A 52124-nucleotide genomic window follows, 5' to 3' on the forward strand; every position below is an offset into this window, starting at 1 on the left:
TGCTCAGGAAGCGGGCGTGAACTTCGTCGCGGCGGGCGCCGCGCTGGCCTCCTTGACCACCTTCATGCCGCCCGGGACCGTCGCATCGGGCTTCAGGATCACGCTCTCTCGGGTGGAGGGGGCCTTCGGGTCCGAGAAGTCGTGGGTGATGCCGAAGCCGTTGTCGTAGGACTTCAGGCTCAGCAGCGCCGCGCGGATGCCCTCGCGGGTCAGGTCCTTGTCGGCGCAGGCCTTCTTCAGCACCTCCCCGAACAGGGTGCCGGCGGTGAAGCCGGCCACCACGCCGTTGTCCAGGCCCGAGTCCGGGTACTCCGCCTTGTACGCGGCGGCCAGGGCCGCCGGGCCCGCCTCGGTCGAGCCGATCGGCAGGGCCGAGGAGGCGACGTAGTAGTCCTTCTGCAGGGCCGCGCCCGCCGGGGTGGCCAGGAGCTGCGGGGAGAAGGCCGAGTTGTTGCCGACGATCGGGACGCCCCATCCGCCCGCTGCGGCGACTCCGACGAGCGAGGCCGCCTGGCGGGGGCCCGCGCTGATGACCACGGCCTTGACCCCGGCCTGCTTGAGCGCGGCGACCTGGGCCGTCATGTCGTTGTCGGTCGGCTTGATCTTCTGTTCGACGATGGTCAGGCCGGCCTCCGCGGCAATGGCCTTGGCCCCGGTCAGCGCGTTCTCGCCGTAGTCGCCCTCGAAGTAGACGTGCCCGATCTTGTCGCCCGAGGCGATCCGCTTCTGGTCGAGGAGATAGCCGACCGCGTTGATGGTCTCGATGTCGTACGTCGCGCCCACCGTACGGATGTACGGGCTGCCGAGCAGGGAGGCGGACCAGGCCTGCGGGATGACCAGCCCCTTGTCCTGACCGTCGATCCGCTGCTTGACGGCGGAGACGAACGGGGAGCCGATGAACTGGGCGAAGCCCAGCACCGAGGGCTCCAGCTCCGTGTAGGCGGCGAGGGCCTTCTGCGGGTCGTAGCCGTGGTCGCGGACCGTCAGCTCGATGGTGCGGCCGCAGATGCCGCCCGCCGCGTTGGTCTGCTTCGCCCACAGCTGCTGGGCCTGGGTGACGCTCTTGCCGAGGGAGGCGTAGACGCCGGTCATGTCGGTGAGCGCGCCGAGCTTGATGGCCTTGTCGCTCACCCCGAGGCCCGTCTTGACCCCGCCGGCGGCGGGCTTGTCGCCATCGGCGGTCTTGGCCTTGCCACTGCACCCGGCGGCGCCGGTCAGGACGAGTGCGGCCGCCAGGATCGCGGCAGCGTGCCTTCTTCTGTTCACGTTCGCTCCTTCGAGGGTGTGGTGCGGGTGCGGGTGCGGACGATCCGGGTGATGCCGGTGAGACCGCCGGGCAGGAACAGGACGGCCACGACGACGGCCGCTCCGTACAGGTAGCGCGAGGCCTCGCCCGGCGAGACACCGCCCGTTCCGGGGGCGGAGACCAGCGGCAGGGCGTCGCTGTAGCGGGTGAGGAGTTGGGGCAGGAGGGAGACGAAGACGGCGCCCACGACGGCTCCCGAGACGGTGCCCAGGCCCCCGATCACGATCATGGCGAGGTACTCCAGGGACAGCACCATGCCGAAGTAGTCGGGCACGGTGCGCTGGAAGACCAGGGCCAGCAGGACACCGGCGAGCCCCGCGTACATGGACGACAGGACGAAGACGGCGGCCCGGTACCGTGCGACCGGCACACCCATCACCCCGGCGGCGATGCTGTGGTCGCGCAGGGCGTTCATGGCCCGGCCGGGCCGGCCCCGCAGGACCCCGCGGGCGAACAGGGCCCCGGCGAGGAGGGCTGCGAGGGCGACGTACCAGAGCTTCTCGGCGGACTGGAAGGGGACCGCGGCGATGACGGTCTCGGTGTCGTCGAAGGTGAAGCCGAAGAGGGACAGCGGCTCCACCTCCCGGCCGTTGAACCCGCCGGTGACGCTGGTGGCGTTGAACAGCACGTGCTGGCCGATGAAGATCAGCGCGAGCGTGGCGATGCCGAGGTACGCGCCGCGCAGCCGGCCGGCGATGGGGCTGAAGAGGCCTCCCGCCGCCCCGGCGAGGGCGACGGCCAGGATGGCGGCGAGCCAGCTGGGCAGACCGAGTCCGACCAGCTTGTGGCTGCCCGCCGTACTGCCGTCCCCGGCGAGCGCGCAGTACCCGTAGGCGCCCACGGCGAGGAAGAAGGCGTGGCCCATCGACAGCTGGCCGGTGGCTCCGGTGAGCAGGTTGAGCCCGATGGCCCCGATGGCGGCGGCGATGGCGAACAGCCCGGCTTGCAGCCAGAACCGGTCGAGGTAGAACGGCAGTACAAGGAGGACCAGGACGGCGGCTGCCGACGCCGCGTTCCGGGTGCTGAGCAGCCGGGGCCGGGAGGCCGCCACCGGGGCGACGGCCTCGGGGTGCAGCACGGGGCTGCGGGTGTCAGACACGGGCGAGCTCCTTCGTGCCGAAGAGTCCGGCGGGACGGATCAGCAGGACCGCGACCATCACCAGGTACGGGGCCAGGTCGCCGATGCCGCGCCCGAGGAAGGCCAGTTGGCCCTGGTAGCCGGTGGCCATTGCCTCGGTGACTCCGACGATCAGGCCGCCGGCCAGTGCGCCGCTGGTGGAGTCGAGCCCGCCCAGGATCGCGGCCGGGAAGGCCTTGAGGGCGGCGAGGGAGGTGGCCCGCTCCAGGCCGGGCGTGGGGAAGACGGTCAGGAAGAGGGCGGCGACGGCGGCCAGCGCCCCGGCCACCGCCCATGCGGCGAGGGAGACCCGGCCCAGCCGTACGCCCATCAGCGCGGCCGTTTCGGGCTGTTCGGCGGCGGCGCGCATGGCGACGCCCCAGGAGGTGTGGCGGAAGACGAGCAGGAACACGGTGATCAGCAGCCCGGCGGCGAGGATCGCGGCGATCCGGGTCTGGGGCACGACGACCGGTCCGAGGTGGACGACGCGGTCGCCCCAGGGATCGCCGAGCGAGAGCACGTCGGTGCCGATGCGCCGGGTGAGGTCGGTGATGAGGAGGATGTCGACGCCGATGGTGACGATGGCCAGCACGCTCTGGTCCTGGCCCCGGTAGCGCCGCATCACCAGGAACTCGATGGCCGCCCCGACCGCGGCGGCCGCGAGGGTGCCGGCCAGGAGGGCGCCCCAGAATCCGAGCTCCTCGTGCAGGGTGGCGGTGACGTACCCGCCGGCTAGCAGCAGCGAGGCGTGGGCGAAGTTGACCACCTCGGTGGCCTTGAAGATGACCACGAAGCCGAGCGCGATCAGTGCGTAGACGGAGCCCATGGAGAGCCCGCCGAGGAGCAGTTCGAGGAAAGTGGTCATGCGGCCGGTTCCTCCTCTCCGAGGTATGCGCGGATGACCGCGGGATCGTTCTGCACCTGCGCGGGAGTTCCGCCGCCGATGCGTTTGCCGAAGTCGAGTACGGTCACCGCGTCCGCGAGCCGCATCACGACCCCCATGTCGTGTTCGACCAGGACGATCGAGATGCCCAGGCCGTCCCGCACGCCCGCGATGACGGCGGCGGTGCGCTGCCTCTCGTCGGCGGTCATGCCGGCGACGGGTTCGTCGAGGAGTAGCAGCTTGGGTTCCATGCACAGGGCCCGGGCCAGTTCGACGAGTTTCTGCTTTCCGTACGGGAGGGAGCCGGCGGGCGCCGCGAGGTCGTCCTCCAGGCCCACGAACTCGGCTATTTCCCGGACTCGTTCGCGGTGCCGACGGTCTTCGCGGGCGGCGGCGGGCAGCCGGAGTCCGGCGGCCAGGAACCCGGTCCGCATCAGCCGGTGGCGGCCCAGCAGGAGGCTGTCGGCGACGGTGGTGTGCGGGGGCAGCGCCAGGTTCTGGAAGGTGCGGGCGATGCCGAGGTCGGCGACGGCGTGCGGGGCGAGGCCGGTGAGCTCTGCGGCGCCGAAGTGCACGCTTCCGGCGGTGGCCCGGTACACCCCGGACAGTACGTTGAAGCAGGTCGACTTGCCCGCTCCGTTGGGTCCGATGACGGCGTGGACGCTGCCGGGGTCCACCGTGAAGGAGACCGAGTCGAGCGCGGTCAGCCCGGAGAAGCGGACGGTGACGTCGGTGACGGTCAGCGCCGGCGGGGACGAGGACTCGCTCACGCGGACCACCTGCGCAATTCCCGCGGGGCCCCGGCGCTCGCCGGCGCCGGTGCGCCTTCGTCGGTGATGCCGAGGTAGCGGCGCCGTACCTCGTCCGAGGCGGCCAGCTCGGCGGCCGGGCCGTCGAGGGTGACCTCGCCGACCTCCAGGACGTAGGCGTGGGAGGAGAGCCGCAGCGCCAGGGCGGCGTTCTGCTCGACGAGGAGGACCGAGGCGCCCGAGGCGTTGATCTCGGTGATGGTCTCGGCGATGGTGACGGCCATCTTGGGCGCCAGCCCGAGCGTAGGTTCGTCGAGCAGCAGCAGCCGCGGGCGGGCCATCACCGCCCGGCCCAGGGCAAGCATCTGCTGTTCGCCGCCGGACAGCAGTCCGGCCCGCTGCCGGGCCCGCTGGGCCAGTACGGGGAACAGCTCGTGCACTCGGGCCAGGGAGCGGGCGTGGTCGGCGCGGGATCCGGCGCGGCCTCCCAGGGCGCCGGCCCGCAGGTTGTCGGCGACGGTCATGCGGGTGAAGATCTTGCGTCCCTCGGGTACTTGGACCACCCCTGCGGCGACGACCCGGTCCGGGCTGAGCCCGTCCAGCGGCTTGCCGTCGAAAGTGACAGTGCCGTCCGTCACGGTGCCCCGGTGGAAGCCGAGCGTCCGGGACACCGCGCGCAGCAGCGTCGACTTCCCGGCGCCGTTCCCACCGAGTACGACGACCACTGCGCCGGCGGGCACGTCGAGCGATACGGAGCGCAGTGCCCGGACCGGCCCGTAGCCGACGGAGAGCGCGCGTACCTGTAGCGAACCCACGTGTTTCCTTCCTCTGGGCAGCCTTGTGCTGGCGCACAGACCAGCACCGTGACGGGGCGGGCGTCCACCGGCGGATGCGGAATCGCTGCCGATGACCAGCCTTGGAACTCGCGCGTTGTGCACGGGCACAGACCGGCCGCGCACGCCCCTGGCGGCGGCGGGGGGCCGGGTGACATCCTCGGCGGCCATGGGTGGACGCAGAACACGCACGGAACAGGAGTGGTCGGTCCTGCTGTCGGCAGCGGACGTACTGATCACCGACATTCCCGGACTCACCGATCAGCTCATCGGGGACCTGGCGAGGCACTCGCCGCTCTTCGACCTGGCCGTTCCGCGGGACGAACACTGGAGCCAGGTCAGCAAGGCCATGCACTACGGGATCGAGGCCTTCGCCGCACGCCGGTCGGCCCCGCGCCATGACCTCTCGTACGCGGAGGAACTGGGCCGACGACGCGCCGAGCAGGGGTTGCCGCTGGACCTGCTGCTCTACGCGTACCGCAGGGCGGGCCGGCTCACCTGGGACGCGCTGCTGGACATCGTCACCGAGAAGGAGCCGGAGGCGCTGCCCGTGCTGGCCCGCGCGGCCGGGGCCATGTGGGCGGGGATCGAGCAGCAGGCCGCCGCGACCGCGGAGGCGTACCGCACCGCGGAGCTGGAGATGCGCCGGCGCAGCGACGAGCGGGCCCAGGCCCTGCTGGACGCCCTGCTGGAGGGGGACAGCGCACCGGCCCTGGCCGCCCAGGTGGCACTGGCCCTGGACCTGCCGGAACAGGGGCGGTACGCGGTGGTGGTGCTGCCGGCCGACCGCGGCGATGCGGTGCACCGGGTGGTGGCGGCGGGCGGGATGCGGCTGTTCTGGCGGATGCGCACGGAGCGGGAGCTGGCCGTGGTGGCGCTGGGCGACTCCTCGCCGGCCGAGCTGGCGGCGGAGCTCGCGGACCGCTGCCCGGGACCGGGCGGGATCAGCCCTGTGGTGGACGGGCTGGCCGAGCTGGGCCGGGCCCGGCGGCTGGCGGAGACGGCGCTGCGGACCTGCGGGCAGGACGAACGGGTGCTGGTGCAGCTGTCCGACCGGCTGCCCATGGCCCTGGTGGTGCGCCAGCCCGAGCTCTCGACCGAGCTGGTCCAGGCGGTGCTCGGCCCCCTGCTGGAGCTGGACCCGGCGGACCGGGCGATGCTGCTGGAGACCCTCGACGCCTGGCTGGCGGCGGAGGGTTCGGCGGGCCGCGCGGCGAGCCGCCTGTACTGCCACCGCAATACGGTCTTCAACCGGCTGCGCCGACTGGAGCACCTGACGTCGAAGTCCCTGTCCCGTCCCCGGGACCTGATCGCGCTGACCCTGGCGCGGGACGCGTACCGGCTGTCGGGAGGCTGAGCGGGCCCGGCGGCGTGACCGGTGCGTCGGGCGGTACGTCGGGCGCGGCATCAGGCGGTACGTCGGGCGCAGCGTCGGGCGCAGCGTGGGGGGCGGCGGACGGTGCGCCCGGCCGGCGGGACCGGTGCACCCGTCGACGAGACCGGTACGTCCTGCGGCGCCCCGGTACGTCCACCGACGAGACCGGTGATTCCGTCGGCGAGACCGGTGATTCCACCGATGTGCGGTCGCGGAGTGCGCCGTGACAGTGGTCCGGCCAGCGACAGCGGCGGGAACCACCGTCAGGCGGCACGGACTCGGCACTCAGCCGGGCACGGGCCACCGCCGGGACGGCTCCGCCACGACCGAGAGGACGACTCCGTCGTGCAGCAGCAACACTCCGAGAACGCCCACCAGGCCCACTCCGACCACGGCGCCGCCGGTACGAGGGGGCGGTCCGTCGACCCCGCCCGCGGCGGGACGCGGCTCCGTTCGCTCGTGTCCGGACTGGCTGCGCTCGTGACGATCGGCGCGATCGCCACGTTCACTGCGTCCGGAGCACAGGCCGCGGCCAACCCGTACGAGCGGGGCCCCGCGCCGACCAACTCGAGCATCGAGGCCCTCCGCGGCTCCTACGCGGTGTCGCAGACCAACGTCTCCTCCCTGGGGGTCACCGGCTTCGGCGGCGGCACCATCTACTACCCGACGTCCACCGCGGACGGGACCTTCGGTGCCGTGGTGATCTCACCCGGCTTCACCGCCTACCAGTCGTCGATCGCCTGGCTCGGCCCGCGCCTGGCTTCCCAGGGCTTCATCGTCCTGACCATCGACACGCTCACCACCCTCGACCAGCCCGACAGCAGGGGGCGCCAACTGCTCTCCGCCCTGGACTACTTGACGGAGCGCAGCACCGTCCGCACCAGGATCGACAGCAGCCGGCTCGGTGTGATGGGCCACTCCATGGGCGGCGGCGGCACGCTGGAGGCCGCCAAGAGCCGGCCCTCGCTGCAGGCGGCGATCGCGCTCACCGGCTGGAACACCGACAAGTCCTGGCCCGAGATCAAGACCCCCACCCTGATCGTCGGGGCCGACGGCGACACGGTCGCACCGGTCCTCACGCACTCGGAGCCCTTCTACACGAGCCTCCCCAGCTCGCTCGACAAGGCGTACCTGGAACTCAACAACGCCACGCACTTCACCCCGAACAGCTCGGACACCACGATCGCGAAGTACAGCATTTCGTGGCTCAAGCGGTTCATCGACAACGACACCCGCTACGAGCAGTTCCTCTGCCCGGTGCCGAGCCCGAGCCTGACCATCGAGGAGTACCGGGGCAACTGCCCCCACACTTCCTGAATCGCCGCCGGTAGGCGGGAGGTCGTTCCGTTTCGGCCTCCCACCTGCTGCGTCCGGTCTTCCGCCATTGTTTACACGGCAGTAACCTCACCGGCGTGACCGGACACACGACTGTGGCAAGTCCTTGCCGGATTTACGGCCGCACGACCGAACTGGCAGCTGTGGCCGCCCTGTCGGATCAGCTCCGGCCCCGACACGGCGGGGCGCTGCTGCTCGTGGCGGAGCCCGGCCTCGGCCGCAGCGCTCTTCTCGCATGGGCCGCCAACGAGTTCACGCTCGGACCGGTCCTGCGCCCCCGACGCCTCCCCGGCGAGCCTCGCCCCTACGACGGCATGCACGCACTGCTGTGCGCGGCGGCCGAAAGGAGGGGCGCGGCGCCGCCGCGGGCCGCTTTCGGAACGGCCCGGCCGGCCGGACTGCCCGAACTGCTGGGGCAGTACGTCCCCGAGGAAGATCCGCTGCTGGTCTGCGTGGACGACGTACACCTGTGGGACGCGCCCTCACGGGCCGTCCTCGGCTCGGCCGCACGGCGTCCCGACCCCGCGCGCCCGATCGGACTCCTGCTCTCGGTCGCGGAACACCGGGCGGACGATCCCGAATTCGCGGGGCTGCCCGTGGTCCGCTTCGGCCCGCTCGACGACGGCGCGGCGACGGCCCTGCTCCGCGACCTCACCGAGGGGGGCCTGGACCCTTCCGTACGCTCGGAGTTGCTGTCCGAGGCCGAAGGCAACCCGGCCGTCCTGACGGCCCTCGCCCAGCGCCTGACACCGGATCAGCTCGGCGGCCATCGGCCGCTGCCCCGTCCGCTCGTGGACGGCGGCGCCCTGTGGGCCGTCTTCGGGAGCCGCCTCGCCCCGCTGCCCTCCCCCACCCGACAGCTCCTGCTCCTGGTGGCGGCCGCGCACGAGCCCGATCCCGACGCGGCCGGGGCGGATGCCTCCCTGGTCCTGCGGGCCGCCCGCAAAGCCGGACTGGACCCTGCCGCGCTGGACCCCGCCGAGGCAGCGAGGCTGGTGCACCACGACGGGGACCGCATCGCCTTCGCGGGCTCCTTGCTCCGCCGGACGGCCTACTCCGGCGCGCCGTCCTCGCAGCGGCGGGCCGCCCACGCGCTGCTCGCCTCGGTCATCGACGCCGACCGCTTTCGCCTGCGCCACCTCCTCCACCTCGCCCTGGCCGTGCAAGGGCCCGACGCCGGCCTCGCGGCCGGCCTCGTCGAGGCGGCCGCTCCCGGCACGCCGACGTCCGGAATGGAACGCTCGGCCGCCCTGTCCAGGGCCGCCGAGCTCACCGCCCACGAGGATGCCCGTACCGCACGCCTCACCGCCGCGGCGGACTACGCCCGTCTGTCGGGACATCCCCGCAGGGCGCACCGGCTGCTGGCGGCCACCCGGGAGGGCGCGTCCCCCGATGCGGTGCAGGGCCGCACGGAACTCGTGCGGGGCAGCATGGCCCTGCGGGACGGCCCGGTCGGCGACGCCTACCAGGCGCTGCTCATGGCCGCGGAGCGGCTCGACCCGTCCGACGCGGAGGCGGCTCTGGAAGCCAGGATGGAGGCGATGGACGCGGCGTGGGCCGCGGGCGACGCCGCCGCGTGCATCGCGGCCCTCGCCGAGGCACCGCTCGCGACTCCGCCACGGGACCCCGCCTTCGCCTACGCGTCGGCGGAGCCCGCCGACCCGTTCTCGCCGGTCCGGCACGTGGCGTCCGTACGATCCGGCCCCCAGCCGCAGCCCCATCCGCGTCCCCAGCCACAGCCGACCGCCGCCGCTCCCCGGCATCCGATGCTCGACTACCGGGCGGGGCTGCGCACGGCGATCGACGGGCACCTGGCCGAGGCCGAACCGCCGCTGCGCCGGGTCCTCGACCGTGCGCGGGACGACGACGACCCGACCCGCCTGCTGCGGGCCGGGGTGGCAGCGCTCGTGCTCGGCGACATCGCGGCGGCATGCCGGGCCAATGCGCGGGCCCTGGCCGTGGCCCGGTCGCGGGGGCTGGCCTCCCTCACCCCGCGGATCCTTGAACACCTCGCGTATGCCGAGCTGCGGGCCGGCCAGCACGCCCGGGCCAGGGCCCACGCGCAGGAAGGCCTCCGCTCCGCCCACCGGGCCGGCCAGCGCAACGTGGCCGCCGGTCAGCACGCGATCCTGGCCCTGGTCGCCTCGGTCGAGGACGACGCGGCAGCCGTCGCCGCGCACGCCGGAGCCGCCGTGGAGATCGCACGCCCGCACGGGCTCCTCCAAGCCGTCACCCTGGCCGAGTGGGCCTCGGCGCGCGCGGACCTGTGCCGCGGCCGGCCCTTCGAGGCCGCCGCCCGGCTCGGCCCGCTGACCAGGCCGGGGCCGGGGCGCGGCCACTTCGCCGTCCGCATGCTCGCCCTGCCGTGCTTCGTGGAAGCGGCCGTACAGTCAGGGGCTTCGACGGAAGCGAAGGCAGCCGTCGAGGAGTTCGCCCTCTGGGCCGCCCAGGGCACCGACCCGCAGGCACCGGCGCAGTTGGCCCGGTGCCGGGCCCTGGTCGCCCCGCCGGACGACACGGCCGACGCGTTCTTCGCCCGGGCACTGGACCTGCACGAGGGGGTGCACGGCGACTTCGAGCGGGCCCGCACCCAATTGCTGTACGGGAAGTGGCTGCGCCGTCGGCGCCGTCCGGCCGAGGCGAAGAACCGGCTGCGGGACGCGCTGGTCACCTTCGAGCGCTGCGGGGCCCCGGCCTGGGCCGAGCAGACCCGTGCCGAACTGCGGGCGACCGGCGAGGCGCCCGCCCCCGTAGCGGAGGGTGGGCTGGCCCTGCTCACACCGCAACAGTTGCGGATCGCACGCTGTGTGGCCGAGGGTGCCACCAACCGGGAGGTGGCCCTGAGCCTCTCCGTCAGCCCGCGCACCGTCGACCACCACCTGCGCAACGTCTTCGCGCTGCTCGGAGTGCGCTCGCGGACGGAGCTCTCCCGGCTCGTGGACCGGGCCGAAAGGGGCGGCGCACAGCCGTGAGGGGCCTAGGTATGCGAAAGCGCCCGGCCGGTATGTACCGGCCGGGCGTTTTCGTGTCCCCGTGTTCCGCTGGTGGTTTAGTACCAGTGGTGGTTCTGCCAGAAGGTCCAGGCGCCGGCGGGGCTGCCGTAGCGGGAGTTCATGTAGTCCAGGCCCCACTTGATCTGGGTGGCCGGGTTGGTCTTCCAGTCCGAGCCCGCCGAGGACATCTTCGAGGCCGGCAGGGCCTGGACCAGGCCGTAAGCACCCGAGGAGGAGTTCGTGGCCGTGTGGTCCCAGCCGCTCTCGCGGGACACGATGTTGTTGAACGCCGCGAACTGAGCCGGGTCCTTGATCATCTGCTGGGCGATCGCCTTGGCACTCATCGGGGCGGCCTGCGCGGGAACCGCGGCCAGCATGGAACCGGCAACGCCCAGGGCGAGGACGGTACCCGCGAGGGTCTTCTTCGAAGCGGCGATGCGGCGGATGACGACGTTCGACACGGACGGACCTTTCGACGGGGACAAGGGCAGTCGCAGACATGCGTGAGCCACTCACGTGAAGGAGAGGGGTTCGTCGGCGGGAGCAGGAGAACCGGGGGTGAGCCCGGGGGATCTCCGTCCGCCTTGCGACTCATCCAGTTCTACGGGGGTAGAGCGCGCCTGGCAACGACCCCTCTTACTAGTGGTCCTCGCAGCCGGGGCGCAACGACCCCCCTCCGACCGGGCGGGTGTCACCCCTGGTGGGGGCCGGTCTGAGGGGGTGGGTAAGGGCCGTTTCAGGACTACTATCCCGCTTGGTATGTGACCAAGGTCCTGTGGGGCGGGTCACCGCCGGGAGCCCCGAATCTCACCCTCCGTGGTGGGCTGTGTCCCTTTCGGGGGAAGGTGGGTGGATGGATCCGGTCCCTGGATCGAAGGCCACAGGCCCATCGAAGGCTGCCATTCACACGGTCCACCGCAACGCCCGCAGTAGCCGGCATCCCGGCGCCCCTTTCGGACCCCCAGCCCCGAGGGCCGGCCCAGACGCCGGGGACGGTTCGATCTGGTGTCTCTCGCACCTGCGATCACGGGGCCGGTGGCGGCGGCGTGGCCGGGTGGTCCGTACGGCGTGTCCGTCGTGCGCGGCTGCAGAGGCCCGGGACCGCTGCCTAGCGTGGACCCATGAGCACCCGTACGACACTGCCCATCGCCGGGTACGGCATCCGGTTCGCCCGGCCTTCCGAGTCCGGGGCGGTCGCCGCCCTGCTGGCCCGAGCCTTCTCCGACGACCCGGTCATGGCGTGGATGGTCCCCGCCTCAGCCGATCGGGAACGCCGGATCGCCCGCTACTTCGAGCTCGCCCAGCGTCAGCAGCGACCCCGCGCGGGCGGTGTACGGGTCGCCGCGACCAGCGACGGGCGGCTGCTGGCGGCCGCCTTGTGGTCGGGGCCCGGGCGCTGGAAGGCCTCTGCGGTACGAGAGCTGGCGGCGCTCCCCACCTACGTGCGCGTCTTCGGACTCCGAGGGATGTCGCGGGCCGGCGAGGTCGAGAACCTCATGCACGGTTCCCATCCGGACACTCCGCACTGGTACCTGCCGTCCGTGGGGACGGACCCGGGGCTCCAGGGGACGGGAGTCGGTTCGGCGCTGTTGCGCCAGCAGTTGGCCGACTGCGACAGGCTCGGGCAGCCCGCCTACCTGGAGTCCAGCAAGGCCGCCAACGTTCCCTTCTACGAACGGCTGGGTTTCCGCGTCACCTCCGAGCTCCGTCTCCCGCAGGACGGACCCACCCTCTGGCCCATGTGGCGCGAGCCCTCGCCCGCAGCCCCGCCCGCGTCTCCGTGAGCCCGACGCCGATGAGGGAGCGGCGTCCGGCTCACGGGCTGGGAGAGGAGACCTGCTCGGCATCGCCTTCGCGCCGACCGTGCCCGTGTCCGTGCCCGTGTCCGTGCCCGCCTTCGCCCGCCGCCGCTAGCGTGAGGACCCCGACGCGTCACCGGCCGGGGCCGTGGCGGCGGGGTCCTCAGGCACGGCCGCGAGGACGAAGGCGTGCCCTGCCGGATCACTGAACCGACGCAGCGTCGTGCGGTTGTCCAGCCGGCTGCCGTCCTCTTCGGCTGCCAGCGGGCGCGCGCCGAGTGCCACGGCCTCCCGCTCGGCTTCGTCGAGGGCCTCGGCCGCCACCAGGATCCGCAGATGGGCTTGCTGGGAGTCCTCCGGCGCCGGCCAGCTCGGCGGCACGTGGTTCGCATCGCGCCGGACCCCGAGGATCACCACGCCGGAGCCGCCGGTGAGGAGGATCAGTTCCCCGTCCCCCGGCGCCGGGCCGGCCGCGGCTCCGAGCAGTTCGGCGTAGAACCTGGCCAGGGGTTCGGGCTCGGCGCAGTCCAGGACGAGGACGCTTGTCTTGAGTACGGTCATGGCCCTCGTGTGCCCTGGGCCTTCGCCTGTACGCGCACCGCACGGGCTCCTTCCGTCGGCGGTTGGGGGGACAGCGTCCGCGCCCGGCCGCCGCACCGTCCGTTCCCGTACCGCGCATGGGCCCATCAAGGTCGGGTAACCGCGCCTCGAAACGTCCTGAAGGACGACCCGCACCTCGGGGGTGCGGGACTGCTGACGACACGGAAGGGATGCGCATGTCGCACGTCGAGGAGTACGTCGAGGTCAACGTCCCCGTACGCACGGCTTACGACCAGTGGACGCAGTTCGAGGACTTCCCCGTCTTCATGGAGGGGGTCGAACGGATCGTCCAGCGCACCGACACGCTCACCCACTGGGTGACGAACGTGAACGGGGTGCAGCGCGAGTTCGACGCGCAGATCACCGAGCAGCTCCCGGACCGGCGCGTCGCGTGGATCACGGTGGACGGTGAGGCCCGCCAGGCCGGGCTCGTCACCTTCCAGCCGGTCGACGCGACGACCACGAAGGTCGTCCTGCACATGAACTGGGTGCCCGACGGTTTGGCCGAGACGGCCGCCGACAAGCTCGGCTTCGTCAAGCGTCAGGTCGCGGGTGATCTGAAGCGGTTCAAGCTCTTCATCGAGGGGCGCGGAATCGCGACCGGCGCCTGGCGCGGCGAGATCTGACCGCGATGGGAATCCGCCCGGCGCACGGGGGCGCCGGCGCCGCTTCCCGGGGGGCCCGTACCGCGGGAGACGGTGTGAATCAGAGGGGTTCCAGGTCGAGGAAGGCCGTGGGGGACGGTCCGCCGGCGCCCGGGGTGTCGGGGAGGGACTGCTCCGCCCAGATGACTTTGCCGTCGGGCGTGTAGCGGGTGCCCCATTGGTCGCTGACCTGCGCCACCAGGAACAGGCCGCGCCCTCCCTCGTCCGTGGTGGCGGCGTAGCGCGGATGCGGGGCGGTATTGCTGCCGTCCCACACCTCGCAGGTCAGAGTGCGGGCGTGCAGCAGCCGTACCCGGACCGGCTCGCTGCCGTACCGCAGGGCGTTGGTGACCAGTTCGCTGAGGATCAGCTCGGTGGTGAAGCCGAGCTCCGACAGACCCCATTCGTCGAGCTGTTTCACCGCGACGCTCCGCATGGCGGCCACCGCACTCGGCTGGAACGGCATGTCCCACTCCGCGACCCGGTCCGCGCCGAGGGTCCGCGTCCGCGCGATGAGCAGCGCCACGTCGTCGGTCGGACGGGCCGGCAGCAGGAGATCGAGTACGGCCCGGCAGCTCTCCGCCGGGTCCCGGTCCGGATGGCTCAGCGCCGCGCGGAGCAGCTCCAGCCCCTCGCCGATGTCCCGGGTCCGCTCCTCGATCAGTCCGTCCGTGTACAGGACGAGCTGGCTGCCTTCCGCCAGGTACAGCTCCGCGGTTTCGAACGGAATGCCACCCAGCCCCAGCGGGGGCCCGGCCGGCAGGTCCACGATGTCCGTCGTGCCGTCGGGAGCGACCACGAGGGGTGGCAGATGCCCTGCCCGCGCCATGGTGCAGCGCTGGGACACCGGGTCGTAGACGGCGTACAGGCAGGTCGCGCCGAGTACGCCGCCGTCCAGGTCGTCGGCGGCCCCGTCTCGGTCGATGCGCTGCACGAGGTCGTCCAGGCGGGCGAGGATCTCGTCGGGCGGCAGGTCGAGGCTGGAGAAGTTGTGCACCGCCGTGCGGAGCCGCCCCATGGTGGCCGCGGCGTGCAGTCCGTGCCCGACGACGTCTCCGACGACCAGCGCGACCCGGCTGCCCGGCAGGGGGATCACGTCGAACCAGTCGCCGCCCACCCCGGACTGGGCGGGCAGGTAGAAGTGCGCCACGTCCACGGCGCTCTGCTCGGGCAGGGCGCGCGGCAGCAGGCTGCGCTGGAGGGTCTCGGCGAGGGCGTGTTCACGGGTGTAGCGGCGGGCGTTGTCCATGCTGACCGCGGCACGGGCGACGAGTTCCTCGGCCAGTGACAGCTCGTCCTCGTCGAAGGGCTCCGGCTTCTGCGACCGCCAGAAGTTGACCACGCCGAGTACGACGCCCCGTGCCCTGAGCGGGGCCACGATGAGCGAGTGGATTCCGTAATCGACGATGGCCCGGGCTCGCGGCGGGTCCTGGGCGTGCCAGCCTGGCGCGTCGGCCAGGTCCTGGACGAGTTCCGCTTCGCCGGTGCCGTAGCCGCGCGCCTGAGGGGTGGACGGAAGGAAGTCGATCAGCCACCCGCGCGGGTAGAGGGGATGGTCGGAGCGGATGCCGCTGACCGCCGTGCGCCGCATGTCGGCACCGGCGCCGGGTTCGTCGCCGTCGAGCACCGAGTCGGCCAGGTCGACCGTGACGAAGTCGGCGAACCGGGGCACGGCGACGGCGGCGAGTTCCTCGGCCGTCCGCACCACGTCGAGGGTCGTTCCGACCTCGCCTCCCGCGTCGTACAGCAGCTTGAGCCGTCTGCGGGCCGTGTCGGCGCGGCTCGTCAGGACCTGCATCTCGGTGGAGTCCCGGATGGTGACCACGGCGCCCTCCTGCCGACGGCCTCCGGGGTGGGTGGGCCGCTGGTTGACCACGAGCAGCCGGTCGCCCGTTTCGAGCACCTCGTCGGTGGCCACGCGGCCCGACAGCAGGAGGTCCGCCATCCGGCGGTTCAGGCCGGGCACGTTCCCGACGCTGCGTCCCTCGGCGTCTTCCGGCAGGTCGAGCAGCCGTTTGGCCTCGTCGTTGGCCAGCCGTAGCCGCCCGTCGCCGTCAGTGATCAGAACCCCTTCGCGGACGGCGTGGAGCACCGCGTCATGGTGCTCGTACATGCGGGTCATCTCCTCCGTACCGAGCCCGTGGGTCTGCCGGCGCAGCCGCCGGCTGATCAGGGCCGTGCCGCCGGTGGCCAGGGCCAGGCCGGTCGCGATGGCCAGGAGGATGACCGGGAGCTGACGGTCGACGACACCGGTCACGTTCTTCACCGTCAGGCCCGCCGAGACCAGGGCGACGACTCGGCCGTCGGCCGCGGTGACCGGCACCACCGCCTGGATCTCCTTGCCGAGCGGACCCTGCACGCTCTCGGTGTGGACCTGTCCGGCGAGCGAGGGCTCGATCGTGCCGACGAACCGTTTTCCGATGCGGTCCGGCTGGGGATGGCTGTACCGGATGCCGTTGGTGTCCATCACCACGACGAAGTCCACGCCGGCGGCCTTGCGCGTCGTCTCGGCGAGGGGTTGCAGGAGGGCCGACGGATCGGGCGTCTTCAGCGCGTCCTGCAGGCCCAGGGAGTGGGCAACGCTCTGCGCGACGGCAACCGACCGGTTGCGTGCCTCCCGGTCACTGTCGTGCCGTGACTGGAGCAGCAGGGACAGTAGTGCGCCGGCGGCGAGCAACACCACGATCGCCACCTGAAGGACGAAGACCTGTCCGGCGACGCTTCGTAGTCTGTTGCCTAGGAGTGACCGCACCGACACACCAGGCACGGGTGGCAAGGAAGGGTCACGCACCCAGTTGTAGCACCTCTGGGCGTCCGTGGCCCCCCGGCATGCAGCATGCCGCACCGGCATTCACACGCAGGCCGCGCTCATGGTCGTCGGCCCAGCGGGCCGGGGGCGCGGGATCAGGCCATGGTTCCGTCACCCGACCGGTCCAACAGGTCCTAGAGTGTGCGCGTGACCGAGCAGAAATCCGAACTCATCGCCGGCCGGTACCAGCTGGTCGAATGCATCGGCCAGGGGGGTATGGGCCGGGTTTGGCGCGGCGTCGACCAGCAGCTCTTCGGACGCGAGGTCGCCATCAAGGAGATCCTCTTCCCGGCGGGGCTGAACGACGGCGACCGCGCGACGCTGCTCAGGCGTTTCACCGGCGAGGCCCGCGCGGCGGTCGCTCTCAGCCATCCCGGGATCATCACCATCCACGATGTCGTCGAGCACCACGGCGCCCCCGTCATCGTCATGGAGTTCGTCCGGGGGCAGTCCCTCGCCGCGGCCATCCGCGAGCAGGGCCGGCTGCCCGTGGAGCGCGTGGCGGAGATAGGGGCCGCGTTGCTCGGCGCGCTCGCCGAAGCACACGACGCGCGGATCATCCACCGCGACATCAAGCCGGACAACGTGCTCCTGACCAAGGACCGCGTCGTCCTCACCGACTTCGGCATCGCCCACCTGGCTGACGCCACGACCAAGCTCAGCCAGAGCGGGACCGTCATCGGCACCCCGCACTACATGCCCCCGGAGCAGTTGGAGGGCAGGCGCCCGACGCCCGCCAACGACCTGTGGGCGCTCGGCGCCACCCTCTACCACGCCGTCGAGGGACGCCCGCCGTTCGAGGCCGACGGGCTCCACGCGCTTGCCGTGGCCGTCTTCACCCGCCCGCACCGGCCGCCGACGCACGCCGGCCTGCTGGCGCCCGTACTGGACGCGCTCCTGACGAAGGATCCGGCGCAACGCGTCGGCGCCGCCGAGGCCGCCGAGCTGCTGGCGTCGGCGCTGCGGTCCTCCCGGTCCCGGGCGGACACGACCGCAGAGACCGTTCCGCGCGAGTCCGTACCGGTACCCCTCCCGGAGGCGGCGACGGAGCACGCTCCGACCCCGACCGCGCGGGAAACGGAGCTGCCGTCCCCGCCTCACCTGCCGACGCCCACGGCCGAGGAACCGGCGCACACGCCCGAGGAACCGACGGACACGCCCGATACCCTCCGCCGGCCCGTACCGGAGCGGCCGACCACCCCGCCCGTGGCCGTGCCCTCGGCCGAGGATCTGATCTCGCTCGGCTGGGCGGACCAGCGGGGGCGGGACGAAGGTGCGTCCGCCCGACGGCGCGCCCTCACGCGGCGCTCCGCCGTGCTGGGGGTGGCCATGGTCACGCTCGCAGCCGGTTCCGTTCTGACCTGGAAGCTGACCCGTGACGACCCGCCCGACGGCGGGACGCCCAGTGGCGGCTCCGCGGCCTCCACCATCACAGTGGTCATCGGAGTGGACGCCCCGCTCAGCGGCAACCTGTCGGCCATGGGGGTCGGCATGAAGAACTCCGCCGACCTGGCGGCCAGGACCTCCAACCGCACCGGGCACGTACCCGGCGTGAACTTCGAGATCAAAGCTCTGGACGACGAGGCCGCTCCCGCCAAGGGCCGGCCGAACGCCACCCAATTCATCGACGACGAGAAGGTGCTCGGCGTTGTCGGGCCGCTCACCTCCGGGGTCGCCAAGACCATGGCGGAACCGCTCGGACGGGCGAACCTCGTCAACGTGTCACCCGCCAACACCGACCCCGTGCTGACACTGGGCCCCCACTGGGCCAAGGGGTCCAAGTCCCGCCCGTACAAGACCTACTTCCGAACCGTCGCCACGGACGTCGACCAGGGGCCGTTCGCCGCCCGGTACCTCCACGGCGAGGCCGGGAAGAGGAAGCTCTACCTCATCGACGACGGCAGCGACTACGGCAGCGGCCTCACTTCCGGGTTCAGTGCCGCGTTCACCAAGGTCGGCGGAACCGTCGTGGGTACGGACCGGGTTGATCCCGCGCAGGACGACTTCTCCTACCTGGCCTCCCAGATTCGGGCCTCCGGCGCCGATGCCGTGTACTTCGGCGGCTACTACGACACCGCCGGGCCGCTCTCCGCGCAGCTCAAGCAGGCGGGCGTGACCGTCCCCCTGATGGGCGGCGACGGCATCTTCGACCAGCAGTTCCTCACTACGAACACGAAGGCGGAGGGCGACCTCGCCACGGGCCTCGGCGTTCCTGCCGAGGACCTGGCAAAGGGAGGGGACTTCCTCAAGCAGTACCAGGAGGCGGGGTACCCGGAGGCGGCCGGTTCGTACGGCCCCTACGCGTACGACGCGACCTGGGCCGTCATCGAGGCGGTGAAGGCCGTGGTGGAGGCCCATGGCGGAGCCCTCCCCGCGGACGCCCGGGCGCAGATGCCGCAGGCCGTGTCGGGGCTGGCGTTCGACGGCGTCACCGGTCGCGTGGCCTTCGACGAGTACGGCGACACGGTCAACCGCCAACTGACGGTGTACGCGGTGAAGGGCGGCAGCTGGACGACCGTGAAGAGCGGCCCCGGTACCCCCTGATCCCGCCGGAGGCGCCGTGGCTCCCCCCTTGGCAGCCACGGCGCCTCCTGTCCTGCCGAGCGACCTACAGCCGCTGCCAGAGCGCCGGGACCACGGGCGGCTCCCAGCCCGTCTGGGCCTGGTGGCCCTGGATGCAGCGGTAGCTCGCGCCGCCGTAGGTGACGGTGGCGCCCGCCGCGTAGACGGAGCCGGCCTTCCAGGTGCCGCCGGGCTCGGGGTCACCCGGGCCGGGGCCCGGGTCGGTTCCGGTGACCTTGAGGGTCAGTCCGTAGGCGGACAGGATCGGGTTCAGCGGCTGGAAGAAGGTGGTTCCCCCGCTGGAGCAGTTGCCGGAGCCGCCCGAGGTCACGCCCTGGGCCTGGCTGCCGGAGATGTAGGAGCCACCGGAGTCACCGGGCTCGGCGCAGACGGTCGTACGGGTGACGCCGGAGATGGTGCCCTCGGGGTAGGTGACGCTGGTGTTGTGCTGCTGGATGGTTCCGCAGTGCCAGCCGGTGGTCGATCCGGAGCGGCACACCGAAGCCCCGACGGGTTGCAGCACCGAGCCGGTGACCTGCACGTTCGCGCCGCCGCTGCCCTTGACGTAGGGGGTGGAGGACCAGTTGGCGTTCGCCGCGACCCAGGCCATGTCGTTGCCGGGGAAGACGGAGGCTTGGAAGGAGCCCTGGGCGACCTGGTTGAAGCCGCTGGTGATGGTGCCGGCCCGCCCGCAGTGCCCGGCGGTGGCGAATCCGTTCACCGTTCCCTTGGTGATCGGGAAGCCCACCGAGCAGCGGCCGCTGCCGTTCATGTAGTACGCGTCCCCGCCCCGCAGGTCGTACAGCGGGCGCGGGGCCTCGGCGGTACGGACCACCGTGACCAGTGCCGGGTCGGTCCCGGTGGCCGCCAGCAGGCCGGCCGCGGCCCCGGGCCGGGTCTCCTCGACGACCAGGGTGTTGCCGCGCGGGTCGACGTAGCGGACCGGGGTCCCGGCGGTGGCGGCCCGGTCCAGCGCGGCCTGCGCGGTGTCCAGGTCGGCCAGGGAGCGGCTGACCAGCTTCGCCCGAGCCCCGGCGGCCCGTATCGCAGCGGTGTCGGCGGCCCGGGTGGTGGCCACGGTCAGGGTCCCCGCGTCGGCACCGTCCAGCCAGGCTCCGGCGAAGGCCGCACCGAGCCGGGCCTGCAGACGGGCGGCGGTGGCCCCCGCCTCGGCCTCGTGGGCCAGGCGGGCCTCGGCCTGTGTGGGGGTCAGGCCGAGGTCGCGCTGCATGGCGGTGAGCAGCTCGGGAGGAGCGTCGGCGGTGCGCAGGGTGGCGGAGGCCGACTTCTGCGGGCGTGCGGCGTCGGCGGACTCCGCGGGGGCGGCGGTGGCAACGGCGCCGGTGGCTGCCAGCAGCAGCCCGGCGGCGGCCAGGGCGGTACACGCCGCGCGGGCGTGTCGCTTGAGCATGGGGGATCTCCTCGGTTCAGTGGGGGGTCAGCAACACCGTAGGAATCCGAACGCCTCGGCGGGAGATGCCGGTTGGCCCCTCCCCCGGTGTTATGGCCGTGCGGCGGGCACCTGCGCCGGGCATGGTGAGCTCCACGCCTCACCGCACCTCACTGCGCGCCGTGCCCCCTTTGGCCTACGCCCGTTCCGCCAGTGCCGTGGCGACCGCGGCTGCGGACGATCGGGACAGCGCCTCCGTGTGCGCGTCCCGGGCGTGCTGCAGCACCGCTGCAGCACGGGCGGCTGCCCGCGCCGCCGGATGCCAGCCGAGCAGGTGCCGCCACACCAGCGGGCTCCCGGCGAGCGGCCGGGTCACCAGTCCGGGGGTCACGGGAAAGGTCGCCCGGCACAGGCCGACGGCCCGCCCGACCTGGACGAGGTGCACGCACGAAGCCGTGTCCGTCTCGTACACGCACGCCGGGGTGAACCCGGCGCGCACGCACGCCGCCGCGAAGCAGTCCCCGAAGCACCCGTCGCCCGGTACGTCGGTCCAGGCCTCGGCGGCCAGTTCCGCCAGCTCGATCCACGGCCGCTGCGCCAGCGGGTGGTCCTCGGCCAGCATCACGTGCACCGGGTCCCGTGCCACCTCCCTCCACGCGAGCCGTCCCGGTTCCGGCGGGGCGCTCTCCCCGCAGACCCCGACCAGGGCGAAGTCCAGCCTGCCGGCGGCCACGCCCGTGGCGACCTCCCGTTCCGACCACGAGGTGTACGTGGTCACCGGCACGCCGGGCTCCTCCCGGACGATCCGGTCCACGAGCCCGCCCAGCAGCGGCCCGTGCGTCCCCCCGAGCCGGTAGCCGACGGCGCCTTGCCGGGCGAAGCGCACGGCCTCCTCCTGAAGCTCGCAGACGGCCGGCAGCACCACGCGGGCCCGTTCCAGCACCAGCTCCCCGAGCGCGGTGGCCCGTACGCCTTCCCGCCCGCGGACGAAGAGCGGCCCGTCGAGTGCTCGTTCGATCCGCTTGAGCTGGGTGCTCAGAGCCGGCTGAGTGAGCCCCAGCACGGTGGCCGCGCGGGTCAGGCTGCCGGCGTCGGCGACGGCTCTGACGATCTTGAGGTGCCTCAACTCCAGATCCATGCCCCGAGCTTGGTCCAGACCTCTGGGCATGCGCTACAGGTCTGCCGCATCCGGAATCGACGGACGCCCGTGAGCCATGACGCCGGGTTCGCAGCTGTCGCTCTTGCGTTCCCGCGGGCACTCCTGCGCGCCGGCTGAAAGGATCGGGGATTTGCCCTGCTCAGGAGGGTGCGATGCTTCATGCACGCCGGCAGTGAGCCGGCTCGATGAAAGGTGGCGTCCCATGGCAGCAGGATTTTCGGACTGGAAAGTCAACCGGCAGTATGCGGAGAACGACCGTGTCGTTCATTTCGGCAAGCAGTACCGGTGCTTGGTGACGCACAAATCCAATTCCGCGAGCAACCCGGCGACGGCCGTCAAGATGTGGCAGCCCTACGCCGGCTGAGCAGCGATTGGGAGCGCTCTCAGTCGTCCGCCCGTCCCGGCGCTAGGCTGTAGACGATCCGGCGACGGCGCAGGTCGGAACCACCCTGCGCAGCGCCGCCCCCGTCGACGAGGAGCGACCGCCTTGCCCGAGCAGTCCCCCGGGTACCGCCCCACCCTGGAAGCCGTCGCGGCGCGAGCGGGGGTCTCCCGGGCCACCGCCTCGCGGGTCGTCAACGGGGGCGACGGGGTTCGCAAACCGCTGGTCGACAAGGTGCTCCGGGCGGTCGACGAGCTCGGCTACGTCCCCAACCACGCGGCCCGGACGCTGGTGACGCGGCGGACCGGCGCGGTGGCCGTCGTCATCGCGGAGCCGGAGGTGCGGATCTTCTCGGACCCCTTCTTCTCCCAGCAGATCCGGGGCATCAGCAAGGAGCTGACCGCCCACGACACCCAGCTCGTGCTGCTGCTGGTGGAGGGGCCGGGGGACTTCGACCGGATCACCCGGTACCTGTCCGGCGGGCACGTGGACGGCGCGCTCGCCTTCTCGCTGCACACGGACGACCCGCTGCCCGCGATCACCCGGCGAGCGGGGATTCCGACCGTGTTCGGGGGTCGGCCCGGCTGGACCACCGCCCCCGGCGAACGGGCCGTTCCGTACGTCGACGCCGACAACCGGGGCGGGGCCCGGGTCGCCGTGCAGCACCTGCGGGACCTCGGGCGGCAGCGGATCGCGCACATCGCCGGGCCGCCCGACCAGACCTCGGCGATGGACCGGCTGGACGGCTACCGGGACGTGCTCCTGGACATGGATCCGACGCTCGTCGCCGAGGGCGCCTTCACCGTGGAGAGCGGGGCGCGGGCGATGGCGGAGCTGCTGGAACGGCGACCCGACCTGGATGCGGTGTTCGTCGCGAACGACCTGATGGCGTCCGGGGCGCTACGGGTCCTGCGGGATCGCGGGATCGCGGTGCCCGAGCAGGTGGCGGTCGTCGGGTTCGACGACATGGACCCGGTGGCCAAGGAGACCGACCCGCCGCTGACCACCGTCAACCAGGACATCGAGGGCCAGGGGCGGCTCATGGCACGACTGCTGCTGCGCAGCCTCGACCGTACGGGGAACGGCGCGGCACCGGACTCGGTGATCACCCCGACCATGCTGGTCCGGCGGGCCTCGGCCTGATCCTCCGCGTACGCGTACGGCGGGTCTCCGCCCCCGAGGAGCCGGAGACCCGCCGCATCGATCGTGCCCGTACGTCGGGTTCGTCCACGCAGGGGGCTACGCGTACGGGATCCTCAGCACCGCCGCGTCCGTGCCCGTCTGCACCTGCGACGTTGCATTGCCCAGCGCGTTCCAGATCTCCAGGCGGACGGTGCCGTTCTTGAGTTCGCCCAGGCTGCCGGTGACGGCCTGCGCGCCGACCGCCTGCGTGTACTCCTCCCAGCCCGCGACCGGGTCGGTCGCGAAGTAGCGGAAGGTTTCGGTGCGGTCGAAGGTGCCGTCACCGGTCAGGTCGTAGCTGACCCGGACCTGCGGGGCGAGCCCGACCTTGATGCCCGCGTCCACCCGAAGGCGGAACGCGGTGGCGGCCCCGGCGGCGAGCTTGCCGTTGACCTGCTTCGCCTCGTAGACGTTCGGCCGGTACGGGGTGCCGTCCCGGTTGATGCCGTCGGCCGAGGCCAGGGTGTCCGTGCCGGCCGGGTCGGTGGTGGCGGTGGTGAGGACGCCACCGGTCTTGAGGCGGAAGGTGTTGCCGGTGGACGGTCCCGGCTCCTCCGGGTCCGGATCTCCGCCGCCGGCGCCGGTGCCCGTGGCCGTCGAACGGGGCGGTACGGAAAGTGTCTTGCCGTCGGAGAAGGTCACCGTACGGGGAGTGGAGCCGTGGTTGTGCGCGGTATAGGTGCGGGTTCCGTTCTTGGCGAAGACGGCGGAGGTGGGCAGGTCCCCGCTGACCGTCATGTCCGGTGCGCCCAGTGCGGCGAGGGTGTTGATCCAGTGGTAGGCATGCGCCTTGGAATCACCCTGCTCGGGGGTGTAATTGCCGTTCGCACCGTCCCACTTGGCCTTCGCGGACGCCGGATCGGTCAGCGCTTCGAATTCCCAGAGCAGGTCGCGCCACTCCTGGGCCGGGCCCCCGTTCTCGCGCTCCATCTCGGCGATGTTCCGCGTGATGGCGGCCTTTTCACGGGCCAGGTGGAATGAACCTCCGGTCACGGGGAGGACGTTGATACCGTGGATCTCCTCCGGGTTGGCGGTCCACCAGGTGGAGTACGCGGCGCCGCTGCCCCAGACCATGCCCACCGTGCCGTACTTGTACGAGGCGGGGAAGACCTGCTCGCTCGCGTCGAACCAGTACTGGGTGATCGCCTCGGACTCCGTCGTCAGCAGGTAGCTGCCGAGGTCGCGGAGCGAGGTGTCGCCGGTCGCCGCACCCCAGAGCACGAGACCGGCGCTGAGGTTGACGGACTCCGAAGAGGATTCCTGGTTGTTGCCCGCCGCGAAGCCCTGGTGGCCGGAGGCCCAGCTGTGGCCCGCGTACACGTCGAAGCCGCGCAGGAAGGGGTACGCCGAGTCGGTGCGGCTCGGGTTGGCCGTGTCGCGGATCAGGTGCTTGATCATGGTGCCCCAGGCCGAGTCGGCCGCCCAGGCCTGGTCGTACTGGGCGATGATCGCCGCCGCGTAGACGTAGTAGCTGTAGTGGAAGTGATGATCGTTGAGTTCGGTGTCGCTGCCGTACGAGGCCGGGTAACCGGTGAGGGTCTTCCAGTCCTTGTCGTAGCTGAACCCGCTCGCTCCGCCCGCCGTGAACCACTCCTGGAGTCGGCCCTTCATCAGGCCGAGGAGCTTGTCGCGCGTCGCGGTCTGGCCTATCTGGTCGGCCACCGGCACCAGTTGGGCGAGCCGGCCGAGTGCCTTGCCGGTCCAGTAGGTGTCGGCGGCCCCGGAGAACGGGTCGGCTGCGTTGGCGACCTCGTTGAGGTAGCCGGTCAGCCGGGCCCGGTCGACGCCGCTGGAGGCGGGCAGGGCGGGCACCACGCCGTTGTTCTTCTGGCTGGTGGTGAAGGAGGCGGATTCGCGCACCTTCATGGTGCCGCGCGGTGAGACGTACGTGTACGGGGTCAGCGCGTCGGTGGTGTGCAGCCACTGGTGGCGGTAGAGGGCCTGGAGCGTGCCGCGTTCGGTGCCCTCCTTGGCCTCCGTGGTCAGGGTGTACGTCGCCCGGACGTCGCCACCGGCGCTCTGCCAGGCAACTTGGGAGCCGGTGACGAAGCTGAACGCGTACTTGCGGTAGGTCGCGAGCGCGTCCGTGGAGGGCAGGACGGCGAGCGAGAAGTAGTCCTTGCCCGCGAGTCCGGCGGTGATCGTGGTGCCGGAGACGTTCCAGTCGGCGCCGGTCGGGGCGAAGAGGGCGTAGTGGTGACCGGCGACCGTGATGCCGAGGACGTTGCCGTTGTCCGCGAAGACCGTGGGCGTGGAGGCGGTCGTGATGCGGGCGTCGCCGCCGGAGCCCTTGGCGTACACGAACGGCATGCCGTGGCCGATGGTGGCCCGGAAGGTGCGGGAGCCGTCCGCCCAGTACGGGGTGACCGTCCAGTCGGACCAGGCGTCGGCCTTGGTGTCGGGAGAGTTCAGGCCGGTGAGGCCGACGGTGAGGTCGGCCTTGTGGGCGTACTCGTACTGCCGGCCGTCACCGACGATCGCGGGCGCGGTCGGGTAGCCGACCTCCAGGCCGGAGGCCTTGGCCTGGTACGTGAGGGGGTGACCGTACATGGGGGTGGAGTACGGGTTGTCGCCGTAGCGCTGGTAGGCGAGCGAGGTCCACCAGTCGTTGGTCGGCACCGGCTTGTCCCGGGCGGCAGCGGTGAGTTTGGGGGTGACGGGGGCACCGGTGTTCGTCGTGGGTCCGGAGGCACCGGCGGGTCGGGTGTCGGTGTAACTACCGGAACCCGCGGGGATGGTGGCGGCGGCCGCAGGGGAGGCGGCGGGGCCCAGGCCGACGGCGGCCAAGGCGATGGCCAGGAGCGTCGCCGATGCAGGTCTGGAGAGGGAGGCTGGCACGAAACAGCACCTCGATCACGTGGGGGGAAGAGCGCGTTCGAGAGCGCTCTCAAGTGCCATGGAACGTAAATCTCCTGAAACCTAAGTGTCAAGAGAGCCAGCACCGCGGGCAGTTGGAGGTAACACCAAGCTGTTATGTGTTCGAGTATTGACGGGGAGCAGGCGGTGGGGGACGCTCCAGACGCACGCACTGAGAGCGCTCTCAAAGCGCTTGGTTCATCCCGAAGTCAAGGGAGGCTTCCCATGCCCATCGCCCGAGCCGCCAAGAGAGCCACAGCCCGCCTCGGCGCGGTCGTCCTCGCAGGGGCCCTCCTCGCCGCCTGTGGATCCGGCGCCTCGCCGGACTCGTCCGACGGCGCGGGCGGAAACGTCACCCTCACGGTCGACCTCTTCGGATCCTTCGGCTTCAAGGAGGCCGGGCTCTACGACGAGTACCAGAAGCTCCACCCCAACGTGACGGTCAAGCAGAGCGACACCCAGGACGAGGCGGACTACTGGAAGTCGCTCCAGACCCGCCTCGCGGGCGGCGGCGGTCTCGCGGACGTGCAGGGCGTCGAAGTGGGCCGGATCGCGTCGGTCACCCAGCAGCAGTCCGACAAGTTCCAGGACCTGAAGGCGTATGGGGCCGACAAGCTCAAGGGCCAGTTCGCCGAAGCCAAGTGGTCGGCCGCGACCACGAAGGACGGCAAGATCCTGGGCCTCGGCACGGACGTGGGCCCCGAGGCCATGTGCTACCGCACCGACCTCTTCCAGCAGGCCGGTCTCCCCACCGACCGCGAGGAGCTCGCGAAGAAGTGGTCCACGTGGGAGGGCTACCTGGAGTTGGGCAAGGAGTACAAGAAGAAGGCACCCGCCCAGAGCGCCTGGCTGGACAGCATCGGATCCCTCTACGGGATCATGATCGGCCAAGAGAAGGAGCGGTACTACAACGCCGCCGGCGAGATGATCTACGAGAAGAATCCTGCGGTCAAGACGGCCTGGGACACCTCGGTGAAGGCGGCCGAGGCCGGCCTGAGCGCCAAGCTCGACCAGTGGTCGCCGCAGTGGAACCAGGCCTTCGCCGCCGGTTCGTTCGCCACCATCCCGTGCCCGGCCTGGATGCTCGGCTACGTCAAGGCCCAGGCCGGTGCCGCGGGCCAGGGCAAGTGGGACATCGCCAAGCTGCCCGGCGGCGCCGGCAACTGGGGCGGCTCGTACCTCTCGATCCCGCGTGCGGCCAAGCACAAGGAGGAGGCGTACAAACTGATCGAGTGGCTCACCGCGCCCGAGCAGCAGGCGAAGGTCTTCCAGAAGCAGGGCAACTTCCCCTCCTCGACGGGCGCGATCGCGAAGATCGCGGACGCCGAGGACCCGTACTTCTCGGGCGCCCCGATCGGCCGGATCTTCGGTGACGCGGCCAAGGAGTCCCCGGTCCAGGTCCTGGGCGTACACGACCAGAACGTGATGCAGCAGCTGACGAACGCGCTGGGCGAGGTCGAGCGCAAGGGCGTCTCGTCGGACACGGCGTGGGAGACGGCGAAGAAGGGCGTGGCGAACGTGACCGGCTGACACCGGTAGCAGGGCCGGCCGCTGACGGTGGCGGCCGTGGACCGGCCGCACCCGCAGCCCCGTCGCCCTCCCGCTCCGGCTCCCGCGCCCGCCTCCGCAATCCCTCCCGCCCCGATCCCGAAGGGCCGCATCGTGTCCCCCACCTCCACCGCGAAGGCCGGACCCCGCCCGGCCCGTCCCGGGGTCGGCCCCGGCCCCGGATCCGGGACCGACCCGGACGACGGTCCGGCGGCCGCTCTCCGGCGCACCTGGCGCAAGGCCTCCCCGTACGCCTACATCGCCCCCTTCTTCACCCTGTTCCTCGCCTTCGGCCTCTTCCCGCTCCTGTACACGGCGTTCGTCTCCCTCTACCGCGTCGAGCTCCAGACGAGCGGCGAGATGGAGTGGCGGGGCATCGCCAACTACACCGCGCTCTTCGCCGACGAGTACTTCTGGATCTCGCTGCGCAACACGTTCACCATCGGCGTGCTGTCCACCGTGCCGCAGCTCGCGATGGCTCTGGGCCTGGCCCACTTGCTCAACTACAAGCTGCGCGGGCGGACCTTCATCAGGACCGCGGTCCTGCTCCCCTACGCGACGTCCGTCGCCGCCGCCACGCTCGTCTTCGCACAGCTCTTCGGCCGCGACTTCGGGCTGATCAACTACGTGATCGGGCTCATCGGTGTCGACCCGGTGGACTGGCAGACGGGAACAGTCGCCTCGCAGATCGCCGTATCGACGATCGTGATCTGGCGCTGGACCGGTTACAACGCGCTGATCTACCTGGCGGGCATGCAGTCGATCCCTCACGAGCTGTACGAGGCCGCGGGGATCGACGGGGCCTCTCGTTGGCGCCAGTTCATCCACGTGACCCTTCCCGGACTGCGGCCGACCATCGTCTTCACGGTGATCATTTCGACGATCGGCGCGACCCAACTCTTCGGTGAGCCGCTGCTGTTCGAGGGGTCGATGTCCGGCGGAATCTCACACCAGTACCAGACCCTCGGCCTGTACATGTACGAGCAGGGCTGGGGCTTCTTCCACCTGGGGCGGGCCGCGGCCATCGCCTGGGTGATGTTCGTCCTGATCGTGGTGCTCGTCGGGGTCAACGCCCTGATCGCGCGCCGCCGAGCACGCAAGGAGGCCGGCCGATGACCGCGCTCGCCCCACCGCCGGCCGCGCCCGAGAAGCGCCGCCCTCCGCAGGAGCGGCCCGGCAAGCACCCCCGGCTCCGCAAGGGCGGCGGGGCCGGGAGAACGATGACGGGCGGCTGGATCAGCTACCTCATCCTCGGTATCGCGCTGCTGATCTCGGCGTTCCCCTTCTACTGGACGATCGTCGCGGCCAGCCGGTCCAACGCCGACCTGGCTCAGGTGCCGCCGAGCCTGCTGCCCGGCCCGAACCTGATCAAGAACTTCGAGGCGGTCCTCGAAGAGGCCGACATCGGCAAGGCGCTCCTGAACTCGCTGATCGTCTCCGGCTCCATCACCGTGGGCACGGTGCTCTCCTGCACACTGGCCGGCTTCGCCTTCGCCAAGCTGAAGTTCCGTGGCCGGGGCGCCCTGTTGACCTTGACGATCGGGACGATGATGATCCCGCCGCAGCTCGGCGTGATTCCGCTGTTCATGCTGATCGCCGAACTCCAGTGGGTGAACCAGCTCCAAGCGGTGATCCTGCCGGGTCTGGTGTCGGCGTTCGGGGTGTTCTTCATGCGCCAGTACCTGATCCAGTCGCTGCCGGACGAGCTGATCGAGGCGGCCCGCGTGGACGGGGCCTCCACGGCCCGCATCTTCTGGTCGATCGTGATCCCGATCGCGCGGCCGGGGATGGCGGTGCTCGGGATGCTCACGTTCATGACTGCGTGGAACGACTTCTTCTGGCCGGTCATCGCGCTGTCCTCACAGGAGCCGACCGTGCAGGTCGCGCTGCGGCAGCTCGGCGGCGGCTACGTCAACGACCAGTCGGTCATCATGGCCGGCACGCTGCTCGGCACACTGCCGGTGCTGCTCGTCTTCGGCCTGCTGGGCCGGCAGATCGTCGGCGGCATCATGCAGGGAGCGGTGAAGGGCTGACGCGTTCCCGCCTTGCCGCAACGGTCGGCTGCAGCGGCCACCGGCGAGAGCTCGGCCCCACCAGGCCCACATGATCATCCCCCCTCCTCCTACTTCCTGGAGTGTCCGTCTCATGACCGCTGTCGATGCCCGCCCGGCGACCTCCACGGGCACCCGCCCCGAGACCGGGACGGGGCTCCGCTTCCCCACCGGGTTCCGTTGGGGCACGGCCACCGCCGCCTACCAGATCGAGGGGGCAGCCACCGAGAACGGCCGGACGCCGTCCATCTGGGACACGTTCAGTCGCACGCCCGGCAAGGTCCGCAACGGTGACACCGGTGACATCGCCGCCGACCACCTGCACCGGATGCCCGACGACGTTCAGCTGATGAAGGACCTCGGCGTCACGGACTACCGCTTCTCCGTCTCCTGGCCCCGGGTCCAGCCGACGGGGCGGGGCCCGGCCGTGGAGCGCGGTCTGGACTTCTACCGCCGTCTGGTGGACGAGCTGCTGGCGAACGGCATCAGGCCGGTCGCGACGCTCTACCACTGGGACCTCCCGCAGGAGCTGGAGGACGCGGGCGGCTGGCCGGAACGGGACACCGCACACCGGTTCGCGGAGTACGCGGATTTGGTGGCCCGGGCGCTGGGCGACCGGGTGCCCACCTGGACGACGTTGAACGAGCCCTGGTGCGGGGCGTTCCTCGGCTACGGAAACGGGGTCCACGCCCCCGGCCGCACCAGTGACCTCGCCGCGCTGCGCGCGGCCCATCACTTCAACCTGGCGCACGGCGGGGCGGCCCGTGTCCTGCGTGACCGCCTCCCGTCCACCGCCGAGATCTCCCTGACCCTGAACCTCCACGCCCTGCGCCCGCTGACGGACACGGCGGCGGACCGGGAGGCGGTGCGCCGGATCGACACGGTGGCGAACCGGATCTTCGTGGACCCGGTCTTCCACGGACGGCTGCCGCAGGACCTGGTGGAGGACACGGCGGGGGTGACGGACTGGTCGTTCGTCCGGGACCGCGACCTGGAGGTCACGTCCACCCCGATCGACTCGCTGGGCATCAACTACTACTCCCCCAGCGTGGTTTCGGCGGGTTCCTCCCCTTCTCCCGCCCCCTGGGCGGGCGCCGAGAAGCACGTGGCGTTCACCCCGGCGGCGGGCCCGCGCACGGCGATGGACTGGCCGGTGGACGCGAACGGCCTGTACGAGTTGCTGACCCGGCTGCGCGACGAACTCCCGCACCTCCCGCTCCTGGTGACGGAGAACGGGGCGGCGTACGACGACTACGCGGACCCGGAGGGGCAGGTCCACGACCCGGAGCGGGTGGCGTACCTCGATGCACACCTGACGGCCGTGCACCGGGCGATCGAGGACGGCGTGGACGTACGCGGCTACTTCCTGTGGAGCTTGCTGGACAACTTCGAGTGGGCGTACGGCTACAGCAAGCGCTTCGGCATCGTCCACGTGGACTTCGCGTCCCAGCGCCGGACGGTGAAGGACAGTGCGCGGTGGTACGCGGAGGTGATCGCGCGGGGCGGGCTGGCGCGGGGCTGAGCGTGATCTCTCCTGCCTGACGGCCCTGGGAACATCCCAGGGCCGTCAGCAGGGCCGTCGGCGTCGAACCATGCGCACGGCCCCAAGGATCCGGGCACCGAAAACGGCGTTGCCCACGGCCCGCGTCGTACGCTCGGGCCGTGCACGAAAACGAGATCAAACTCAAAGCCATCGCCGCGCTCACCGCCCTGCGCGGGGACGTCGGCGAAGGCCTCGCCTCCGACCTGCTCGCCGAAGTGACCCCCGGTCACTTCCTGGTACCGGCGGGAGCCGACCCCGAAGAAGTCGGCGGCGCCGTGCTCGATCAGCTCTCCGAGCCGCTGAGCGCTCTGGTCAACGGGTTCATCGCCGCCTTCGCGGCAGTCGCCTACGCGTACGACGAAACCGGCGCGGAGCCCGGTACCGACGCGATCCTCCAGGAACTCGCCCTTCGTCTCGCCCGCGAGGACGGTCAGTAGTCGCCCTGTCCGCCACGCGGCCGCGGCACGGACACCGTGCGCGTCCTGTGGGGCACCGCCAATTCTTTGTCGGCATGCCGCGTTTCGGCTCGCACACCGGCACCTTGTGGGCGACGGTGGACCTGCCCTGCAGCATTCGTGTTCCGAGGAGACCCGTCATGAACTGGACGCTCGAAGTGGTTCTGGTCCCTGTCACCGACATGGACCGGTCGAAGGAGTTCTACGCGGACAAGGTCGGCTTCAGGCTCGATCTCGACAGCGAGGTCGCGCCCGGTGTCCGCATCATCCAGCTGACCCCGCCCGGCTCGCGCTGTTCGATCGCGCTGGAACACGGGATGCCCCCGGCGCCCGGTACGCGCCAGATGACACCGGGCACGCTGCAGGGCCTGCAGCTGTGCGTCACCGACATCGAGGCCGCACGAGAGGAGCTGGCGGCGCGCGGTGTGGAGGTGTCGCCGGTGCGGCACGTCGGCGAGAAGGGCTGGGAGGACGGCAAGGGCGACACCTGGAACTCCTTCCTGACCTTCACCGACCCGGACGGCAACGGCTGGGTGGTCCAGGAAGCACCGTCGGAGCTGTCGGAACGCTGACGGCTGTCAGGCCCAGGGGTCGAGGGCCAGCTTGCCGGTGGTCTTGCGGGATTCGAGCTGCTGGAGCACCTTCGGGCCGTCTGCCAGGGCGTGGACTTCCGGGGTGCCCGGCAGGTAGACACCGGCGGCGATGAGGGAGTGCAGCTCCGTGAGGAGGCCGGCGTAGACCTGCGGTGCCTCGGTGGCCATCGACCCGATGTGGAGGCCCTTGATCTGGACCCGGTGGGTGAACAACAGGTCGTGGGTGGAGATGTCGGTGTGGCCCGAGGCTGCGCCGAAGACGACGATGGAGCCGGTCACGGGACGGGTCACGGCGAGGGTGTCGCGGAAGGTGGCCTGGCCGACCGATTCCAGGGCGATGTCGACGCCCTCGGGGGCCAGGGCGAGCACTTCCTTCGCGAGGTCGGGATGGTCGGAGTCGAGGATGTTGGCGGCCCCCAGCGCCCGGACGGTCTCGTGCTTCGAGGGGGAGGCGGTTGCGATGACACGGGCCCCGTAGTGGCGGGCGAGCCTCACAGCGGCCTGGCCGACCCCGCCCGCCGCCGCGTGGATCAGTACGGTCTCGCCCCGCTCGACGTCGCCGAGCGTCTTCAGGGCGGCCAGGGCGGTCGCCCAGTTCAGCACCAGGCCGAGGGATTCGGCGTCGCTCCAGCCGTCGGGGACGGGCAGGGCGCCCGCCGCCGGCATGGTCATGTACTGGGCGAAGGCGCCGTAGCCCGTCCCGACGACGTGCGTGCCCACCGGCAGCGGGTCGTCGACACCGGGGCCCACGGCGACGATCTCACCGGCGGCTTCGAAGCCCGCCGTGTACGGCGCGGCCGGGCCGCCGTCGTACGTGCCGTGGGACTGCATGACATCGGCGAAGTTGACCCCCGCCGCGCCCACCCGGATCAGGTATGCGCCGGGGCCCGCGACCGGGCGGGGATGGTCGCGGGTCAGGATCAGATCCTTCGGGCCCTTCAGGGACTGCTGGACGAGAGCGTGCACCAAGGGTGTGTTCGTGGTCATGTGAGAGACCGTAGAAGCTTCCCGTAAGCGGGAAGGTCAAGCCCCGCGCCGCGCAGCGCCCAGGAAGGCGTCCAAGGCCGACTGCTGGGCGACCAGTGAGGCGACCCGCTCCGCGAGACGGTCCCGGTAGCCCTCCACCTCGGCGAGGAACTCGGCACAGACCCCCTGGGGGCTGGTGGAGGGGGTGATGTAGGGCAGGACTTCCCTGATGAGCCGCATGGGCAGGCCGGACTCCACCAGGAAGCGGATCACGCGGACACGGTCCAGCACTTCGGCGGAGTAGAGCCGGTACCCGTTCGCGCACCGTTCGGGGGTGATCAGCCCCTCCTCCTCGTAGTGCCTGAGTGCTCGGGCGCTTGCGCCGCTGGCCTTTGCGGCTTCGCTGATCTTCAAGGCGTCCATGAGAGGCCCAACGCCCCGGCGGGGCGGGGTGTTCCGGTGCCGTTCCGGACCGACACCGTACGCGTCTCCGGCCTGACGGCTACGCGCCGACGTTCTCCTCCAGGTAGGCGAGCGCCGCGTCGGCCTCCTCGGCGAAGAACACCAGGTCGGTCAGGGGCACGGGGAGGAAGCCCTCTTCCTCCATGCGCCGGAACTGCTCTTTGAGGCCGTTGTAGAACCCCGCCGTGTTGAGGATCACCACCGGCTTCATGGTCTTCCCGTGCTTCTTGAGCTCGAGGATCTCCGTCGCCTCGTCCAGCGTCCCGGTCCCGCCGACCAGGATGGCGACCGCGTCGGCCTTGGCCAGGAGCAGCGCCTTGCGTTCGGCGAGGTCGCCGGCGATCACCATTTCGTCGGCGTTCTTGCGGGCCCTTGCCGCCAGGAAGTCGACCGAGACGCCCACGAGCCGTCCGCCCGCCTCCTGGACGCCGTCCGCAACCACCTTCATCAGTCCGCTCTCGGAACCGCCCCACACCAGCGTGTGACCGGCCTTGCCGAGGAGTTCGGCGAACTCCCGGGCCGGGCGCGTGTAGCGCTCGTCGAGTTCGGCGGCCGAGAGGAAGACGCAAATGTTCATGCTTTGACAGTACGAGGCGCGGGCTTGGCCGTGAGGCGCGGGTGGGTGGGGTGGCCGGGCCCGCCCCGTGGTGTCGCGGTGAGTTGCCGCACGATGCCCTTGTCCGTGCGTACGAGGGAGGCTGCCGCTATCCGCCGCACTGGCGGGGCCCGCGAGGGTCATGGCGCCCAGAGCGAGAGCGCCGGCGATGGCTGCGTGTGATTTCGCGGGCCGATCCCCGCGTGGGCCTCGTCACCTCGGGCCCTGCGGGCTTCGAGTGGACATGACGCCCCCGGCCTCGTCCGCTCGGAAGGCTCGGCGGTAGGCGGCGGGTGTGGTGCGCAGGGCCTCGTGGAAGCGTCGGCGCAGGTTGACGGCCGAGGAGAGGCCGACCCGGTGCGCGATGGTTTCCACGGGCAGGTCGGTCTCCTCCAGGAGGGCCCGGGTGGCGGCGATCCTCCGGTCCAGCAGCCAGCGTCCGGGGCTGATCCCCAACTGCTCGGTGAAGCGCCGGGTCAGCGTGCGGGCCGAGACCTGGGCGTGGACCGCCATCTCCGCGACGCTGACCGGCTGGTCCAGCCTTCCGGCCAGCCATTCCAGCAGCGGGGCCAGCGAGTCGGCGACCGGTCCGGAAGTGGGCAGTTCGGCGTACTGCAGTTGGCAGCCCTCGCGGTGCGGGGGCATGACCATCTGGCGGGCGATGCGCATGGCGTACGCGGCGCCCTGGTCGGTGCGTACCAGGTGCAGGCAGAGGTCCACGCCGGCCGCCGATCCGGCGCTGGTCGCGACGTCACCGTGGTCCACGTACAGGACGGCGGGGTCGACCCGGACCCTTGGGAACCGGGCGGCCAGCTCCGGAGCTTGGGCCCAATGGGTGGCGGCCCGGCGATCGTCCAGCAGTCCGGCGGCAGCGAGGACGAAGGCGCCCGAGCAGATGCCGACGACGCGCGCGCCGCGGGCGTGTGCCTGGCGGACCGCCGCGATCAGGGTGGTCGACACCTCGGTGTCGACGGGCTGTTGCCAGCCGGGGATCAGTACGGTGTCCGCGCGCTCCAAGGCGTCCAGGCCCGTCGTGACCAGGAGGTCGTATCCGGCCTGGGTTCGTACCGGGCCGGGGTGCTCGGTGCACACCTCGAACGCGTAGCGGGAGGGGATGGCCGGGCTGTGGTCGGCGAACACCTCGGTCGCGCAGGCCAGCGGAAAGGGCGACTGCGGGGGCTGGAGCACGGCCACGACCCGGTGGAGCTCCGGTGACTTCGGCGGCGTACGAGGTGTCATGGCGCGAAAGTACCCCATCGTGTCGTTCAGGACACTGGGGTGATCGATTGGTCTAGTCCAGCATCGTCCTGTGACCACCGCGCAGACACAGAACCAGACCGTCCGGACCGCCGTCCAGACCGTCCAGACCGATCCGCCGACCGTCGGGCCTCCCTTGTGGGACCGACGGTTCACGCTCTACTTCACCGCCCGTGCGGTCTCCTTGGTCGGCGACGCGATGATGCCGGTGGCCGCCGCGCTCGCGGTCGGCCCGCTGTACGGGATCTCCGGGGTCGGCTTGGTGCTCGGGACCTGGACCGGGACGTTCGTTCTCCTCGTCCTGTTCGGCGGAGTGTTCGCCGACCGGGTGGGCGCACGCCGGATGATGGTCGGTGCGGACCTCGTCCGGGTGCTCACCCAGGGCGTGCTGGCTGCCGCGTTCTTTGCCGGGACGCCGCCGTTCTGGCTGCTGGTGGCCATGGCGGCCGTGGCCGGCGCTGCCGTCGCGATGTTCCAGCCCGGCGTGAACGGCATGGTCCCGCTGGTGGCACGGGAACCGCAGCGGGCCAACGCCACGCTCAAGGTGGCCGACGCGCTCGCCCAACTGCTCGGCCCGGCACTGGCGGGGCTGTTGATCGTGCTGACCGGTGCCGGGACCGTTTACGCGATCGACGCGGGTACCTTCGTGCTCAGCGCCCTGTGCTTGGGGCTCCTCCGCTTCGCTCCGGCAGGCACGTCCACGGGAACCGTGGTCGACACCGATGCCCACACCGACGCCGATGCCGATGCCGATGCCGATGCCGACTCCAACTCCGCCTTCGGGAAGAAGAGTTCGCTCCGCCGCGACCTGCGCCAGGGCTGGCGGGAGTTCCGCTCGCGTACCTGGATGTGGGCGGTGATCCTGATCTGGGTGGCCTACGGCGTACTGCTCTTCGGCCCGCTGGTGCCGCTGAGCTCGGCGCTGATCGGCGCCCGGCTCGGCCCGAATGCCTACGGCCTGGCCGTCTCCTCCCTCGGTGTCGGAACGGTGCTCGGCGGCATGCTGGCGCTACGACTGCGCCCGGCCCGGCCGCTGGCAGCCGGCGCTGTGGCCATGGTGCTGTTCACCGTGCTGCCGCTCTGCGTGGCCCTGGGCGCCGGACTGCCCGTACTGCTGGCCGGCCACGTCATCGGCGGCGGCGCCTGGGCGTTCTGGTCGGTGATGTGGGCGACGAGCGTCCAGACCCACACGCCACCGGAGGTTCTCAACCGGGTCACCGCGTACGAGCTGGCCGGCTCGGTGTCCGGCATCGCGCTCGGCCAGATCCTGGCGGGCCCGGCCACCGAGCTGGCCTCACCGGAAACGCTGCTCCTGGTCTCGGCTGGCACCTGCCTGGCGGGCTGCGTGGCGTTGCTCTCGATCCCGGCCATCCGCACCCTGCGCCGCATCGCTCTCACGGACGGCGGCATACCGACGGCGCCCGTCGTTCAGGACGGAGGATGAACGGACCCACCGCCATGCGATCACCCGGCCGCCGCCGGCCCGGGAGCACGTCGGCGGGCCGGCCAGTCACTGTTCGGCGTCGGGGTCGTCGATGTCGGGGTTGGCGATGTCGGGGTTGGCGATGTCGGGGTCGGCGATGTCGAAGAGGATGACGGCCAGCTCGTGCACCACCTTCTCGACGGCCAGGACCTGCGTGCGGACAGGTGCGGGCAGGTGCGCCCGCTCCCACAAGGCCACCGGCTGATCCGCGGGGCGAGCCGCCCACAGCTTCTCGAGGTCGACCGCCATGTTCACCGTCGCGTGCACGGCGTCGGTCACGACGGAGCCGACAGCGTTGCCCAGCGGGTCTCCGGCGTTCCCCGTCGGGCCGTACGCCACGAACTCGGGCAGCTCGGTGACGGCGAGGTAGGTGGAGCTGATGTGGGGCATCCGCAGCACCCGCTGCACCCAGGCCGGGCCGGGAAACCCCTCGGGCAGGCTCGGAAAGTCCGGCTCGGCGATCAGCGTGCGGTGCAGGATCCCGGCGAACCTGCGGTGTTCGCGGGTGGGAGTCCAGAGTCCGCCGCGCAGGGCCAGCTCGAGCCGCTCGATCTGGGCCCGGGCATGGGACACGGGGCCCGCCCATTCCGGCTCGAGGTCCGGGATCCCGCCGGCCCGAACCGCGCGGGCCCGATCTCCCAGCGTCAGCGGGGGCGGCTCGGTACCGTCGCGGGTGTCCTCCGGCTCCCGTCCGTCTGCGATGTGCGCCATGACGTGGTCGGCAAGGACTTGGCGGGCCAGGCGCTGACGCTTCTCGTCCCCGACGAGCTCGAGCCAGCCCGCCTCCGTGCGCTCCCGCGCCTCGCCGGTCTCCAGCGGCCCCTGGTGAAGGCTCGCAGTGTGGGGGCCGTCGACCCAGCCGACCAGGGCGGGCAGTTCGACGTCGTCGACCAGGACGTCCGCCTCGCGGGCGGCGCGGCACGCCGAGAGTGCCAGCAGTGCGACGACGCGCATCCACACGGAGTTGAACTCCGCGGCGTCGGGCGCGTTCGGCCGGCCCGGACGCGGTCCCCTCGGGCCGGGCTCGGCCCGGTTGTCGTAACCGGTCGACCACACCACCAGCGCCCCGCAGGTCATCACGGCCCGCCGCCACGCCACCATCCCGTACGCGAGCTCGTTGCGCCGCTCCCAGCCCTGCCCATCGGCCACGATCCACCCCTCCCCCGGGGTCGGCCTCCTGCCGATCCCTTGGGAGGCTAACCGCCGCCGCAAGCCCCGTTGACACAGAAGCGCGAGATGTCACCCGCCGTTCTCGGGGGTGGCGGCCCTCCGGTCCCCGCCGCACCGGCGCCTCGGGCGCTTCCGGGACAAGGCGACCTTCCGCGTCACGAAGATTCAGGTGCACGCGCCGGGACGGAGTCCTCGGATTCCGGGTCGTCCGGACTGCCGGTCGGGGCAGCGCCGCGCAGTGCTGCCTCGACCCGGCGGTTGCTGGTCATGGTCGCCGTGACGGCGGTCATGGCGAGGAGGAGGCCGGAGGCGGCGTAGAGCGGGGTGCGTACGTCGTAGGTGGTGGCCAGCCAGCCGCCGAGGAACGCGCCGAACGGGGCGGCGCACATGGCGAGCATGCGGGACGTCGAGGCGACCCGGCCCATCAGGTGGGCCGGGACGATCGCCTGCCGCAGGGAGGGCGCGAGCACCATCGTGGCGCCCATGCCGGCCCCGCAGACGGCGAGCGCGAGACCGGCCACGTACGGATTGTCGGCGGTGGCAAGCCCCAGGACGGCCAGTCCCTCGACTGCAGCCGTGCAGGTCAGTGCCGTGCCGGTGCCGAGTCGTCGGCCGAGGAAGGAAGCGATGCCCGCGCCGAGCAACCCGCCGGTGGCCTCCGCCGTGAGGAGCAGGCCGAAGCCGAAGGTGTCAATGCCGAGACGGTCGTGCGCGAAGAGGGCGAGCACGGTTTCGACGGCGATGAAGGCGATGTTTCCGACCGCCGGGCGGAGGGCGAGCCCGAGCAGCAACCGGTCCCGGAAGACGTACGAGGCCCCGGCGCGCGCCTGCCGGAGCAGCGACTCACGGGCCTTCGGCAGTACGGGCCGGGGCGCGGCGGGCAGCGATCGTACGAGGACTGCGGAGAGCGCGAACGACACCGCGTCGGCGAGCAGCGGAACCGCCCTCCCGAGCGCGAGCATCGCGCTGCCGGCGGGCGGCCCGGCGAAGCCGGACGCGGCGGTCTGGGCCCCGCGCAGGCGGGAGTTGGCACGCTCGAGGAGTACGGGGTCGCGACCGAGCAGGTCCGGCAGGTAGGCCGTGGCGGCCGTGTCGAAGAAGAGTCCGCCGAGGCCGAGCAGGAAGGCGACGGCCGCGAGCAGCGGAATGCTCAGCACGTCGAACACGGCCGCTGCCGCCGGCATCGCGAGCAGCACCGCACGCGCCGCGTCCGCGACCCACATCGTGCGGCGGCGGTCCCAGCGGTCCACCAGCGCACCGCCGAGCACCCCGAAGAGCAGCCACGGCAGCGTCCCGGCGGCCGTGACGACGGCGAGCGCCATCGGATCCCGCGTCAAGGTCAGCGCGAGCAGCGGGAGCGCGGCGTGCGTGACCCCGTCGCCGAGCGAGGACACGGTCTGCGCGGTCCACAGCCGTCCGAACCCGGCCGGCAACTTCCGAACGTCCGAGGTCACTTGGAGTCCCCTTCCGCTTGCACCTGCGATGTGGGCCGGAACAGTGCGAAGACGAGCGACACGTCCGGCAGTGACGGATCGGACAGCTTCCGGTACTCGTCCGCCAGCGCCTCCAACCGCGCCCCCAGCTCCGCGAACTGCTCCTCGGTGAGCCGCAGATGTGCCATCCCTACGTGCCGCTCGCCCTCGCGCGGTGCTGCCTCGAGGTCCGCCACCGCATGCCGCATCAGAAGATCCGGCCCCCCCTCGCCGGGATCCGGCAGCACGATCGACCGCGCAGCCATCGCGTAGTACCGCTCGGTGACCCCCCGCACCTTCCGCGTCCGCACCACCTTCACCAGGCCGGCCCGCTCCAGTAGCCGCACGTGATAACTGGAACTCCCCTTCGCCAGGCCCACCCGCGTGGCGATCTGCGTGATCGTCGCCGGTTCGAAGCGGAGCACGGCCATGATCCGGTGGCGCGTCAGGTTGGAGACGGCGCGCAACTGGTCATCGGTGGTGACGTGAAACGTCTCGGGAACATCGTCGGCAGGCATGGCTCAATGGTCAACGACTCTTGACCATTGAGCAAGTGGATTTGCATCCGAAGTCGGGGGAGGCAGGGACCGCTTGGCCCGGCGCGATCTCGTCACCCGCTGCACGCGCCAGGGCGACCGCAGGGTGGTTCTCATCGAGCTCACCGAGACCGGGCGCACGACCTCAGCGCCGATCCTCGAGGCCGTCACCGACCTCGAACACCGCACGCTCGGCCGGCTGACCGCTGACGAGATCGCCGGTCTGCGGGCCGGCCTGCAAGCCCTCACGGAGGTCCGCTCATGAACGCCCAGGCCCCGCACCGTAGAAGTACAACGCCACCGTCAACCGGGCGTGGGGCGAACTCGTCGGCCACCACGCCGCCGAGGGCGACGGGGACGACTTCGACGGCTTCGCCGCCCGCCACCCGGCGCTCCTCGACAAGCGGCTACTCACCCGCTTCCACCACCCCGCCACCCCGGCCGGCCTGCAAGCCAGAACGGGCTCGGCCGACAAGATCCGAAAGAGACGACCTAGGCGGACCTGCGGCGCAGGAGCATGCGTACGGCGAACACGATCGCGAGCACCACGATGACCAGGAGCAGGACGATGATGAGGGTCTTGAAGAGCCCGCCCTTCTTCTTGTTCTTCTTTTTCTTCTTGTTGCCGGTGGTGGCCTGGACCCGGGACGACGTCGGTGCGCGCAGTACGGTCACCGTGCCGGCGCCGGCCGAGAGGGGGCTCTGCTGCAGGGCCACCGCCGCGGGCGCCTGCCGGACGGCCGGCGCGGCTGCGGTGGCGGTCGCCGCCGGGCCCAGCAGCAGCCCGGCGAGCACGAAGAGCGGTACCAGGGCGGACACCGCCGCACGGGAACGCTTCCTCGGAGTGTGATGGTTCGTCACTGTATCCCCCTGTTGTTCGATGACCCGTCAAGGGCCCGACAGAACGCGGGCAGAAGGGGTCTTGCAGCATCGTCGGCGAGGCCGGCCGCCCCGGCAAGGGGTCGTCCCTCGGAGCCGGTCGGATTCTCGGCCTTGAGGCCGCACCCCGGCCGACACCCCACAGGACTCCGCGAGTCGCCGCCCCGCGCGCAGCAATGACGAGGAAACTGGTGGGGCATGCATCGTCGGGCCGGCCGATGCCGGTGAAGGGAAGGGTTGTCGTGGAGCGTACGACCTGCTGTGTGGTGGGCGGCGGGCCCGCCGGGATGGTGCTCGCCCTGCTGCTCGCCCGGGCCGGGGTGGAGGTCACCGTGCTGGAGAAGCACGGCGACTTCCTGCGCGATTTCCGCGGCGACACCGTGCACCCGTCCACCCTGTCCCTGCTGGACGACATCGGCCTCGCCGAGCGGTTCGCCCGGCTGCCGCAGCGGCGGGTGACCTCGGTGCAGCTGCCCATCGGGCCCGACCGCTCCCTCGTCACGGTCGGGAACATCGGGGCGCTGCCCGGGAAGTACAACTACATCGCGATGGTGCCGCAGTGGGACCTGCTCGATCTGCTCGCCGACGAGGCGCGCAGGGAACCCTCCTTCCGGCTGCGCATGGACACCGAGGCGACGTCCTTCCTGACGGAGCACGGCCGGGTCACCGGCGTGCGGTACCGCACCGCGGACGGCGCCGCCGGTGAGCTCAGGGCCACGCTGACCGTGGCCTGCGACGGCCGCGGATCCTTCGCCAGGGCGCTGCCCGAGCTCGGCCTGGAGGGCTTCCCGTGCCCGATGGACGCCTGGTGGTTCCGGCTGCCGCGCCACGAGAGCGATCCCAGCGGGCTCGTGGGGGGCCTGGGCGAGCGGTTCTTCAGCGCGCTCATCGACCGCGGTGACTACTGGCAGTGCGCGGGGCTCATCCCCAAGGGAACCGATGCCGAGCGCCGCTCGGAAGGGCTGGATCGGTTCATGGCCCAGTTCACGCAGGCCGTCCCGTGGCTGGCCGACCGGGCGCACTCGGTCACCTCCTGGGACGAGGTCAAGCTGCTCGACGTACGACTGGAGCGGCTGCGCCGCTGGCACCGACCGGGGCTGCTGTGCATCGGCGACGCCGCCCATGCCATGTCGCCGGTCTTCGGCATCGGCATCAACCTCGCCGTACAGGACGCGGTGGCGGCGGCCCGCTACCTCGTGGGACCGCTGCGCGCGGGGACCGTGGGGCTGCACGACGTACGCCGCGTACAACGCCGCCGCATGCCCACGACGGTGGCGACCCAGGGCCTGCAACGCCTGGCCCACGCCCGGGTCATCGAACCCCTGCTGTCCGGGCGGACCGCGTTCGGCCACCCGCAGGCGGCGAAGCGGCTGACGGAACTCGTCTCCGACTCGCGCTGGCTGAACCGGGTGCCCGCCTACTTCATCGGCTACGGGGCACTGCGGGAGCGGCCGCCCGTGGAATCGATCCGCGGCGCCGGCTCCGTGGGGCGGGAGGCGCCGTGAGCCGCGCAGGTTCGCGTACGGGGCTACGCTCCACAGGATGGAACGCGCAGAGGTCCTCAAGCGAGTGATCGGCATCCTCACCGAAGCCCAGAACATCCGGCGGGCCGTCGAAAGCGAACGGGACGCAAACCCGATCGGAGACGACGGAGACGGTGCCGGTGACGACACCGAGGCAACGGCCGGAGTGGCCTCGACCCTCCTGAACGAGATGCTGCCGTCGATCAGCGTGCCGGCCGACGCGTCTCCGCAGCAGGTCGCCGCGGCGGTGGCCGAGGCCCTCGGTCCGGCGCTGCACACGATGGTCTCCGGATTCAGTCTGGCGTTCACCAGCCTGGCGATCGCTCACGACGGCGGGCGTACGGACGTATCCGCGATCGAGGTCCTCCAGGAACTCGCCCTCGAGGTCGAGGCAGGGACTTACGACGAAGGGCCGTAGGAGCGCAGCACGTGTCCGTGGGTGTGGGTGGAGGCGGCGCCACGGATAAAACTTCTACAGAATGTTGACGCGCCTCTATCGGAAAGACCTCGGCCCGATGGACGATTCTCATACCCTCCCCCACCTTTACCTGACCGGCCGTCAGCGTGGGGAAGGGCGTTCCCACCCTCGTTCGTTGGGAGGCCACACGCCATGAACCCGCTCAGCGAGTGTCCCGAACCCGTCCCGCCCTCCTCACCCGAAGTCCTCTCACCCTCGCCCACGTCGGGGGCGCCCAGCCGTCGCGGCGTCCTGGGCGGCCTCGGAATGGCAGCAGTCGCACCGCTCGTCCTGGGCGCCGGCAGGAGCCGGCCGCACAGCGGAGCACCCTCGGGGCAAGCCGTCGTCCTCAGGAACGCCGCACTCGTGCTCACCATGGACCCCGCACTCGGCGACGGCCCTCTGGGTACGGTCGAGCACGCGGACGTCCACATGTGGAACGGTGCCATCGCGGCCGTGGGCAGACGGTTGCCCACCCCGCCCGGCACCCGGGTGATCGATGCCACCGGCCACCTGGTGATGCCGGGATTCGTCGACGTGCACACCCACCTGTGGCAGTCGTCGATGCGGGGCGGCTGCGCGGACCGCGACCTCTTCGGATGGCTGGCCGACTGCAACCGGGCGACGTTCTCCCGGATCACGCCCGCAGACATGTACCGCTTCGTCCGCCTCGGCGCCCTCGACTCCGTGCAGTCCGGTGTGACCACGCTCGTGGACTGGGTGGACGCCCTCCCGCACGACACGACGGTCCAGTACGTGCGGGCCCTGGCCGACACGGGCGTGCGCTTCACCTACGCGATGTTCCAGGCCGAGCGGGAAGCCGCCCTGATCACCCGGACGAAGAAGGAGCTGATCGACCCGCTCCCCCTCGCCTCGGCCCAGGTCGCCACCCATGCGGCACGGGCCATCAGGGGCCTCAACCGGCTGCATTGGGAGATCGCCCGAGACCTCGGAGTGATGCTCAACAGCCATGTCCTCGAACGCGCCGAGCAGCGCGCGGACGACCCGATCGGCACCCTCACGGACATCGGTGCGCTGGGTCCGCAGCTCTTCATGAACCACGCGATCCACCTCACCGACGACGAGATCGCCGCGGTCGCCGCGCACGACGTGCGGGTCGCACACTGCCCCCTCAGCAACATGCGCCTCGCCTCGGGGATCATGCGGCTGCCGGACCTCGGCCGGCGCGGCGTCAAGGCCGGGCTCGGCCAGGACGGCGGGACCAACGACACCTCGGACTTCTTCGGCCTCATGAAGGCGGCCATCGGTCTCCAGCGCGCACGCGCGTTGGAGTCCTCGGTGTTCCCCCAGGTGCACGACGTCCTGCGCCTCGCCACGCTCGGCGGCGCCGAAGCGATCGGCATGGCCGATACGGTGGGCTCCCTGAGCCCCGGCAAGCGCGCCGACGTCATCGTGATCGACCCGGCCGCTCTCAACTTCGCGCCGCGATTCGACTGGATCAACCAGATCGTCTTCAACGGCCGCCCGGAGAACGTCCGCGCGGTCTTCGTGGACGGTCGTCCCCTCAAGCTCAACGGCCGCCTCGTCGACATCGACACCGACCGCGTCGTCCGGGAAGCGGAATCCGCGGCCACCCGCCTGCGCACCGCCTCCTGAACCGAGCCCGAGCACTGCCCCGCGTCGGTTCCGGACGGCGCACCGCTCGTCCCCTGCGGAACAGCAGGGCCCCGGGGGCGCTCAACGCTCCCCCGGGGCCCTGCCCACTCATTTCCGCATCCCCCTGAGAGTCAGGAGGGTGCGATCAACGACCTTGGAGGGACTTGACGTTGTCGCCGAAGGTCCAGCCCTTCGAGCCGTCCCAGTTGACCGACCACGTCATGAGCCCCTTCAGCGAACCGCCGAAGGCGTTCCACGACTGGCTGACCAGGCTCGGCGTCATGTAGCCGCCGCCCGCGCCGGTCTGGGCCGGCAGGCCGGGGACCTGCTTGTCGTACGGCACCTTGATGGTGGTGCCCTGGATGGTCAGGCCGTTGTTCAGGCAGGTGGTCTGGGCGGTGAAGCCCTGGACGGTGCCGGCCTGGTAGGAGTCGCCGGAGCACCCGTACATGCTGCCGTTGTAGTACTGCATGTTCAGCCACCACAGCCGGCCGTTGTCGGCGTACTTCTTGATGATCGGCAGGTAGGAACCCCAGATCGATCCGTAGGTGACGCTGCCGCCCGTGACGTACGCGGTTTCGGGGGCCATCGTCAGGCCGAAGCCCGCGGGCATCTGGGCCAGCACGCCGTCGATGATGCGGATCAGGTTGGCCTGGGATGCGGACAGCGTGTTGATGTTGCCGCTTCCGGACAGGCCGGTCTCGATGTCGATGTCGATTCCGTCGAAGTTGTACTTCTTGAGGATCGGCACGACGGTCGCCACGAACTTGTCGGCGACGGTGCTGGAACTCAGGTCGATGCCCGCGGTGGCGCCGCCGATCGACATCAGGATCGTCGCTCCGGCCGCCTTGGCCCGGCACATCTCGGCGGGGGTCGCGACCTTGACGCCGGTGTCCATGCCGTCCTGCCACTGAACGGTGCCGTCCGAGAGGATCACCGGGAACGCGGCGTTGATGACGTTGTAGCCGTGCGCGGCTATCCGGCTGTCCGTGATGGGCACCCAGCCCATGCCCGGGTGGACGCCGTTCGCGGCGCCGTCCCAGTTCTCCCAGTAGCCCTGCAGGACCTTGCCCGCCGGCCTCGGCTTCGTGGGACAGGTCTCGCCGGGCGGGGCGGTGGTCGGGGGCGCCGTGGTCGGCGGGGCGGTCGTCGGCGGGGCGGTCGTCGGGGGTGCGGTGGTGGGAGGCGCGGTGGTGGGGGGCGTCGTGGTCGGCGGTACGGTCGGGGTGGGGCTGCTGCCGCCCGGACCGACCAGCGACACGTCGTCCGCGTGGTACGCGGGCTGCCCGTACCAGCCGTGCAGGTAGACGGTCACCGAGGTGGTGCCCGGCCCCGTGGTGAAGCCGACGCTGAGCTGGCCGTAGGAGGGGCTGCTCGGCGTCCAGGTCGACGTGGTTCCGGTGAGGCCGGTGCCGGTCGCGCCCAGGTAGACGTAGCTGCCCTGGACGTAAGCACTCAGCGTGTACTGGGAGTTGGGCTGCACGCTGACGGTCTGGACGCACTGTGCGTTGTCCTGGCCGGACGGCGTGGCCTTGAGCGCGGAGGCCCCCGAACGGACCGGAGTGCTGACGGCCACCCCGGAGCCTCCGGAACAGGCCCAGGAGGAGAGGCCGTTCTCGAATCCGGAGTTGACCACCAGGTTGGTGGCGACGGCCTCGTTCGTCGCGGCGCCGGCCGTGACGGCCCCTGCCGCGGCGATTCCGGCGCCGATGACGGCGACGGCGCTCACTCCGGCGAGGGAGCGGTTCAGGACGGTCGCTCCGCGTCGGGCGCGGCCGTTCCGTCCTGCACGAGGGCCGAAGTCAGCCGGCAGGCGCGGAGTACGTGATCTCCGACGGAACATGGTGTGCTCCATTCAGGCCGAGCGTCATGGACATGACCGACGCGTGGGGGCGTGACGCCCGGCTCTGGGTGAGGTGGGGACAGGTGGGGCTGTGCCGACCGGATCGTAGGAGCAACGACACGGCCGGTCAATAGGTCTGGACCAATAGGTGAGTCGAGGCCGCGCGGGAAGCCCGGTCGGGGCTTCTCAGGAGGGACGGCCGGGGCCCATGATGGCGGGATGGCAGCCGGCGAGGATCTGCTCTGGGACGCGGCGGACAAGAGCATGCGGACTGTTCCGCGGCTACGGCGCATGGCGGTGACGGCATGCTGCCTCGGCTTCTTCGGCCTGGTGATGTGGGCGGAATCCGACGTCCGGTGGGCGGTCTCGGCAACCGTGGCCTACGTACTCGTGGAGATCGCGTACTGGGCCTGGGACCGGCGGCGCCTGGTCGAGGCACGGATCGTCCCCGGCGGGGCAGACGGGCGCGCAACGCTCCGCCTCCGCCGCACCGGAGGACGGATCACGGACCATGACCCCCATGAGGTGACGCGGGTCCTCGTCATCTACGACAACGTCGACGGCTCGGCGAGACTTCGGCTGCACGTGCGGCGGAAGCGGCTCTTCTTCGGCCGCCCCGGCCGCCCGCCGGCGCTCACGACCTGGCGGAAGACGTGTCCGCAAGCCGAAGTAGGCGACAGGAGCGCCCGTTGGGGCATGCCCGGGATCCCTGACTAGGAGTCATCGCGCACGGCCCCCACCGACGGGCCCCGGCTGTGGCCAGGGTCAGGCTCCCGGTGGAAGGGCAGCCGCTCAGGGAAGCAGCTGGGAGGCGAGGTCGCGTACGGTCGCCATGTCACTGAACGGGAGCAGGTCTTCGCCCACGATCTGGTGCGGTTCGCTGCCCTTGCCTGCGATCAGGACGATGTCTTCGGGCCGTGCTGCGGACAGAGCGAATCCGATGGCTCGGCGCCGGTCGGCGGAGCGCTCGTACGGTGTCCCGGTGCTTTCGATGCCGGATGCGATCTGGTCCAGGATCGTCTCGGGGTTCTCGGTGCGGGGGTTGTCCGAGGTCAGGACGCAGAGGTCGGAGTGGGTGCCGGCGATGCGGCCCATCTCGGCGCGCTTGGTGGTGTCGCGGTCACCGCCGCAGCCGAAGACCGTGATGACGCGGCCCCGGGCGAAGCCCCGGATGGCGGTCAGGACCTTGTCGAGGGAGTCGGGCGAGTGCGCGTAGTCCACGATCACCGAGGTGCCGGCGGGGGTGACGAAGCGCTCGAACCGGCCCGGTACGGGCGGCATCTGGGCGAGTGCGGCGACCAGTCCGTCCAGGTCGTGACCCAGTACCCGGCAGGCCGCCAGCGCCGCCAGTGCGTTGGACACGGAGAACCGGCCCGGGACGGGGATCGCCGCCGCGTACTCCTTGCCGGCGTGGTGCAGCGTGAACCGGGTGCCCGAGGCGTCCGCGATCAGGTCCGTGGCCCGGAAGTCGGCGTCCTCGTCGAGGGCGTACGTCGTCACGGCGCCGGGCATCATCGCCCCGATCCCGGCTCCCACGGCGTCGTCCACGTTGACGACCGCATGTCGGCACAGCCCCTGGAACAGCCGCATTTTGGCGTCCGTGTAGTGGGCCATCGTGCCGTGGTCGTCCAGGTGGTCCTGGGTCAGGTTGGTGAAGACGCCGACGTCGACGAAGGTGCTGTCCACCCGGTACGTCTGCAGGGCCATCGAGGTGGCCTCCAGCACCACGCTGCCGGTGCCCTGGTCCCGCATGCGGCCCAGCAGGTACTGCAAATCGGGCGATTCCGGTGTGGTCAGCACCGTGGGCGGCATCGGGATCATCTCGTCGCCGATCCGGCTGCCCGCCGTCCCGATCACGCCCACCGAGGCACCCTCGGAGATCTTGAGGAGCGACTCCACCATGTAGGAGATGGAGGTCTTCCCGTTGGTCCCGGTGACCGCCACCACGTCCATGTGCCGGCCCGGCTCGCCGAAGTAGCGGGAGGAGACGACGGCGGCCGCCTTGCGGGTGTCGCGGACCCGTACGACGCACACCGCCGGAAGCAACTCCCGCCCGGAGGGCGCGGCGGCGGCTCCCTCCTCGTCGACGAGCACCGCGACCGCCCCGCGCGCGAGCGCCGCACCGATGGCTGCGGGGCCGCCCCCGCGGTGGCCGGGTACCGCGATGAAGAGCGAGCCCGGCACCACCCGGTCGACGTCGAAGGTGGTTCCCGCGGTGACCCCCGTGGACTCGATGTCGCCCTGGATGACGTGGTGTTCATGGCCGGTCAGCAACCCGCTCAACTTCACGGTGGTCCCTTCGGAGGCGGCTACGGCCCGGCGCACGGCCCTAACCTGGGGGCAGCGCCGACGGAGCGTCGGGACTGCGGTGGTGCTGCGGGAGGGCGATGCGTCGCCCTCGAGACGACGGGGCCGGACCGGACCCGGTGATCGGGACGGGTCGCGGGCTGCCGGGGCAGGGACCGTCGCCGAAGATGGTGCGGCGGGAGGGAAGGGGCCCGGGCGCGGTGGGAAAGCGCTAGCCGTGGCCGTGCAGGACGCCGCGGCCGACCGTGGGGGCCTGACCGTCGGCGGCGGTCCGGAGGCTGATGCCCGTCCGGCACGCAGAGGCCGCAGGCGCGCCGGGGGCGGCCTGCGGCAGGCACTCCCCCATGACACGTCGTGTGCGACTCATGGGCCGAGTGTACGTGGGCTCACCCGGTCCGTACGCCGCGTCTGCTCGCCGGGCGGGCGCATCCGCCCCGGTCCGGGGGCCGCCGCTGAGGAATTGCCCCCGCGGATGGCGTTCGGACCCGGATAGTGAGGGCTGGTGCAGTGGGGGCTCCACGCCTAGGGCCTGTCGGATCGACTCCCAGGAGGAACGGGATGCACAGCCTGCCTTTTGATCAGCCGGGCCGCTTCTGGCGGGGGAACCTCCACACCCACTCCGACCGGTCCGACGGGGCCCTGTCCCCGGCGGCTACGGCGCAGTACTACCGGAGCGCCGGATACGACTTCTTGGCCGTCACCGACCACTTCCGTCCCGAGTACGGCTTCCCGCTGACCGACACCACCCCGCTGCGGACGGACGGATTCACCACCCTGCTCGGAGCCGAGCTCCACGCACCGCGCACCGAGGCCGGTTCGTCCTGGCACATCGTCGCCGTCGGGCTCCCGCTGGGGTTCGCCCCGCCCGGTCCGGAAGAGACGGGGCCCCAGCTGGCCCGCAGGGCGCGCCGCGCCGGCGCGTTCGTGGGCATGGCCCACCCGGCCGCCTCCCTGCTGAGCGCTGCGGACGCCGAGAGCCTGGACGCCGCGCACGCCGTAGAGGTGTACAACGCGCTCGCCGCGCGTGAGGACCGGGGAGACAGCTGGCACCTGACCGACGTCCTCCTCAATCGCGGCCACCGGCTCCACGCCTACGCAGCCGACGACGCACACCTCCAGCCACAGGACCCTCCGGGCTGCGCGGCCTGGGTCCAGGTCCGCGCCGAGTCCCTCGACCCGGAACGGCTCCTGGCCGCGCTCAAGGCCGGGCACTACTACTCCTCCACCGGACCCGAGCTGTTCGACGTCAGCCTGACCGGCGAACACGTCACCGTCCGGTGCTCCCCCGTCCGCAAGGTCCTGATCACTGGCGGCGCACCCGGGGTGCAGGTCGTCCAAGGCGAGGATCTGACGGAGTGCACCCTGCCGTCGGCGATGTTCCGCGGCGGATTCCTCAGGGTCACCATCGAGGATGCAGCCGGCGGCCGGGCCTGGAGCAACCCGATCCACCTCGCGGAAATGGCGTTTGCAAACCGTCCCGGCCCGACATAAGTTCGACCGCGCCCGCGGATCAGCGGGCCCTTTTCTTCTCCGTCGCATGTTCCCGTGGGGGGTACCGCTTCATGTCCTTCAGCACGCCCGATTCACCGCCGCCGGTGGGCTCCGAACCCGCGCATTCCCAGCAAGCGGTCCTGGTCCAGCCGTTGCCGGGCTGGAATCCTCCGGTCGGCGCGGGCCGCCCGATCCGGGGCCTCTCCATCGCCGCGATCGTGCTCCTCGCGGTCTCCGGTGCGTACGCCCTGCTGCTGACCGGGACCGGCCTGTACGTCCGCTCCGTCCTGGAGGGCGGCCGGTACCCGGGCGCAGGTTCCCCGGACGGCTTCACCCCGCCGGACGCCCTGATGGCGTTGGCCGCCGCCGTCCAGTTGCCGGTCCTGCTGGCCACCGCCGTCGTCTTCATCATCTGGTTCCACCGCGCCCACACGAACGCAAAGACCTTCAGGCCCGACGTGGCCACCCGGTCCAGCGGCTGGGCCATCGGCGGCTGGTTCATCCCCTTCGGCAACCTGGTCATTCCGTGCCGCACGGCGAGGGAGATCTGGGACGCGAGCCGCCAGCTCCGGTCCGACGGATCCGACCGGCCCGCATCGACCGCGTTCATCACGTGGTGGTGGCTCGTGTGGCTCATGTCGCTGCTGGCCGACCGTGTCTACGGGACCCTGTACGAGAACGCCTCCGACGCGGCGGGCCTCTCCGCATCCGCCCTCGCCGGCGCGGTACAGGGCGCGCTCTCGCTCGTGGCGGCCCTGCTCGCGATCCGTGTCGTACAGAAGCTCACGGCGCTGCAGACCACCAGGGCCGCCGAGGGACCGTATGCGGCCCAGCCTGCGGCGGCCGACGGCCTCCGGTAGCCCGGTAGTCCTTCCACCGTCCGGACATACGGGCATACGGACGTACGAGGGCGTGACCTGGTCCTATGCGGTGGCGCCGTCCGGCTCCAGGGTCATGCGGGCCACGTGGAGTGCCAGGTAGGAGACCTCGTCCTCGCTCAGGTGCTGCCCGAGACGCAGCTCGACGATCGTCGCCAGCTGCTGGGCGGTGTGGGTCGCCTCCGGGTAGTGCCGGCGGATGCCCTCGCCGATCGTCGACTCGTGCCCCTTCAGCTGCCGGTGCTGCTGGATGCGCACGAAGAGGTAGCGCACGTGGGTGATGAAACGGGCCGCGCTCATGGACTCCTGGGACACGGACAGCCCGTACCGCTCCCGCACGACGGCGAGCATCTGCTGGATGACCCCGGTCATCGTGTACGTGAAGGACAGGTCGCCTGTGGCGAATCCCGCGTTGACCAGGTGCAACGCGAGCGCGATCGCCTCGGAGGGCTCCAGTCGCGGGTCCACGCGCTCGTTGATCGCCTCCAGCAGGCGCTGCGCCTGGGCGAATTCGGCGGCGTACAGGGCCTGGACCTCCGCGCGCAGCGGGTACTCGATGACGATGCCCCGCTTGGCCCGGTCCAGCGCGCCGGCGACGTGGTCGGCGACGGCGATGGCGAGCGTCGGCCGGGTGGACTCGCGCCCCTCGATCCCGGCTTCGTCGAGGGCGATCACGACGGCCCGCAGGACCTCCTCGTCGATGAGGGCGAGGACCTCGCTCAGGTGGTCGGGGTCGCGGCCGTCGGCCGGGACGAAGACGCGCACGATCAGTGCGGGGTCGACCGGTTTGCCCTGGCGGGAGCTGAAGCCGATGCCGCGCCCGGTGAGGATGACCTCCTGGCCCTTGTCGTCGCGCGCGAGGACCACGTTGTTGTTGAGGACACGCAGCGCCTTCAACGCCTGCTCTCCTTCTCGTTCGCGGTCCGGTTCGCGGTCCGGTTCTGCCCAATGATCCCGCATTGTCTGCCACGCCTGTGCCACCCCTCCCCCGATCCGGTCCGACGCGGGCACGCCCCACGAACTG

The 52124-nt window shown here is 71.5% G+C and carries 45 protein-coding genes; 22 read left to right on the forward strand and 23 right to left on the reverse strand.

Annotated features, from left to right (window positions below; all coding sequences use genetic code 11):
* Positions 1-3 precede the first annotated feature (3 nt).
* Genes ACFVX6_RS27410 through ACFVX6_RS27430 form a run of 5 tightly spaced genes read right to left on the reverse strand, consistent with a single transcriptional unit; the run spans position 4 to position 4870 of the window.
* Positions 4-1266, reverse strand: coding sequence for an ABC transporter substrate-binding protein (locus ACFVX6_RS27410; protein ID WP_389695795.1), 1263 nt, complete (start codon positions 1264-1266; stop codon positions 4-6).
* Positions 1263-2405: a branched-chain amino acid ABC transporter permease gene (locus tag ACFVX6_RS27415; RefSeq protein ID WP_389695797.1), complete on the reverse strand. Its 1143-nt coding sequence runs from the start codon at positions 2403-2405 to the stop codon at positions 1263-1265. Before ACFVX6_RS27415 ends, ACFVX6_RS27410 begins: the two co-directional genes overlap by 4 nt.
* Positions 2398-3288 (reverse strand): branched-chain amino acid ABC transporter permease, encoded by an 891-nt coding sequence (locus ACFVX6_RS27420; RefSeq protein ID WP_389695799.1) that lies wholly within the window; start codon positions 3286-3288, stop codon positions 2398-2400. The genes ACFVX6_RS27415 and ACFVX6_RS27420 overlap by 8 nt, the downstream gene beginning before the upstream one ends.
* Complete coding sequence (locus ACFVX6_RS27425) at positions 3285-4085, reverse strand: ABC transporter ATP-binding protein (protein ID WP_389695801.1); 801 nt, start codon at positions 4083-4085, stop codon at positions 3285-3287. The genes ACFVX6_RS27420 and ACFVX6_RS27425 overlap by 4 nt, the downstream gene beginning before the upstream one ends.
* Positions 4073-4870 (reverse strand): ABC transporter ATP-binding protein, encoded by a 798-nt coding sequence (locus ACFVX6_RS27430; protein ID WP_389695803.1) that lies wholly within the window; start codon positions 4868-4870, stop codon positions 4073-4075. The genes ACFVX6_RS27425 and ACFVX6_RS27430 overlap by 13 nt, the downstream gene beginning before the upstream one ends.
* 187 nt (positions 4871-5057) lie before the next feature.
* Here ACFVX6_RS27430 and ACFVX6_RS27435 point away from each other — a divergent pair, with 187 nt between their 5' ends.
* From ACFVX6_RS27435 to ACFVX6_RS27445, 3 genes are all read left to right on the forward strand, one after another.
* Positions 5058-6245 (forward strand): PucR family transcriptional regulator, encoded by a 1188-nt coding sequence (locus ACFVX6_RS27435; RefSeq protein WP_389695805.1) that lies wholly within the window; start codon positions 5058-5060, stop codon positions 6243-6245.
* A 477-nt stretch (positions 6246-6722) separates the two neighbouring features.
* The gene (locus tag ACFVX6_RS27440; RefSeq protein ID WP_389695877.1) at positions 6723-7580 is read left to right on the forward strand and encodes an alpha/beta hydrolase family protein; all 858 of its coding nucleotides are present in this window, start codon (positions 6723-6725) and stop codon (positions 7578-7580) included.
* Positions 7581-7741: 161 nt separating this feature from the next.
* Positions 7742-10570: a LuxR C-terminal-related transcriptional regulator gene (locus ACFVX6_RS27445; protein WP_389695807.1), complete on the forward strand. Its 2829-nt coding sequence runs from the start codon at positions 7742-7744 to the stop codon at positions 10568-10570.
* 77 nt (positions 10571-10647) lie between these two features.
* On the opposite strand, the gene ACFVX6_RS27450 is transcribed toward ACFVX6_RS27445, so the two are convergent.
* A complete protein-coding gene (locus ACFVX6_RS27450) occupies positions 10648-11052 on the reverse strand; it encodes a transglycosylase SLT domain-containing protein (protein ID WP_389695809.1) in 405 nt (134 codons plus the stop codon).
* Between the two features lie 660 nt (positions 11053-11712).
* Here ACFVX6_RS27450 and ACFVX6_RS27455 point away from each other — a divergent pair.
* The gene (locus ACFVX6_RS27455) at positions 11713-12375 is read left to right on the forward strand and encodes a GNAT family N-acetyltransferase (RefSeq protein ID WP_389695811.1); all 663 of its coding nucleotides are present in this window, start codon (positions 11713-11715) and stop codon (positions 12373-12375) included.
* Positions 12376-12501: 126 nt separating this feature from the next.
* Here ACFVX6_RS27455 and ACFVX6_RS27460 read toward each other — a convergent pair whose 3' ends face one another.
* Positions 12502-12951: a VOC family protein gene (locus ACFVX6_RS27460; RefSeq protein WP_389695813.1), complete on the reverse strand. Its 450-nt coding sequence runs from the start codon at positions 12949-12951 to the stop codon at positions 12502-12504.
* Between the two features lie 215 nt (positions 12952-13166).
* Here ACFVX6_RS27460 and ACFVX6_RS27465 point away from each other — a divergent pair, with 215 nt between their 5' ends.
* A complete protein-coding gene (locus tag ACFVX6_RS27465) occupies positions 13167-13616 on the forward strand; it encodes an SRPBCC family protein (protein WP_389695815.1) in 450 nt (149 codons plus the stop codon).
* A 79-nt stretch (positions 13617-13695) separates the two neighbouring features.
* On the opposite strand, the gene ACFVX6_RS27470 is transcribed toward ACFVX6_RS27465, so the two are convergent.
* Positions 13696-16392, reverse strand: coding sequence for a SpoIIE family protein phosphatase (locus ACFVX6_RS27470; RefSeq protein ID WP_389695878.1), 2697 nt, complete (start codon positions 16390-16392; stop codon positions 13696-13698).
* Between the two features lie 198 nt (positions 16393-16590).
* On the opposite strand from ACFVX6_RS27470, the gene ACFVX6_RS27475 reads away from it, so the two are divergent.
* Positions 16591-18987 carry an ABC transporter substrate-binding protein gene (locus ACFVX6_RS27475; RefSeq protein WP_389695817.1) on the forward strand — a complete coding sequence of 799 codons (2397 nt, stop codon included), beginning with the start codon at positions 16591-16593 and terminating at the stop codon, positions 18985-18987.
* 64 nt (positions 18988-19051) lie between these two features.
* Here the strand turns inward: ACFVX6_RS27475 and ACFVX6_RS27480 are convergent, their stop codons facing one another.
* On the reverse strand, positions 19052-20416 hold the full coding sequence (locus ACFVX6_RS27480; RefSeq protein WP_389695819.1) for a carbohydrate-binding protein: 1365 nt from the start codon (positions 20414-20416) through the stop codon (positions 19052-19054).
* 175 nt (positions 20417-20591) lie between these two features.
* On the reverse strand, positions 20592-21533 hold the full coding sequence (locus ACFVX6_RS27485) for a LysR family transcriptional regulator (RefSeq protein WP_389695820.1): 942 nt from the start codon (positions 21531-21533) through the stop codon (positions 20592-20594).
* Positions 21534-21756: 223 nt separating this feature from the next.
* Between ACFVX6_RS27485 and ACFVX6_RS27490 the strand changes: the two genes are divergently transcribed.
* Both ACFVX6_RS27490 and ACFVX6_RS27495 read left to right on the forward strand, forming a co-directional pair.
* Positions 21757-21918 (forward strand): carbohydrate-binding protein, encoded by a 162-nt coding sequence (locus tag ACFVX6_RS27490; protein ID WP_389695821.1) that lies wholly within the window; start codon positions 21757-21759, stop codon positions 21916-21918.
* A 123-nt stretch (positions 21919-22041) separates the two neighbouring features.
* Entirely contained in the window at positions 22042-23079 is a 1038-nt protein-coding gene (locus tag ACFVX6_RS27495; RefSeq protein ID WP_389695823.1) for a LacI family DNA-binding transcriptional regulator, read from the forward strand.
* Between the two features lie 96 nt (positions 23080-23175).
* Here ACFVX6_RS27495 and ACFVX6_RS27500 read toward each other — a convergent pair whose 3' ends face one another.
* Positions 23176-25956: a glycosyl hydrolase gene (locus ACFVX6_RS27500; RefSeq protein WP_389695825.1), complete on the reverse strand. Its 2781-nt coding sequence runs from the start codon at positions 25954-25956 to the stop codon at positions 23176-23178.
* Positions 25957-26199: 243 nt separating this feature from the next.
* Between ACFVX6_RS27500 and ACFVX6_RS27505 the strand changes: the two genes are divergently transcribed.
* From ACFVX6_RS27505 to ACFVX6_RS27530, 6 genes are all read left to right on the forward strand, one after another.
* A complete protein-coding gene (locus ACFVX6_RS27505) occupies positions 26200-27504 on the forward strand; it encodes an ABC transporter substrate-binding protein (RefSeq protein WP_389695827.1) in 1305 nt (434 codons plus the stop codon).
* Between the two features lie 132 nt (positions 27505-27636).
* A complete protein-coding gene (locus tag ACFVX6_RS27510; protein ID WP_389695829.1) occupies positions 27637-28638 on the forward strand; it encodes a carbohydrate ABC transporter permease in 1002 nt (333 codons plus the stop codon).
* The gene (locus ACFVX6_RS27515) at positions 28635-29555 is read left to right on the forward strand and encodes a carbohydrate ABC transporter permease (RefSeq protein WP_389695831.1); all 921 of its coding nucleotides are present in this window, start codon (positions 28635-28637) and stop codon (positions 29553-29555) included. Before ACFVX6_RS27510 ends, ACFVX6_RS27515 begins: the two co-directional genes overlap by 4 nt.
* Positions 29556-29667: 112 nt before the next feature.
* Entirely contained in the window at positions 29668-31095 is a 1428-nt protein-coding gene (locus ACFVX6_RS27520) for a GH1 family beta-glucosidase (protein WP_389695832.1), read from the forward strand.
* Between the two features lie 140 nt (positions 31096-31235).
* Positions 31236-31553 carry a hypothetical protein gene (locus ACFVX6_RS27525; RefSeq protein WP_389695834.1) on the forward strand — a complete coding sequence of 106 codons (318 nt, stop codon included), beginning with the start codon at positions 31236-31238 and terminating at the stop codon, positions 31551-31553.
* A 158-nt stretch (positions 31554-31711) separates the two neighbouring features.
* Positions 31712-32143 carry a VOC family protein gene (locus ACFVX6_RS27530; protein ID WP_389695836.1) on the forward strand — a complete coding sequence of 144 codons (432 nt, stop codon included), beginning with the start codon at positions 31712-31714 and terminating at the stop codon, positions 32141-32143.
* Between the two features lie 6 nt (positions 32144-32149).
* Here ACFVX6_RS27530 and ACFVX6_RS27535 read toward each other — a convergent pair whose 3' ends face one another.
* From ACFVX6_RS27535 to ACFVX6_RS27550, 4 genes are all read right to left on the reverse strand, one after another.
* The gene (locus tag ACFVX6_RS27535) at positions 32150-33151 is read right to left on the reverse strand and encodes a zinc-binding dehydrogenase (protein ID WP_389695838.1); all 1002 of its coding nucleotides are present in this window, start codon (positions 33149-33151) and stop codon (positions 32150-32152) included.
* A 36-nt stretch (positions 33152-33187) separates the two neighbouring features.
* Positions 33188-33544 (reverse strand): MerR family transcriptional regulator, encoded by a 357-nt coding sequence (locus ACFVX6_RS27540; protein WP_389695840.1) that lies wholly within the window; start codon positions 33542-33544, stop codon positions 33188-33190.
* 88 nt (positions 33545-33632) lie between these two features.
* Positions 33633-34169 carry a TIGR00730 family Rossman fold protein gene (locus ACFVX6_RS27545; RefSeq protein ID WP_389695841.1) on the reverse strand — a complete coding sequence of 179 codons (537 nt, stop codon included), beginning with the start codon at positions 34167-34169 and terminating at the stop codon, positions 33633-33635.
* A gap of 231 nt (positions 34170-34400) precedes the next feature.
* Positions 34401-35426 (reverse strand): GlxA family transcriptional regulator, encoded by a 1026-nt coding sequence (locus tag ACFVX6_RS27550; protein ID WP_389695843.1) that lies wholly within the window; start codon positions 35424-35426, stop codon positions 34401-34403.
* 70 nt (positions 35427-35496) lie between these two features.
* Between ACFVX6_RS27550 and ACFVX6_RS27555 the strand changes: the two genes are divergently transcribed.
* Positions 35497-36888 carry an MFS transporter gene (locus ACFVX6_RS27555; RefSeq protein ID WP_389695845.1) on the forward strand — a complete coding sequence of 464 codons (1392 nt, stop codon included), beginning with the start codon at positions 35497-35499 and terminating at the stop codon, positions 36886-36888.
* 66 nt (positions 36889-36954) lie between these two features.
* Here ACFVX6_RS27555 and ACFVX6_RS27560 read toward each other — a convergent pair whose 3' ends face one another.
* The 3 genes from ACFVX6_RS27560 to ACFVX6_RS27570 form a co-directional block, all read right to left on the reverse strand.
* Positions 36955-38076, reverse strand: coding sequence for a hypothetical protein (locus ACFVX6_RS27560; RefSeq protein ID WP_389695847.1), 1122 nt, complete (start codon positions 38074-38076; stop codon positions 36955-36957).
* 176 nt (positions 38077-38252) lie between these two features.
* Entirely contained in the window at positions 38253-39551 is a 1299-nt protein-coding gene (locus tag ACFVX6_RS27565) for an MFS transporter (RefSeq protein WP_389695849.1), read from the reverse strand.
* The gene (locus ACFVX6_RS27570; protein WP_389695851.1) at positions 39548-40087 is read right to left on the reverse strand and encodes an ArsR/SmtB family transcription factor; all 540 of its coding nucleotides are present in this window, start codon (positions 40085-40087) and stop codon (positions 39548-39550) included. The genes ACFVX6_RS27565 and ACFVX6_RS27570 overlap by 4 nt, the downstream gene beginning before the upstream one ends.
* A gap of 73 nt (positions 40088-40160) precedes the next feature.
* Between ACFVX6_RS27570 and ACFVX6_RS27575 the strand changes: the two genes are divergently transcribed.
* Complete coding sequence (locus ACFVX6_RS27575; protein ID WP_389695853.1) at positions 40161-40370, forward strand: hypothetical protein; 210 nt, start codon at positions 40161-40163, stop codon at positions 40368-40370.
* Between the two features lie 227 nt (positions 40371-40597).
* On the opposite strand, the gene ACFVX6_RS27580 is transcribed toward ACFVX6_RS27575, so the two are convergent.
* Positions 40598-40924: a hypothetical protein gene (locus ACFVX6_RS27580; RefSeq protein ID WP_389695855.1), complete on the reverse strand. Its 327-nt coding sequence runs from the start codon at positions 40922-40924 to the stop codon at positions 40598-40600.
* Positions 40925-41226: 302 nt separating this feature from the next.
* Between ACFVX6_RS27580 and ACFVX6_RS27585 the strand changes: the two genes are divergently transcribed.
* From ACFVX6_RS27585 to ACFVX6_RS27595, 3 genes are all read left to right on the forward strand, one after another.
* Complete coding sequence (locus ACFVX6_RS27585; protein WP_389695857.1) at positions 41227-42489, forward strand: FAD-dependent oxidoreductase; 1263 nt, start codon at positions 41227-41229, stop codon at positions 42487-42489.
* 37 nt (positions 42490-42526) lie between these two features.
* Positions 42527-42925 carry a hypothetical protein gene (locus ACFVX6_RS27590; protein ID WP_389695859.1) on the forward strand — a complete coding sequence of 133 codons (399 nt, stop codon included), beginning with the start codon at positions 42527-42529 and terminating at the stop codon, positions 42923-42925.
* 306 nt (positions 42926-43231) lie between these two features.
* Complete coding sequence (locus tag ACFVX6_RS27595) at positions 43232-44581, forward strand: amidohydrolase family protein (protein WP_389695861.1); 1350 nt, start codon at positions 43232-43234, stop codon at positions 44579-44581.
* A gap of 145 nt (positions 44582-44726) precedes the next feature.
* On the opposite strand, the gene ACFVX6_RS27600 is transcribed toward ACFVX6_RS27595, so the two are convergent.
* A complete protein-coding gene (locus ACFVX6_RS27600) occupies positions 44727-46310 on the reverse strand; it encodes a carbohydrate binding domain-containing protein (protein ID WP_389695863.1) in 1584 nt (527 codons plus the stop codon).
* Positions 46311-46643: 333 nt separating this feature from the next.
* On the opposite strand from ACFVX6_RS27600, the gene ACFVX6_RS27605 reads away from it, so the two are divergent.
* The gene (locus ACFVX6_RS27605) at positions 46644-47141 is read left to right on the forward strand and encodes a hypothetical protein (protein WP_389695865.1); all 498 of its coding nucleotides are present in this window, start codon (positions 46644-46646) and stop codon (positions 47139-47141) included.
* 75 nt (positions 47142-47216) lie between these two features.
* Here the strand turns inward: ACFVX6_RS27605 and ACFVX6_RS27610 are convergent, their stop codons facing one another.
* Both ACFVX6_RS27610 and ACFVX6_RS27615 read right to left on the reverse strand, forming a co-directional pair.
* Positions 47217-48713, reverse strand: coding sequence for a UDP-N-acetylmuramoyl-L-alanyl-D-glutamate--2,6-diaminopimelate ligase (locus ACFVX6_RS27610; protein ID WP_389695867.1), 1497 nt, complete (start codon positions 48711-48713; stop codon positions 47217-47219).
* Positions 48714-48942: 229 nt separating this feature from the next.
* On the reverse strand, positions 48943-49098 hold the full coding sequence (locus ACFVX6_RS27615; protein WP_389695869.1) for a hypothetical protein: 156 nt from the start codon (positions 49096-49098) through the stop codon (positions 48943-48945).
* A 191-nt stretch (positions 49099-49289) separates the two neighbouring features.
* Between ACFVX6_RS27615 and ACFVX6_RS27620 the strand changes: the two genes are divergently transcribed.
* Together ACFVX6_RS27620 and ACFVX6_RS27625 are read left to right on the forward strand one after the other, a co-directional pair.
* Positions 49290-50222, forward strand: coding sequence for a CehA/McbA family metallohydrolase (locus ACFVX6_RS27620; RefSeq protein WP_389695871.1), 933 nt, complete (start codon positions 49290-49292; stop codon positions 50220-50222).
* Positions 50223-50293: 71 nt separating this feature from the next.
* Positions 50294-51082, forward strand: coding sequence for a DUF4328 domain-containing protein (locus tag ACFVX6_RS27625; RefSeq protein WP_389695873.1), 789 nt, complete (start codon positions 50294-50296; stop codon positions 51080-51082).
* Between the two features lie 63 nt (positions 51083-51145).
* Here ACFVX6_RS27625 and ACFVX6_RS27630 read toward each other — a convergent pair whose 3' ends face one another.
* A complete protein-coding gene (locus tag ACFVX6_RS27630) occupies positions 51146-51997 on the reverse strand; it encodes a PRD domain-containing protein (RefSeq protein ID WP_389695875.1) in 852 nt (283 codons plus the stop codon).
* Positions 51998-52124 lie beyond the last annotated feature (127 nt).

Source organism: Streptomyces sp. NPDC058289 (assembly GCF_042880975.1).
Taxonomy (GTDB): Bacteria; Actinomycetota; Actinomycetes; order Streptomycetales; family Streptomycetaceae; genus Streptomyces; species Streptomyces stoeckheimensis.

Coding starts and splice junctions, on each gene's coding strand:
- ACFVX6_RS27620 (WP_389695871.1), top strand. CDS start 49,290: ATGCACAGCCTGCCTTTTGATCAGCCGGGCCGCTTCTGGCGGGGGAAC.
- ACFVX6_RS27465 (WP_389695815.1), top strand. CDS start 13,167: ATGTCGCACGTCGAGGAGTACGTCGAGGTCAACGTCCCCGTACGCACG.
- ACFVX6_RS27615 (WP_389695869.1), bottom strand. CDS start 49,098: ATGAGTCGCACACGACGTGTCATGGGGGAGTGCCTGCCGCAGGCCGCC.
- ACFVX6_RS27460 (WP_389695813.1), bottom strand. CDS start 12,951: ATGACCGTACTCAAGACAAGCGTCCTCGTCCTGGACTGCGCCGAGCCC.
- ACFVX6_RS27595 (WP_389695861.1), top strand. CDS start 43,232: ATGGCAGCAGTCGCACCGCTCGTCCTGGGCGCCGGCAGGAGCCGGCCG.
- ACFVX6_RS27515 (WP_389695831.1), top strand. CDS start 28,635: ATGACCGCGCTCGCCCCACCGCCGGCCGCGCCCGAGAAGCGCCGCCCT.
- ACFVX6_RS27485 (WP_389695820.1), bottom strand. CDS start 21,533: ATGGATCTGGAGTTGAGGCACCTCAAGATCGTCAGAGCCGTCGCCGAC.
- ACFVX6_RS27480 (WP_389695819.1), bottom strand. CDS start 20,416: ATGCTCAAGCGACACGCCCGCGCGGCGTGTACCGCCCTGGCCGCCGCC.
- ACFVX6_RS27590 (WP_389695859.1), top strand. CDS start 42,527: ATGGAACGCGCAGAGGTCCTCAAGCGAGTGATCGGCATCCTCACCGAA.
- ACFVX6_RS27570 (WP_389695851.1), bottom strand. CDS start 40,087: ATGCCTGCCGACGATGTTCCCGAGACGTTTCACGTCACCACCGATGAC.
- ACFVX6_RS27550 (WP_389695843.1), bottom strand. CDS start 35,426: ATGACACCTCGTACGCCGCCGAAGTCACCGGAGCTCCACCGGGTCGTG.
- ACFVX6_RS27520 (WP_389695832.1), top strand. CDS start 29,668: ATGACCGCTGTCGATGCCCGCCCGGCGACCTCCACGGGCACCCGCCCC.
- ACFVX6_RS27420 (WP_389695799.1), bottom strand. CDS start 3,288: ATGACCACTTTCCTCGAACTGCTCCTCGGCGGGCTCTCCATGGGCTCC.
- ACFVX6_RS27530 (WP_389695836.1), top strand. CDS start 31,712: ATGAACTGGACGCTCGAAGTGGTTCTGGTCCCTGTCACCGACATGGAC.
- ACFVX6_RS27435 (WP_389695805.1), top strand. CDS start 5,058: ATGGGTGGACGCAGAACACGCACGGAACAGGAGTGGTCGGTCCTGCTG.
- ACFVX6_RS27535 (WP_389695838.1), bottom strand. CDS start 33,151: ATGACCACGAACACACCCTTGGTGCACGCTCTCGTCCAGCAGTCCCTG.
- ACFVX6_RS27545 (WP_389695841.1), bottom strand. CDS start 34,169: ATGAACATTTGCGTCTTCCTCTCGGCCGCCGAACTCGACGAGCGCTAC.
- ACFVX6_RS27505 (WP_389695827.1), top strand. CDS start 26,200: ATGCCCATCGCCCGAGCCGCCAAGAGAGCCACAGCCCGCCTCGGCGCG.
- ACFVX6_RS27490 (WP_389695821.1), top strand. CDS start 21,757: ATGGCAGCAGGATTTTCGGACTGGAAAGTCAACCGGCAGTATGCGGAG.
- ACFVX6_RS27605 (WP_389695865.1), top strand. CDS start 46,644: ATGGCAGCCGGCGAGGATCTGCTCTGGGACGCGGCGGACAAGAGCATG.
- ACFVX6_RS27625 (WP_389695873.1), top strand. CDS start 50,294: ATGTCCTTCAGCACGCCCGATTCACCGCCGCCGGTGGGCTCCGAACCC.
- ACFVX6_RS27455 (WP_389695811.1), top strand. CDS start 11,713: ATGAGCACCCGTACGACACTGCCCATCGCCGGGTACGGCATCCGGTTC.